This is a genomic window from Actinomycetospora straminea (assembly GCF_028737255.1).
Lineage (GTDB): Bacteria > Actinomycetota > Actinomycetes > Mycobacteriales > Pseudonocardiaceae > Actinomycetospora > Actinomycetospora straminea.
Map to the genome: position 1 here is coordinate 114,404 of NZ_JAQZAN010000014.1, position 57,671 is coordinate 172,074.

Consider the following 57,671-nt stretch of genomic DNA (forward strand, 5'->3'; position numbering starts at 1 on the left):
CGCACGGGCCCGCTGACCCCGACCAGCGACAGCCCCGCGTGCGCGAGCCGGTCCTCCAGGGTCGGCGGCCCGACCAGCAGGGACGGGCGGACCAGGAGCAGCAGCAGGACGGTGGCGAAGCCGCCGACGAGCATCTGCACCACGACCCGCACCGCGGCGAGCGGGCCGACCGGGTCGGGCAGGGCGGTGAACTCGCGGCGGGTCAGCAGCAGGCCGACGAGCAGCACCGCGACCACGACCGTCGGCACCAGGGCGTGCCGCCCGACGACGTGCGACGCGATGAGCAGCACGCACGCCGCGACGGCGAGCTGCCACGCCCGGCGCTTGCGCCGCCGCAGGCCCGTGGCCAGCATCATCAGCCCGATGCCGAGGGTCGCGACGACGACGGTGCCGACGAGCGTGGCCTCCGGGGGCAGCCCGAACCAGGTGGCCGGCTGCAGGCGCTTGCGCAGCAGGGGCGTCAGGATCGACAGGACCGTGAGCAGGCCGGCGACGCGGGCGGCCCAGGTGACCACCCGCGCGACGCGACGCCCGCGGAACCGGGCGAAGCGGCCCTCGACGGCGGCCGTCGTGGGGCGATCGGCCCGCACACCCGACGTCATGTGCCCTCCGGTCGGGGTGAGCGGTGACCCGCCCACCAGCGCGCACTAGCGCAGGTGCGCATCCAACCAGTTCAGGACGCGGCTGCGCGCCTCCATCTTGGTCGCCTCCTCCGAGTTCCCCTCGTCCAGGGGATCCGGCTGCACGGCGGCCTGCTCGTCGGCGTCGAAGCGGTGCTCCCGCGACGGGTAGACGACGACGTCGACGACGCGGCCCGAGGCGTGGGCGGCCTCGCGCAGCCGGTCGACCTCGGTGGGGTCGACCGGGTCGCCGCGCTCGCCGTAGAGCCCGAGCCACGGGCAGGTCAGCTCGCCGACGACGTCGAGCAGCGCCGGCAGCCCCGCCGACAGGGGCTTCGCGACACCGGCCGCGGACACCGTGATGACCGCACCCAGCGAGCGCTGCGCGGCGACGACGAGCGCGGCGGTGGCGCCGAGGTCGAACCCGAGGACGGCCATGCGGTCGGAGGGGACGCCGCGGCCGGCGAGCACGCCGAAGGCGGCGTCGGAGTCCGCGAGGACCGACTCGCCGGTGATCGCGGCGGCGGCGCGGTCGACGGCCTCGGCGTCGCCGGTCTGCTCGTCGATGCCGGGGTCGTCGCGGTGGTAGAGGTGCGGGGCGACGGCGAGCCAGCCCTCCCCCGCGAGCGCCTCGACGATGGCCTGCGTGCGCGACGTGACGCCCCGCGACTCGTGCAGCACGACGACACCGCCGCGCACCGCACCGTCCGGCTCCCCGATCGTCACCCGCAGCTGCGTCTCGTCGACCAGCGGGATGGTCTCGGTGTGCAAGCCCGTCATGCGTTCAGCCTTCCACGTCGGCGGCCCGTCGGCCCGGGCGCCCGGTCGATCACCGCGGGCCGGACGGACGACGTCGACCGGCGTTTACCGTGGTGACCGTGCCCGTGCGCCTCCGAGACGACCTCGCCGCCCTGCCCACCTACGTCGCCGGTCGCACCGTGCCGGGGGCGGTCAAGCTCGCGAGCAACGAGATGCCGCTGCCGCCGCTGCCCGCGGTGCGCGCGGCGATCGAGCGCGCGGCCGAGGCCGGCAACCGCTATCCCGACATCGCCGTCACGACACTGACCGCGCGCCTGGCCGAGCACCACGGCGTCGACCCGGCGCGGATCGCGGTCGGCTGCGGGTCGGTGGCGCTGTGCGGCCAGCTCGTCCAGGCGATGTGCGCGCCCGGGGACGAGGTCGTGTTCGCGTGGCGGTCGTTCGAGGCCTACCCGATCGTCTCGCTCACCGGGCACGCGCAGGCCGTGACGGTGCCGCTGACCCCGGGCCACGTCCACGACCTCGACGCCATGGCCGACGCGATCACCCCGCGCACGCGCATCGTCTTCGTCTGCAACCCGAACAACCCGACCGGCACGGCCGTCGACGAGACCGCGCTGCGGGCCTTCCTCGCCCGCGTCCCGTCCGACGTGCTCGTGGTGCTCGACGAGGCCTACCGCGAGTTCGTCGCCGACCCCGCCGTCCCCGACGGCCTCGCGCTCGCCGCCGAGCACGACAACATCTGCGTGCTGCGGACCTTCTCGAAGGCCCACCGCCTCGCCGGCCTGCGCGTCGGCTACGCGGTCGGCCCGGCCGAGCTCGCGGCCGCGCTGCGCGGGGTCTCGGTGCCCTTCGCCGTGTCCGCGCCCGCGCAGGCCGCGGCACTCGCCGCGCTCGACCACCTCGACGAGCTGCTCGCCGACTGCGCCGGGGCGGTCGCCGAGGTGGCGCGGATGACCGAGGTGCTGCGCTCGCAGGGGTACGAGGTGCCGCCCTCGCAGGCCAACTTCGTCTGGCTGCCGCTGCGCGACCGCGCGCTGGCGTTCGCCGAGCACGCGCTGGAGAACAAGGTCGTCGTGCGGGCGTTCGACGGCTTCGGGGTGCGGGTCAGCGCGGGGACGGCCGAGGAGGTCGACCTGTTCCTCGCCGCGGCGGGCTCGTTCGGCGGCTGAACGGGCTGAGTGGGCTGAGTGGGCTGCGGGCGCCGGACCAGCCACCCGTGCGCCGGTCGCTCGACGAGGGCGGTCAGCGCCCAGCCCAGCAGGACCGCGCAGGCGACGACGAGCGCGAGGCGCCACCACGGGTGGTGGCCGGCGGTCGCCTCGAACGCCCAGGCGGCGAAGTAGCCGAGCTGCTGGTTGACGAGGTAGACGCCGTAGGAGATGCCGGCGAGCCAGGTGACGACGCGTGGCAGCGGGCCCACGCGCAGCACGCCCCAGTCGCGCCCGGCGGCCGCCGCGGCGATCCCGACCACGGCGAACCCGAGGGCGAGCACCGAGGGCAGGTCGGGCTCGTGCAGGTCCTCGGCGACGAGGCCGGCGACCACGAGCAGGACGAGGTGCGGCAGTCCCAGGCGTCCGCGCGACCACAGCCACACCGCGAGCCCGATCCCGAAGCACTGCCACCGGAACATCACCAGGCCGTGCAGCACCCGCGTCGCGAGCCCGTCGGGTGCCGCGAGCTCCATGACCAGGACCGGGACGACGACGCCGCCCCAGGCCACGAGCGGGAGCGTCCAGCGTCGGCGCCAGAACCCGCGCCCGAGGCCCGCGGCGGCCACCGCGGCGAGCGTGAACACGCCCAGCTGCGCGGGCAGCGTCCAGTACGAGTGGTCGAGGTACGGGATCGCCGGGTCCCAGGTCTGCAGCAGCAGGAGGTTCCCGATGAGGACGTCGCCGGTGGGCCGCGGGTAGCCGAAGTCCGCGGCCCACAGGGTCGCGAGGTAGGTGACGGTCACGGCGACGACGTAGGCGGGCAGGAGGCGCGCCAGCCGGTCGACCCACCAGCGCCCCGGCGGCCGCGTCGCCAGCGTCCGACACACGAAGAACGCCGAGACGACCATGAGCGTGTTCGCGCCGGCCTCGACGGCCCAGTCGAACGGCATGGGCGGCAGCCACGGCATGACGCCGATGACCGAGTGGGTGGCGTGCTGGACGACGACGCTCGTGACGGCGGCGACGCGCACGACGTCCCAGCTCAGCTGCCGTGTCCGACCCACGGGGCGCGATGCTGGGAGTGGATCCTGAGAGGGTGCTGTGACGACGCCACGGTGCGGCTGAGGTCAGCAGGTGTCCAGCTCACGCGCCGGCACACGACGGGTGATCTCCCGCACCTTGCCCTCCCGGCGCCCCTCGAGCAGGCGCACCGCGCCCAGGCAGAACTGCACCCACAGGCCCGCCTGCACCTCGCGGCCGACGACCAGCCGGCGGTAGAAGAGCTCGGCGGCGCGGTCGCCGGCCCGGGACCAGACCTCGATCTCGAAGTCGACGACGCCCGGCTCGACGTCGGACGCGCGGAACTCGATCTGGCCGGCCTCGAGGTGGCCCGCGAGCGTGCCGAAGCGGAACGACCGCTCGGTGCGCAGGATCACGCGCACCGGCCCGTCCCACGGCGCGGGCATGTAGACGCGGTACTCGTCACCGAGGAGCATCCGCCCGGGCTCGCCCCGCTCGCGCGCGAACGTCACGACGTGCGGCGGCGCGCCCGCGTCGAGGTCGCGGGAGAGGGTCTCGATCAGCTCGGCGGCGTCGTGGCGGGCGTCCACCGCCCGGACCGAGAACGTCCGGTGGAACAGCGGCCCGTGCCCGTGCGCGTAGGTCTTGGTCCGCTCGTCGACCAGCGCGAGGGGCCAGGGCGCCGGCAGGTCGGTGGCGCCGCCGCCGGTCCGTTCGCGCTCGATGATCCGCAGGGCCCGCAGGTGCCGGTTGGCCATGATCAGGGCACCCCAGCCGCGCCGGAGACGACCGAGCGGGGGGCGGCTCGAGAAGAGGCGTCGCATGACCATCCTCCGTGGGTAGCCGACCGGCGATGACAGCATGCCCCGGGCCGTCCGGCTCCGACCCGTCAGGTACCTGCCCAGCGAGGGAGACCACCGCGTGAGGTTCACGGCCCACCCCGATCCGGCGCGCGGGCTGCGCGAGATCGCCGAGTACAGGCTGAACTACGACCCGTCCGACACCGAGGGGCGCGGCTGGCACCACGACCGCGTCCGGCACCTGCTCGGCGACGAGGTGCCCGGCGAGCCGGTGGCCGACGGACCGTTCCGGCTGGCCTGCCGCCTCGTGCACGACTACGAGTTCGCCCACCCGAAGATCATGCGGGCGTACTTCCACGCCGACGCCCCGCTCGTGGGGCGGGACATGCTGCTCGAGGGCCGGTTCACGGTGCTGCGCTTCCCCATGGGGGTGCGGGTCGACGCCGAGGTGGACGAGGTCCGCGACCGGGCCGACGGCACCCGCGAGCGCTCCTGGGGCTGGAGCTACCGGACCCTCGAGCACCACCTGGAACGGGGCCGGCTGGTGTACGAGGTGATCAAGAACCTGGACACCGGCCGGGTCGAGTTCGTCATCACCGGGGTCTCCAGCCGCGCCGCCATCCCCAACCCGGTCGTCGCCCTGGGCTTCGGGGTGTTCGGGCGCTGGACGCAGACCCGGTTCTACCGCGCCGCGAGCAACCGCCTCGCCCGGCTCGTGGCCGAGGTCCACGCGGGCGCGCCGCGTCCGGAGCCCCGCCGGATCGGGCCCGGCGACGTCGTGGTGGCGCCGACGGGCTGACCGGGTCGAGGCCGGGACCTGACCCGAAGTCGGTGGTGTGCGACCGGCCCGGCGGGGCACCCTCTCCTCACCCACGACGTGCCGAGGTGATCGATGAGCGGCGACGAGGACCCGACCCCTCCGGCCGAGCCCGACGGCGAGCTGGCGCACGCCGTGGACGACGCCATGAAGAAGGAGGTCTGGCGCGCCCTCGCCCCGCAGTTCCAGCGCAACGCCTTCGAGAACCGGCGCGTCCGGCCGCCGCGCCACCGCGACGAGGTCCAGGAGATCCTCGACAGGCTGCGCGACGAGGACCCGGGCGAGGAGCGTCCCTAGGTCACGTCACCAGCCGACCTGGATCAGCCACAGGTGGCCGTCCGGGTCGGCGACGGTGCTCTGGTGGCCCCAGCCGGGGTCACCCGGCGCCACGACGACGGTGGCCCCGGCCGCGCGGGCCTGCTCGGTGAGGGCGTCGACCTCGGCCGGCGAGCCCACGATCCGGTTCAGCAGGCACTCGCTCGTCCCCCGCGGCGCGACCTCGTGGTCGGCCGTCACCCAGCCGAAGCCGCCGGTGGGGATGAGGACGAGCTCGACGTCCGCGCCGAGGCGGAACCGGAGCGGCTCGGGCACGCCGTCCTCGGCGGGCTCGCCGACGGCCTCCAGGTCGAACGCCGCGCGGTAGAAGTCGTGCGCGACCCGCCGGTCGGCGGTGGGCAGGGCGATCGCGAACGGCACGGCTCTCCTCCTCGGTCGCTCGGGCGGCGTCGTTGACCTCGACCTCGGTCGAGCTCCTAGCGTCGCGGCATGGCGACGAGCACACCAGAGCGCTACCGGGCGGTGGTCATCCCGCACGTCATGGTCGACGGCGCGAGGAGGGCCATGGCCTTCTACCGCGAGGCCTTCGGCGCGGAGGAGCTGTTCACGATCGACGCCCCCGACGGCACGGTGATCCACGCCGAGATGGCGATCGGGTCGTCGGTGTTCATGCTGGGCGACGCCGAGGCACCCTTCGCCCCGCCCGGTCCGGGTGGGAGCACCGTCGGCCTGCACGTCTACGTCCAGGACGTCGACGACCTCGCCGCCCGTGCGGCGCGGGCCGGGGCCGAGGTGCTCCAGGAGCCGACCGACATGTTCTACGGCGACCGGTCGGTCATGCTGCGCGACCCGTTCGGCCACGTGTGGGTGTTCCTCGCCCACCAGGAGGACCTGTCGACCGACGAGATCGTCGCCCGGGGACGCGCGCTCCTCGGTCAGCCGCCCGGCGCCTGACCTGCGGAAGCGGGGGGATTCGAACCCCCGGTCACTCTCGTGACGTCCGCTTTCAAGGCGGATGCAATCGGCCGCTCTGCCACGCTTCCGCGGGCCAGGGTAAGGGCCGGTCAGGAGTCGGCGCGCAGCTTGGTCACGACGCGCTCGAACACGTCGCCGATGACCTTGCGCTCGTGGTCGTCGAGCAGGTCGACGAAGTGCGCGCGCACGCCCTCGAGGTGGTCGGGCGCCGCGCGGCGCAGCACGTCGAAGCCGTGGTCGGTGAGGACGGCGAAGACCCCGCGGCCGTCGGAGGGACACAGCTCGCGGCGCACGAGGTCGTCGGCCTCGAGCCGCGAGACCTGGTGGGAGAGCCGCGACTTGGACGCGACGACCTCCTCGGCGAGCAGGCTCATCCGCATCCGGTGGTCCTGCTGCTCGGAGAGGCGCACCAGGATCTCGTAGTCGGCCAGCGAGAGCCCGTGCGCGTCCGACAGCTCGCGGTTGAGCCGGCCCGCGAGGAGGGCCTGGCCCACGATGTAGTTCCGCCACGCGTGCCACTCGACGGGGTCGAGCCAGCGCGGCTCATGCTCGGCCATCCCCGCAGGATAGTGCGGAACACGTACCCGTGGTACGGGACGCGGCGGACCGGCGCCACCCGCGCGTCGCCGCTAGCGTCGCGCCCCGTGTACGCGATCAGCATCCGCGAGCCCGGCGGTCCCGAGGTCCTCGAGTGGGTCGAGCACCCCGACCCGGAGCCCGGCGAGGGCGAGGTCGTCGTCGACGTCGTCGCCTCGGCCGTCAACCGCGCCGACGTCATGCAGCGCCAGGGCAACTACCCGCCGCCGCCCGGCGCGTCGGAGATCCCGGGGCTGGAGTGCTCGGGACGGATCTCGGCCCTGGGCGCCGGGGTGACGGGGTGGTCGGTCGGCGACGAGGTCTGCGCGCTGCTGGCCGGCGGGGGCTACGCCGAGAAGGTCGCGGTCCCGGCGGTCCAGCTGCTCCCGGTGCCCGACGGCGTGTCGCTGACCGACGCCGGCGGGCTCCCCGAGGTCGCGTGCACGGTGTGGTCGAACCTCGCCATGACCGGGCACCTGCGCGAGGGTGAGACGCTCCTCGTGCACGGCGGGTCGGGCGGCATCGGCACCCACGCGATCCAGGTGGGCAAGGCCCTGGGCGCGCGGGTGATCGCCACCGCGGGCTCGCCGGAGCGGCTGCAGGCCTGCCTGGACCTCGGCGCCGACCTCGCGATCGACTACCACGACGAGCTGCCCGACGAGGTCGCGAAGGCCACCGACGACCGCGGCGTCGACGTCATCCTCGACAACATGGGCGCCTCGATGCTGACGGCGAACCTCGCGTCGCTCGCGACCGGCGGGCGCCTCGTGATCATCGGGCTCATGGGCGGCGCGAAGACCGAGATCAACCTCGGCTCCATGCTCGGTCGGCGGCTCTCGATCAGCACCACCACCCTGCGCGGTCGGCCCGTCGAGGGCCCCGACGGCAAGGGCGTCATCGTCGCCGCCACGCGGGACGACCTCTGGCCGCTCGTGGGCCAGGGCCGCGTCCGCCCGGTGATCCACGAGTACCTCCCCGCCGCCGAGGCGTCCCGGGCGCACGAGGCGCTCGACGCGGGCGGGGTCGTCGGCAAGCTCGTGCTCGTCGTGCAGGACGAGGACGGGGTGCTGGGCGGCTGAGGCTGGACGCGCCGGTGGAGCGAAGGACTCCTCGGCGGCGCAGGACGCAGCGAGGGTCACCCTCGCTCCGGGCGCGTCACCGGGCCTGCGAGGAGCGAGGGTCGCGTTCGCTGCGTGGGACGCAGCGGACGTGACCTTCGCTGCGACACCCCGGGCACCCCGCTGCGACACCCCTGGCACCCCGCCGCGACACCCCAGGCACCCCGAGGCGCCCGGGCGCACCGCGGCGTCGGGGGCTCAGAGGCGGGCGAGGGCGCTGACGAGCGTGTCGATCTCGGCGCGGGTGGTGTAGTGCGCGAGGCCGACGCGGACGACGCCGCCGACCTCGGCCCCGCCCAGCACCTCGAGCGCGCCGGCGTCGCCGGTGTCGGTGAGCACGCAGACGCCGTGCTCCGCGACGCGCTCGGCGACCTCGCGGGCCGTGCGCCCGGCGACGGTGAAGGCGACGACCGGGATGCGGCGCGGGGGCTCGCCGATGACCATGACGCCGGGCAGGAAGCGCAGCTCGGAGACGAGGTAGGCGGTCAGCTCGTCCTGGTGGCTGCGCACCGAGCTCATGGAGGTCAGCACGCGGTCGCGGCGGGGGCCGGCGGCGTGGTCGTCGAGGTCGGCGAGGTAGTCGATCGACGCGACGAGCCCGGCGAGCAGGGCGTACGGGGCGTCGCCGACCTCGAGGCGCTCGGGCCCCTTCGCCGACGCGTCGAGGGAGGCCGCGGGCAGGCGGTCGAGCAGGTCGGGGTTGCGGAACACCAGCGCGCCCACCGGCGGCCCGCCCCACGCCGCCGCCGAGAGCACCATGACGTCGGCGCCCATCGTGTCGAGGTCCAGCGGCAGGAACGGCGCGGCCGCGCTCGCGTCGACGACCATCAGCGGCTCGACCCCGGCGCCCCGGTGCGGCAGGGCGTGGACCTTGCGCGCGATCGCGGCGACCTCGGTGCGCGTGCCGATCGCGGGGTCGGCCGCGGTGATGGCGACGACCCGGGTGCGCTCGCCCAGGAGCTCGTCGAACTGCCAGCTCGGCAGCTCGCAGGTCTCGACGTCGATCTCGGCGGTGCGCAGCCGCCCGCCCGCGCGCTGCGCCGCCCGCTCCCAGGGGGCCACGTTCGCGGTGTCGTCGAGGCGGGACACGACGACCTCGTCGCCGAGGTCCCAGTCGGCGCCCAGGGCGTCGGCAAGCCGCTCGAGCAGCGGGGCCGGCCCGGGACCGAGGACGACGCCCTTGGGGTCGGCGCCGACGAGGTCCGCGACCGCGCGCCGGGCGGCCTCGATGATGGCGCCGCCGCGCTGCGAGGCGGGGAACACGCCACCGGGCCGGGAGACGGGTGCACGGAGTGCCGAGGACACGGCCGTCGCCACCTGTTCGGGGACCTGCATGCCCGTCGGACCGTCCAGGTGCACCCATCCGTCACCCAGCGCAGGCACCAGCCCGCGGACCCGAGCGACGTCGAACGTCATGCCTTCGGAGGGTACGGAGCGACACGCGGGCCGACGACGGCGGTCAGCTCAGGTGACATCAGCGGGCGGTGGGCGGGCGCCGGACGAGCGCACGGCGCCGTCGCGTGGAGGATGGAGGCATGAGCGAGGCACCCGGGAACCGTCCCTCCGCGCCCACCCCCGGCGACCAGGTCATGATCGTCGGCCCGGACGGGCAGCCGGTCGGCACCGTGCGGGTCCCCGACGACGGCCAGGAGCCCGAGGCGCAGGCCGTCGACGGCACCCCGGCGCCGGCGGAGCGCCGCGAGGACCTCTCCGAGGCCGTCGAGGAGCCCGCGAAGGTCATGCGCATCGGCATGATGATCAAGCAGCTGCTCGAGGAGGTCCGCGAGACCGACCTCGACGACGCCAGCCGCGGGCGCCTGCGCGAGATCCAGACCTCGTCGCTGCGCGAGCTCGAGTCCGCGCTCGCGCCGGAGCTGCGCGAGGAGCTCGGCCGCCTCATCGAGCCGTTCTCCGCCGAGGAGGCGCCGACGGCGGGCGAGCTGCGCATCGCCCAGGCCCAGCTCGTCGGGTGGCTCGAGGGCCTGTTCCACGGCATCCAGACCGCGCTCGTCGCCCAGCAGATGGCGGCGAAGGTGCAGCTCGAGCAGATGCGCCGCGGGCTGCCCGCCGGGTCCGGGGCGTCCGCGGGCGGCGGTCAGGCCACCGGCCAGTACCTCTGACGGGCGCCGGGGCGAGAGGCGGCACGAGAGGCGGGCCACTGCGCGAGCCGGTCCACCGGGACCGTGCCCCCGCGCAGGTACGCTCACGCCTCGTGGCCGTCCCCGCACTCGCGCGCCAGGACGCCGACGACTCGGCGCCCGTGGAGCACGCGCCGTCCCCGCGCAGCTGGGGACGCGCGTTCGCGGACATCCGGGCCGCGATCGCCCAGCGCGAGCTCTGGGGCCACCTCGGCTGGCAGGACATCAAGCAGCGCTACCGCCGCTCGGTGATCGGCCCGCTGTGGATCACGATCAGCATGGCGGTCACCGCCGCCGCGCTCGGCGGGCTCTACTCGCAGCTGTTCGGCCAGCCCATCGGCACGTTCATGCCGTACGTGACCGTCGGGTTCATGATCTGGTACTTCATCAGTGCGTGCGTGCTGGAGGGCACCGAGACCTTCATCGCCAACGAGGGCCTCATCCGGTTCCTCCCGGCGCCGCTGATGATCTACGTGTTCCGCACGGTGTGGCGCCAGATCCTCTTCTTCGCGCACAACGTCGTCGTCTACGTCGTGGTGCTCGCGATCTTCTTCCGGCAGCTCGACGAGCCCTACCGCATGGTCAACATCGTGCCGGGCACCGCGGACCTGCCCGGCGTCCTGCACCCGGGTCTGAGCTGGTGGGCGCTGCTCGCGATCCCGGCGTTCGTGCTGATCGTGATCAACGGCATGTGGGTGACGCTGCTGTTCGGCATCATCTCGGCCCGCTTCCGCGACATCCCGCCGGTGGTCGGCAGCTTCATGCAGCTGTTCTTCACGATGACGCCGATCATCTGGACCACGGACCTGCTGCGCGGCGGCGAGCCGGGCAGCATCAAGGCGATCATCGAGCAGCTCGCGAAGCTGAACCCCTTCTACCACTTCATCGAGATCTTCCGGGCGCCGCTCGTGGGCCAGATGCAGAGCTGGACCCACTGGGCGGTCGCCGGCGGGATCACCGTCGTCGGCTGGGCGCTGGCGCTCATCGCGCTGCGCAACTACCGCTCCCGCGTCGCGTACTGGGTGTGAGCGCCATGGTCAGCATCGAGGTCCGCGGGGCCAGCGTCGAGTTCCCGATCTTCGACGCCAAGAACCGGTCGCTCAAGAAGTCCGTACTGGGCCGCGCGGGCGGGCGGATCAGCGCGCAGAAGGTGCCGGTGGTCGAGGCGCTGCGCGACGTCGACCTGACCCTCGGGCAGGGCGACCGCGTCGGGCTCGTCGGGCACAACGGCGCGGGCAAGTCGACGCTGCTGCGCCTGCTCGCCGGCATCTACGAGCCGACGCGCGGGCGGGCGAGCATCCGCGGCCGCGTGGCGCCCGTCTTCGACCTCGCCGTCGGCATGGACCCCGAGATCTCCGGCTACGAGAACATCCTCATCCGCGGCCTGTTCCTCGGCATGACCCGCCGCGAGATGGAGCGCCGCGTCGACGAGATCGCCGACTTCACCGAGCTCGGCGACTACCTGAACATGCCGCTGCGCACCTACTCCACCGGCATGCGGGTGCGGCTCGCGCTCGGCGTGGTCACCTCGATCGACCCCGAGATCCTCATCCTCGACGAGGGCATCGGTGCGGTCGACGCCGCGTTCCTGGAGAAGGCCCGCGACCGGCTGCGCGACCTCGTCGGACGCTCCGGGATGCTCGTGTTCGCCTCGCACTCCGACGAGTTCCTCGTCGAGCTCTGCGACACCGCGATCTGGATGGACGGCGGCGTCATCCGCGAGCAGGGCCCGCTGCGCGACGTCGTCAGCCACTACAAGGGCCGCGACGTCTTCGAGAACCTCAGCGCGGAGACCCTCGAGCGCCTCGATCGGGCGGGCAGCTCCGGGTGAGCCCCGACACCGCCGACACCGCCGCCGATACCGAGACCGTCACCGCCGTCGTCGTCACCCGGCAGCGGGCGGACCTGTTGGTCGACGGCCTCGCGGTGATCGCGAAGCAGACCCGCCGGCCCGACCACCTCGTCGTCGTCGACAACGGCCCCGACGAGGAGACCCGCGCGGTCGTCGAGAGCTGCGGGCTGCCCGTCACCTACCTGCCGTCGCACCACAACCTCGGCGGCGCCGGCGGCTACGCGCTGGGCATGCTCACCGCGCTCGCGCGCGGCACCGACTGGCTCTGGCTCGCCGACGACGACGGCCGGCCGGTCGACGAGCACGTGCTCGCGACCCTGCTCGACGTCGCGCGGCGGCGGGGGCTCGCGGAGGTCTCACCGGTGATCGCCGACATCGCCGACCCCGACCGGCTCGCGTTCCCCCTGCGCCAGGGCCTGCGCTGGATGCGCCGGCGCAGCGAGCTCGCCGCGTACGGCGACGAGGAGCTCCTGCCGGGGATCGCGCACCTGTTCAACGGCGCCCTGTTCCGCGCGTCGACCCTCGACGTCGTCGGCGTCCCCGACCTGCGGCTGTTCGTCCGGGGCGACGAGGTCGAGGTGCACCGCCGGCTGTCGCGGTCGGGCCTGCCGTACGGGACGTGCCTGACCACCGCGTACGTGCACCCCGACGGGTCGGCGGAGTTCAAGCCGATGCTCGGCGGACGCGTGCACGCCCAGGACCCGGGAGACGCGACGAAGCGGTACTACACCTACCGCAACCGCGGCTACCTGCTCGCCCAGCCCGGGCTGCGGAAGTTCGGCGCGATCGAGCACCTGCGCTTCGCCTGGTACTTCCTCGTCTCGCGGCGCGACCCGGCCGCGCTGCGGGAGTGGCTCGCGCTGGTCCGCCTCGGCCGCCGCGAGCGTTTCCTGCGCCGCTGAGGTCCCATCCACCTCACGCATCACCCACAGGTGCCCCACGGGGAGGTCCGCCTCACGGGGGCCACCGACCCCCCGACTAGCCTCGCAGCGTGCTGACCTCGGAACAGACCGTCAGCCCGGGGCGCCCGGGCGCGGATGTGTCCGAGACCCCGGACGGGGGGCGTCCGACCCGGGGCCCGCGCTGGTTGCGGCTGCTCGCGGTCGGGCTGGGCCTGCTCGGCACCGGCCTGGCGCTGCTGTTCCCGTTCCTGCCGGTGGTCCAGGACACCGCGACGATCACGTGGCCCAGCGCGACCACCGGCACCCGTCCGGTCGACGCCCCGCTGGTGGCCTACCGGCCCGAGACGATGAGCATCACCGTGCCGTGCCGGGCGGTCCAGGAGCTCGACGCGCGCTCGACCGGCACGGCGACGGTCGTCTCCACGTACCCGGTGCTGTCCGACCCGGGCGCGCAGGTCGGCATGCGCCTGACCGTGGAGAACGGCCAGCTCGTCCTCAACGACCGCGGCCAGCAGATGGCCAACGCCGCGGTGCCGCCCGGCGACTGCACGGTGCGGATCGTCTCCGACGCCGGCTCCACCCTCATCGACCTCGGCATCGGCCAGGAGATCCGGCTGCCGTTCGACGCCCGCCCGCAGGTCGTGGGGATCTACTCCGACCTCGACGACGGGCAGGACGACGTCGCCGGCGTCTCGGTGTCGATCACGCCGGACACGCGGTTCGAGACATCGCCGACGACGCTCAAGGTGCTCGCCGGCGTCCTCGCCGTGCTCGCCGTCGCGGGCGGGGTGTGGGCGCTGCACGCCCTCGACGTGCGCGCCGGCCGGCGGGCGCCGCGCCTGGCGCCGAAGGGCTGGTGGTGGCCGACCGGACGCGACCTCGTGGTCACCGCCGTGCTCGGCGTCTGGGCCGTCATCGGTAGCCAGACCTCCGACGACGGCTACATCCTCGGGATCGCGCGCGGGCGCGAGTCGGCGGGCTACATCGGCAACTACTACCGCTGGTTCAACGTTCCCGAGGCGCCGTTCGGCTGGTTCTACGAGCTCTACGCGCAGTGGATACGCATCGACGACTCGGTGCTGTGGCTGCGCGTGCCGTCGGTGGCCATGGGGATCGTGTCCTGGCTCCTCATCAGCCGCGAGATGCTGCCGCGGCTGGGCCAGCAGGTCCGCCGGTCGAAGGCCGCGGCCTGGGCCGCGGCGATGGTCTTCCTCGCGTTCTGGCTGCCCTACAACAACGGCCTGCGTCCCGAGCCGGTCGTCGTCATCTCCGCCCTGCTCGCGTTCTGCGCGGTGGAGCGCGGGGTCGCGACGCGCCGCCTCGCCCCCGTCGCGCTCGGCCTGCTCGCGGCGGCGTTCGCGGTCGCCGCGACGCCCACGGGCTTCATCGCCGTCGCCCCGTTCCTCGCCGCGGCCCGGCCGCTGTGGAAGCTCGTCATGGAGCGGGTGCGCTTCGGCGGCTGGCTGCCCGTCCTCGCGCCGGTGACGGCGTCCGGTCTCCTCGTGCTCGTCGCGATCTACTCCGACCAGACCTGGTCCGCGGTGTGGGAGGCCACCCGCCTGCGCACGCTGCTGGGGCCGAACTGGAGCTGGTTCCAGGAGGTCGTGCGCTACCAGTCGCTGTTCGGCACGGCGGCCGACGGCTCGCTCGCGCGCCGCTTCCCCGTGCTGTTGCTGATGCTCGGCATCGCCGTGTGCATGGTCGTGCTGCTGCGCCGCGACAAGATCGCCGGGGCGGCGCTCGGGCCGTCGCAGCGCCTCATCGGGTCGTCGGTCATCGCGTTCGTCGTCCTCGCCCTGACACCGACGAAGTGGACCCACCACTTCGGCGCGTTCGCCGCCCTCGGCGCCGGCATGGCCGCGCTGACGGCGCTGGCCACCTCGTCGGACGTCCTGCGCTCGCGGCGCAACCGCATGCTGTTCCTCGCCGCCCTGTTCGCGGTGCTCGCGCTGGCGTTCACCGGCCCGAACACCTGGTGGTACACGAACAACTGGGGCGTCCCGTTCGCCGGCGGGCCGCCGATCTGGGACGGCTGGCCCTTCGGCTACGGCCTCACCGAGCCGTGGCCGGTGTACACGCTGTGCCTCGGCGTCTCGGTGATCCTGCTGATCGTCGCGGGGATCGAGCACATCCGCGGCGTGCCGCGGCCCGACCCGCCGGCGCAGCCCGAGGAGCCGGGCAAGCCGTCGGCGGCGGCGTCCGCGATGGGCGCGGTGCTCGCCCCGCCCCGCGAGGCGCTCGGCAAGCTGCGCCGCACCCGCGGCGGCTCGACCGTCGAACGCCGGGCCCGGGCGCTTCGGGTGGGCTCGGCGCCGATCGCGCTGGTCTGCGCGGCGCTGCTCGCGTTCGAGATGGTGTCGATGACCGACGGCATCGAGGCCCAGGCCGGCAGCTTCTCCCTCGGCGGCGACGTCCTCGACCACCCCTTCGGCGGCAGCTGTGGCCTGGCCGACCGGGTGCGCGTCGAGGGCTCGACCCTCGCCGGCGTCCTGCCCGCCGCGCCCGCGCCCACCGGGCTCGCGCCGTCGGACCCCGGCGTGCTGCCGACCGTCGCCCCGCCCACCCCCACGACGGCCCCCGCCGCGGGCACGGACGGCTCGGACGGCTCGGACGGCTCGGCGGGCAGCGACGCGACCAGCGGCACCGACGGCGGCGGCACGACGACCACCACCCCGCCCTCGACGTCCACGACGCCCGGGGCCACCACCTCCGCCACGCCCACCCCGGCGCCGCTGCCGGCCAACACCGTGCCGGCGTCGGCGCCCGAGGCCCAGCTCGTCGAGCCCGGGCCCGCGAACTCCGGCTTCTCTCTCGCCGGCGCGAGCCCGCCGGTCGGCGGCGGCACCGGGGTGTCGGGCTACGAGTACTCGCTGCGCAACGGGCTCGCCGACGAGGCGCTCGGGTCCTACGACGACGCGGGCACGGGCACCGGCGTCCTGCGCACCGACTGGTACTCGCTCGACGACGAGCTGCGCGCGGGCACCACGCCGCTCGTCCTCACCGTCGCCGGGCGGCTCAACGGCGGCAACTTCCTCACGCTGCAGTACGCCGACCGCCTGCCCGACGGCCGCGTCCGCATCCTCGGGCAGGACCCGATCGACGACGGCCGGTTCGGCGAGCCGGGCTGGCGCGAGATCCGGCTCAACCTGGCCGCCGGCCGGGGCGCGCAGGCCGACGAGGTGCGGCTCATCGCCCAGGACCGCGCGCTGGGTCCCGACGGCTGGCTCGCGATCGCCCCGATGCGCGGACCCCAGCTCGTGCCGCTGACCGAGATCCTCGGGCCGGAGAACCCGGGCTACCTCGAGTGGCCGGTGCAGTTCGCGAGCCCGTGCCTGCGGCCGTTCGACGTGCGCGACGGCATCGCCGAGGTCGCGCGCTACCGCCTCATCGCCGACGCGAGCCAGCTGCGTCCCGGCGGCGTGAACTGGTCGTCGGCCAACGCCGGCGGGCCGCTCGGGTGGATCGAGGTCCTGGAGCGGCGCACCGAGCTGCCGACCTACCTCGAGGGCCAGCCCCAGCGCGACTGGGGCATCGTCGAGCGCCTCGACCCGTACACCCCGGACGCCGTGGCGCCGACCGTCATCCGCGGCCAGCGCGAGATCTCGGGGACCTACACCCCCGGGCCCATCGGCGACCCGCCGCCCGGGACGCCCTCGCCCTCGCGCTGAGCGACGCGCGGGGGGTTGGAGCGGGGGGTTGGCGGCGGGGGGTTTGGCAGCGAACGCGCTGTTCGCTGCCTCTAGGCGCGCGAACTCCCCGCTCGCGAGCGACGGAGCCTCCCCAGGCGCCGAGCGAACGGGGAGTTCCGGCGCGTAGAAGCAGCGAACCGCCCGTTCGCTGCGGTCCGGGGACAACGCCCGGGAGAACGCTCCGGGGCCGGGCCGGGGGCGTCAGTCGCGGAAGATGACCGTCCGCATGACGACGAAGTTGATCGTCGTGGCGCAGGCCTGGGCGATGAACCAGGACAGGAAGCCGGCGAGGGGGCCGGGGTCGATCGACGGCGCGTCCATGACGTGCAGCACGAGCGCGGCGACGCCGACGTTGACCGCGAAGGTCGAGCCGTAGAGCACCACGAAGCCCAGGAACCGCCCCGCGCCGCCCGAGGAGGAGGCGAAGGTGAAGCGCCGGTTGAGCAGGTAGGCCGTCGTGGTGCCGAGGATGAACGACACCGCCTTGGCCAGCGGCGCCCAGGTGCTCAGCGCGAGGAGCCCGGCGTAGACGCCGAGGTCGACGGCCGCGGCGACGGCGCCGATCGCGACGAAGCGCACGATCTGGGCCTTGAGGCCGAGCGGCGCGGGTCGCTCGCCGGTGTCGGGGCCGGTCACGGTCATGCGTCGAGGGTACGAGCCCCCGCACCCCGACCTCGTCGGGGTGTCGCGCGGGCGCGTCGATATCGTCGACACCCATGGCCGTGGTGGCAGCACAGGAGGGCCGGGCCGACCCGGCTCCCGGTGCGGACCCCCGCGACGAGTCCGCCGGGCCGCCGTGGCGCGGCGGCAGCCGGGCCGCGGGGTGGTGGCTCGCCGCCCTCGCGGCGATCACCGTGCTGCTCGGGCTCGCGATCCCGCTGGCCCCGGTCCTCGCCGACGACCCCGTCGTCACCTGGCCGAAGGCGGGCCAGCCGGCGACGTCGACGAGCCTGCCGCTGACCCCGTACCGCCCGCTCGCGCTCACCGCCGACGTGCCCTGCGCGGCCCTGCGTCCCGGCGGCGACGCCCTGCGCACCCAGCCGCCGTCGGCGGGCACGCCCGGCCGCGGCCTGACGCTGACCACGAGCGGCGGGCGGGTCGTCGTCACGAGCTCGGGCGACACCCTGGTCGACGAGCTGCTCCCGCTCGGCGACTGCACCTACCGCGTCGTCGCCGACCAGCGGGGCACGCGGGTGGAGCGCGACGGGCAGGTGCTCGTCGACCGGCCGGGGGCGCTGGTCCCGCAGGTCGCCGAGCTCGCCACCGACGCGCCGGGCACGCCGGGGCTCGGCGCGACCGTGCACACCGACGACCGCTACTCGTCGGCGCCGAGCGGGCTGAAGACGACGCTGCTCGTGCTCCACGCCCTCGCCCTGGCCGCGACGATCTGGATGGCGATGCGGCGGTGGCGGGGCCGCGGGCCGGGACTGGAGTGGCCGCGGTTCCACCCCGCCGACGCCGTGGTCCTGGTCGTGTCGGCGGCCTGGGTGGTGCTCGGGCCGCTGCAGAACGACGACTCGTGGTACCTCCTGATGGCCCGCAACGCCGGCCCGACGGGCTACATCGGCAACCAGATCTACATGTTCAACACGACGGAGAACCCGTTCGTGCTGTCGCAGTACCTCATGGCTGTGTGGGGGCACCTGGGCGAGGCGGTCGGCCTGCCCGGCTGGGGTCTGCTCTGGATGCGCCTGCTCCCGCTGCTGCTGGGACTCGTGACGTGGGTGCTGCTGCGGGTCCTGCTCTCCACGATCCTCGGGCGGGGCGGGCGGCTGCCCGGGGTGGCGTGGGCCCTCCTGCTCGGCCACCTCGCGTGGTGGCTGCCGTACGGGATGGCGCTGCGACCCGAGGTCGTCATCGTCCCGCTGGCGGCCGGGGTCCTCGTGCTGGCGGAGGTCGCGCGGCGCCGGGAGGCGGTGGGCCCGCTGGTGCCGGCGACCGCGCTCGCCGCGCTGGCGGTCAGCGTCTCGCCGTCCGGGCTCGTCGCCGCCGCACCGGTCGTCGTCGCCCTGCCGTGGCTGTGGCGCTGGCTCGTCGCCCGCGGCTGGCGCTCGCGGCTCGGCGCGGCCGGGGCGGTCATCGCGGCCGGCACGATCGCCATCCCCGTCGGGTTCGGCGACGCCACCCTCGGCGACGTCATCGAGGCCACCGACGTCCACAGCTGGTACTACCTGACCTTCCCCTGGTACGAGGAGTGGGCGCACTACCGGACGCTCATCGAGACCGGGACGTGGGGACGGCGTCTGCCCGTGCTGCTCACGGTGGTCGTGCTGGTCGTGGTGTCGATCGGCAGCGGCCGGCGCGGCCCGGTCGGCGGGCGGCTGCGCGACGCGACGCTCGGCGTGGCCGTCACCACCGCCGTCGCGCTCGGGCTGCTCGCGCTGGGCCCGACGAAGTGGGTCAACCACTTCGGCGCGATCGCGGCTCCGGCGACCGTGCTGCTCGCGCTGACCCTGCTGCACTCGCCGCTGCCGCGACGCTCCGGCGCGCTCGTCACCGGCGCGTCCGTGGCACTGATCAGCGGCGCGGCCGTGCTCGGGTTCGCCGGGCCCAACACCTGGAAGCCCTACAGCGACCGCGGGATGCCGTTCGGGGACCACCTCGACACCGAGATCTCCATGCTGGACCTCGAGTCGTTCGCCCCGCACTGGTACGACTACTACCTGCGCGACGTGTGGTGGTGGCTGATCCTCGCCGCGCTCGCCGCGGTGTGGGTGGCGTGGCGGCGGCGCGCGGGACGGCGCACGTTCGGCGTCACCCCCGAGCGCGCGGTCCTCGTGACGGCGACGACGACCCTCGTCGTGCTGATGGTCGGCGTGATGGTCGCGGCGCCGCTGTACCAGGGCAGCGGCTGGACCGTCGCCGGCAGCCAGGCCCAGGCCCTCACCGGGCGCGGCTGCGGCCTCGGCGAGGCGGCGACGGTCATGGCCCGCACGCCGCAGGACGTCGGGGACCCGACGACCCCCGACGCCGCGACCGGCGACTTCGCCCTCGCCGCCGAGGACCCGGCCCCCGTGCCGCCGCCGGGCCCGGGCGCGGTGTGGCACGACGAGGTCGAGCTCCCGCCGGGCGCCGACCCGACGACCTCCCCGCGGGGCATCACCGGCCTCGGCTCGCTGACCACCGGCTGGTACCCGCTGCCCGCCGTCGACCCGGCCGACCCCGACGCGCCGACCCACCTCACCGTGCCCGTCGCCGGCAACGAACCGGACCGCCAGCGGATCGTGGTGCAGTTCGGGTCGGGCGACGCGGCCGCGCCGGTCGAGGCCGAGTCGGTGGCCGTGACGCCGGCGGGCGGCTTCACCGCGCGCCAGTGGCAGGAGATCCCGGTGCAGCTGCCGGGCAGCCGGCCGACCGCGGTGCGCCTGCTCGTCGAGGACCGCGTCGCGGGGCCGGACAGCTCGCTCGCCGTCGCCGCGCCCCACCTCGCGCGGATGCAGCCGGTGATGACCCTCGCGACAGCCGAGGACCGCCCGCCCGAGCAGGTGGCGGGCGGGGCGTTCGCCGACCAGCTCTCGGCGGTGCTGTGGCCGTGCGTCGACCAGGTGGCCGTCAAGCAGGGCATCGCGCCCACCCCGACGCTGCGGCTCAACGCGGCCGAGAACACCCCGGAGTTCATCCTGACCAACCCGACCTTCGAGTCGTGGGGCGGCACGATGGTGCAGTCGGAGCGGACCTGGGCCACCGTGCGGCCGTACTCGACCCTGCCCGACGGCGGGGTGCCCGCGCTGCAGTGGGGGACGGTCGACCGCATCGTCTACGACCACCCCACCGACGGCTACGACCTGCGCGTCGACCAGGTCAGCCGGGGCGGGCTGGACCGGTTCGCGACGCTGGCGTCGGAGGCGTACTCCGGGCGTGAGTACCTCGGCTGAGCCGGACCGACCGCCGCGCCCGACCCTGCTGCTGGCCTCCGCGGTCCTGACGCTGCTGTGCGCGATCGCGTTCCCGCTCGCGCCGGTGGTCGCGCCCGTCGTCACCTTCACCTGGCCGCAGGGCGCCCCGTCGAGCGCGGCGGCGCTGCCGCTCATGCCCTACGAGCCGGTGGCCCTGGACGCGTCGGTGAGCTGCGCGGTGCTCGCCGCCACGCCGTCCGGGCAGGCGACGCTGGCGACGACCCCGCCGGGGACGCCGCCCGCACCGGTCGGGGGGCTGACGGTGCGGCCGGTGCCCGGCGGCGCGGTGGTGACGAGTGACGGCTCGGTGTTGGCGCTGGTCCCCCTGCCCGCAGGACCGTGCACGCTGACCGTCGCGTCGATCCCCGAGCGCACCACGGTGGCCCTCGACGGGCGGGTCGTCGCGGTCCGGGAGGGCGACGTGCGGCCGGTGGTCGCCGCGGTGACCACGCAGGCGCCCGGCACCGACGGCCTGTCGCTGCGCCTCCAGACCGACACCCGGTTCCAGACGACGCCGAGCGCGGTGAAGACGCTGCTCGGGGTCGGGGTGCTGCTGGGGCTCGCGGGGATGGTCGTCGCGGTGTGGCGCCGCGACGGGCGTGCGTTCCGGCGGCCGGGCCGGGTGCGGCCCCGGCCGGTCGACGCGGTGGTGACGCTCGCGCTCGCCGGCTGGGCGGTGGTCGGGCCCGCGACCGTCGACGACGGCTACATCGCCGGGATCCTGCGCTCGCGCGGCGAGAGCGGCTTCACCGGCAACGTCTACCGCTGGCTCAACGCCCCCGAGGCACCGTTCAGCTGGTTCTACGAGGCCACGCGCGCGTGGGCGTCGCTGGCGCCGGGGCCGGCGGCGTCGGTGCTGTGGCTGCGCGTGCCCGCGACCGTGCTGGGCGTCCTGCTCTGGGTGCTCCTGCGCCGCCACGCCCTGCCCCGCCTCGGGTCGGCGCTGCGCGGGCGCGGGGCGACCTGGGTGGCGGCGGCGGCCTTCCTCGCCTGGTGGGCACCGTTCGGGCTCTCGCTGCGCCCGGAGCCGTGGCTGGCGCTGGGCGTGCTCGCGGTGTGGGTGTGCGCGGAGCGGGCGATCGCGACCCGCGCGCTGCTCCCGCTGCTCGCGGGCGGGGTGATCGCCGGGTTCACGGTCGCGCTGACGCCCGGCGCGCTGCTCGGGCTGGCGCCGCTGCTGGTGGCGCTGCCGGCGCTGGCGCGGGCGGGGTCCGGGGTCCGCGAGGGCTGGACGCGGGCGCTGGTCGTCGTCGCGGGGCTCGCGGTGGCGGTGCTGCCGATGGCTGCCGACCAGTCGCTCGCGGGCCTGCTCGAGGCCACGCGGGTGCGCCAGCTGATCGGCGGCGGGCAGCCGTGGTGGCAGGAGCTCGCGCGCTACACGGTGCTGCTCACGCCCGGCGACGTGCAGGGCGGGCTCGGGGCGCGGCTGGCGGTGCTGCTGACGCTGCTGGCGGTGCCCGCCGCGGCGTGGGCGCTGGTGCGGGCCGGCCGGCGCGGGGTGGCCCCGGCGCCGGCGCGGCGGCTGCTCGCCGTGGTGGCCTTCGCGCCCGTGCTGCTGATCGTGAGCCCGACGAAGTGGACGCTGCACTTCGGCGAGCTCGCGGGCGTCGGGACGGCCGCGCTGACGCTGTTCGTGCTGCTGTGGTCGCCGCGGGTGGTGGCCGCGTCCCGGCGGCTGCGGGGGCCGGCGCTCGTCGTCGTCCTCGGCGGGTTCGGGCTGGTCACGACGCTCGTGCTGATCGGCTACAACCAGTGGGCCTACGCCTCGGCGTGGGGCGTGTTCTGGAACGACATCCCGCCGCAGATCCTCCGGGTGCCGCTCGGGAACGTGGCGCTGCCGGTGACGATCGTGGGCACGCTGGTGCTGGCGGTGCTGGTGGCCGTGCGCGGGGCGGCGCCGCGCCGGCTCGCCCGGGTGGTGGCGCCGGGGGCGCTCGCGCTGGTGCTGGTCGTCGTGGTGGTGGCGCTGCAGGGCGGGTCGTTCCTCAAGGTCACCGCCGACCGTCTCGGGACCTTCAGCTACGGCTCCGACGCGCTCGCGGCGCTGCGCGGGGACCCGTGCGGGCTGGCCTCGGACCTGGCGGTGGAGACCGATCCGCGGGCGGGGCTGCTGGCGCCCGGCTCCCCGAGCGAGGTGGGGGCTTTCCTGGCGTCCAGTGACAGCGTGGACGCCACGCTGGCACCGCGGTTCGTGCCCGGCGCGCCTCCGGCGGTGCCGTTGACGGTGGGCGGGGTCGAGCTGCCGGGGTGGGCCGCGCCGGCCGGGGTGGACCGCGGGCCCGCGCAGCTGGTGTCGGGCTGGTACGCGCTGCCGGCGGAGGCGCGCGAGCAGCGGGCGCCGGTGGTGGTGGCCGCGAGCGGGTCGCTCGCCCGGGGCGACGTCACCCTCGAGTTCGCCGCCTCCCCGGTCGAGGCGCCGGTCAGCCGGACCCCGGCCGGGCCCCGCGCCGGCACCGCGCCACGGGACCTGCGCGGCCTCGCCCCCGAGGGCGCCACCCTCGTACGTGTCCGCGCCACGAGCGCCGCCCGCGACGCCGACGACGCCCGCACGGCCACCCCGGCCGGGCAGGCGCCCGACCTCCCGCTCGCCGTCAGCGTGCCCCGGGTCCCGCGCACCGTCCCGTTCGACGACCTCGTCCCGCCCGGCAGCACCGCCCTGGTCGACTGGCCGGTCGCGTTCGTCTTCCCGTGCCTCCGCCCGCCCCCGCTGACCGGGGGCACGGCCGGCATCCCGCCCTGGCGCGTCACCCCGCCCGGGCTCGCCGACGCCGGCGAGATCGCGGTGTCGCCGACCACCGGCGGCCCGTTCCTCACCCCGCGCCTGCTCGTCGACGAGGTCCGCCTGCCCGTCTACCTCGACGGCGACCCGACCCGCGACGCCGTCGGGCTCGCCCGCTGGGTGCCGCGCCTGCCGCTCGCCACGCTGTCGCCGCAGGTCCGCGAGGAGACGGTGGCCGGCTGGGCGCGGGCGGGACGCGCGGGCGTCCCCGTCCTGGACACCCCCTAGACTCGCCCGGGATGCCGCGCTCCCAGATGACGCTCGCCGGGTGGGCCCGTACCGCCCCGAGTCGGGCCACCGTGCTCACCGGCGACGACGTCGCCTCCGACGAGGCGCTGAGCGAGGCGATCGCGACCGCCGGCGAGCGCGGCGTCATCGCCCGCGGCCTCGGACGCTCCTACGGCGACACGGCGCAGAACGCGGGCGGGCTGGTCGTCGACATGACCGCGCGCGACCGCGTCCACGCCGTCGACGCGTCGACGGGCCTCGTCGACCTCGACGCCGGCGTCTCGCTCGACCGCCTCATGCGCATCGCCCTGCCGTTCGGCCTGTGGGTGCCGGTGCTGCCGGGCACCCGCCAGGTCACCATCGGCGGGGCGATCGCCAACGACATCCACGGCAAGAACCACCACTCCCACGGCAGCTTCGGCGACCACGTGGTGTCGATGGACCTGCTGCTCGCCTCGGGCGAGGTCCGGCGCCTCGAGCCCGACGGCCCGGAGGCGGAGCTGTTCTGGGCGACGGTCGGCGGCATCGGCCTGACCGGCATCATCCTGCGCGCGACGATCCGGATGACGCACACCGAGACCGCCTACTTCGTCGCCGACACCGAGCGCACGGCGAACCTCGACGAGACGATCGAGCGGTTCTCCGACGGCTCCGACGAGGCCTACGACTACTCGTCGGCCTGGTTCGACTCGATCTCGACGGGGTCGAAGCTCGGCCGGGCCGCGCTCGGGCGCGGGTCGCTCGCGCGGCTCGACGAGCTGCCCGCGAAGCTCCGTCGCGACCCGCTGAAGTTCGACGCGCCGACCCTGCTCGACCTGCCCGACGTCTTCCCGAACGGGCTGGCGAACAAGCTGACGTTCTCGGCGATCGGCGAGCTGTACTACCGCAAGACGAAGAACGAGCGCGGCCAGATCCAGAACCTGACCGCCTTCTACCACCCGCTGGACCTGTTCGGGGACTGGAACCGGGCCTACGGCTCGAAGGGTTTCCTGCAGTACCAGTTCATCGTCCCGCTCGACGCCGAGGCCGAGTTCCGGGCGATCATCCGCGACATCGCGGAGTCCGGGCACGTCTCGTTCCTCAACGTCTTCAAGAAGTTCGGCGAGGGCAACCGCGCCCCGCTGTCCTTCCCGATGCCGGGCTGGAACATCTGCGTCGACTTCCCGATCGTCGACGGTCTCGGGGCCTTCTGCCGCTCGCTCGACGAGCGCGTGCTGGCCATGGGCGGGCGCCTCTACACCGCCAAGGACTCGCGCACCGACCCCGCGACGTTCGCCGCCATGTACCCGCGGCTCGACGAGTGGCGCAAGGTCCGCGACGCCGCCGACCCCGACGGGGTGTTCGCGTCGGACATGTCGCGCCGCCTCCGCCTCACCCCCTGAGGAGAACCATGATCGACGCCGTCGGCCACCCGACGTCGCTGCTGCTGCTCGGCGGGACGTCCGAGATCGGCCTCGCGACCGCCGAGCGCTACCTCGAGGGCGGCCCCGTGCGGGTCGTGCTCGCCGGGCGCCAGTCGCCGCGCCTCGCCGACGCCGCCGCCCGCCTCACCCGCGCGGGCGCGACCGTCGAGACCGTCGAGTTCGACGCCCGCGACGCCGCCGTGCACACCGAGGCGGTCCGCAAGGCGTTCGCCGGCGGGGACATCGACGTCGCGGTCGTGGCGTTCGGCGTGCTCGGCGACCAGGAGAAGGCCTGGCAGGACATCGACGCCGCCGTCGAGCTCGCCGAGGTCAACTACGTCGCGGCCGTCTCGGTCGGCGTCGCGCTGGCCACGGAGTTCCGCCGCCAGGGCCACGGGCACCTCGTCGCGCTCTCGTCGGTCGCGGCCGAGCGGGCCCGGCGCTCCAACTTCGTCTACGGCTCCACGAAGGCCGGGCTCGACGCGTTCTACACCGGGCTCACCGAGGCCCTGCGCGGCGAGGGCATCGGCGTCACCGTCGTCCGCCCCGGCTTCGTGCACACGAAGATGACCGAGGGCCTGTCCCCTGCGCCGCTGTCGACGACGCCCGAGGCCGTCGCCGACGTCATCGTCTCGTCGGTGGCGAGCGGCCGGGAGCAGGCCTGGGCGCCGGCGCCACTGCGCTTCGTGATGTCGGCGCTGCGCCACGTGCCGCGCCCGATCTTCCGGCGCCTGCCGCTCTGACGTCGCCCGGGTCGGGTGTCCGATCCGCCCGGTCCCGTTCGTCAGGGTGGTGACGACACCCCGACGACAGGGAGGAGCGCGGCCGTGGCCCGCTACGTGTTCCTGCTGTACGACGACGAGGACTGGTACGACACCGCCGACGAGCAGGGCGTCGCCGACGAGTTCGCCCTCCACGGGGAGTTCGTCGCCGCCGTGCGGGCGGCCGGCGCCGAGGTGCTCGGCGGCGAGGCGCTCGAGCGCTCCTCGTCGGCGACGACCGTGCGCCGCGGCGGCGACGAGCCCCTGCTGACCGACGGCCCCTTCGCCGACACCAAGGAGGCCCTCGGCGGCTTCTACGTCATCGAGGCGCCCGACCTCGACGTCGCGCTGCGCCTCGCCCGGGTGTGCCCGGCCGGGAACGTCGAGGTGCGGCCGGTGATGGAGACGCCCGGGGACGGCTGATGACCGCGGTCGACGAGGTCTTCCGCGGCGCGTGGCCCGTGGTCGTCGCGGCCACGGCCCGGCTGACCCGGGACCTCGACCTCGCGGAGGACTGCGCGCAGGAGGCGGTCGAGCGGGCGCTCCGGACGTGGCCGGCCACCCCGCCGGAGAACGGCACGGGGTGGCTGACCACGACCGCCCGCCGGATCGCGCTCGACCGCCTGCGCCGCGACGCGGTCCTGCGGCGGCGGCTCCCGCTGCTGGTGGAGCCGCCGGGTGACGACGACGACCCGGCGCCGACCGACCCGCTGCGCCTGGTCTTCACCTGCGCGCACCCGGCGCTGGCCCGCGCGTCGCAGGTCGCGCTGACGCTGCGGCTGGTGTGCGGGGTGGACGTCCCCGCGATCGCCGCGGTCCTCCTGACCGGCGAGGCCGCCGTCGCGCGCCGGATCACCCGCGCGAAGCAGAAGATCGCGACGGCGCGCATCCCGTTCCGGGTGCCGCCCGACGACGAGCTGCCCGCGCGGCTGGACGCCGTGCTCACCGTCGTGCACCTCGCCTACACCGCCGGGCACGTGGCCGTCCGGGGGCCGCTCCGCGACGCGGGGCTCACGGGCCGGGCGCAGGACCTCGCCCGGCTGCTCGTCCGGCTGCTGCCCGACGAGCCGGAACCGCAGGCGCTGCTCGCGCTCGTGCTGCTCACCGAGGCGCGGGGACCGGCGCGCACCGATCCCGAGGGCGACCTCGTCCTCCTCGCCGAGCAGGACCGGTCGCGGTGGGACCGGGCGCTCGTCCGGGAGGGCCTGGCGCGGGCCACCACCGCCGTGCGCCACCCGCGGCGCGGGCGCTTCGCGTGGCAGGCGGCCGTCGCCGGGCTGCACGCGGTGGCCCCGAGCTGGGCGGAGACCGACTGGGCGCAGCTCGTCACGGCCTACGACGCCCTGCTCGCGAGCTGGCCGTCGCCCGTCGTCGCCCTCAACCGGGCGGCAGCACGCAGCCAGGTGGCCGGCGCGGACCTCGCCGCGGTCCTGCGGGAGATCGACGCGCTCGCCCCCGACCTGCCCGGCTACCCGTACCTCCCGGCCGCGCGGGCCGACGTCCTCGCCCGGCTCGGCCGAACGGACGAGGCGGCCGCGGCCTACGGGACGGCGCTGGCGCTGACGACGAACCCCGTCGAGCGGCGGTACCTGGCGCGCCGGCAGGCGGAGCTCGCCCCCTGACCGGCGGCGCTCAGGCCGCGGCGGCTGCCGGTCGGGGGGGGGGGGGGGGCCCCCCCCCCCCCCCCCCCCCGCCCGGCGAGCGGAGGGCGGGGTGGCCTCCGCTCGCCGGGTCACCACGACGTCGCGGCGCGCGCTACCCCGGCGCCGCGACGGGTCCTTGTCCCGCATCCAGGCCTGCGCGGGCTCCTCGACGAAGCGGTACGCCAGGTGCGCCAGCGCCACCGCGAGGACGACCAGCTGCGGCACCAGGAGCGCGGCCGCCGCCGTGTCCGGGGCGAGGGCGGGGATGCGGGTCATGGCGACGAGCGCCACCTCGATGAGCAGGAAGTGCACGAGGTAGAGCGCGTACGAGATGCGCCCGCCGTGGCGCAGGGGGCGCGTCCCCAGGGCGCGGGCCACGGGGCCGTCGGTCAGCGCCAGCGCCCCGATCACCACCGGCATCAGCGGCGCGGCCAGGAACACCCGCGCGTCGGCGCTCAGCGTGGCGGTGGCGGGCGCCGTGGCGGCCCAGTAGACGACGACGCCGACCTCGGCGAGCGCGAGCAGCAGCAGGTGGTGGGCCCAGCGCGAGACGGTGCGGGTCCGCGGGACCCGGCGCACGACCAGCCACGTCAGCACACCGGCGCTGAAGCCGGCGGCCAGGCGCACGGCCCAGAAGCCGTCCCAGGAACCCTCGAGGGCGTTGAGCACCGCGATCCCGGCGGTCGGGCTGGCCGCCAGCACCGCGAGGACCGCCAGCACCGGGCGCGGCCGGCCCCGCAGGAACCAGGCACCGCCGGCCAGCAGCGGGAACGCGAGGTACGCCGCCCACTCCGCGCTGATCGACCACGCCGGCAGGACGAACGAGACGCCGTCGATGCCGCCCGTGTCCCACATCTGCGTCATCGTGAGCTGCCGCAGCCAGCTCACGGGGTCCAGGCCGGGCTGGGCGCCCTGCCACGTGATCACGCCGTCGCTCCCCAGGACGGCGCGCGCGGCGCACCACAGCCCGGCCAGGACCACCACGACCGCGTACAGCGGCCACACCCGCGCCAGCCGGGCCCAGACGAAGCCCAAGGCCTGGCGCCGGCGGGGCGCTCCCCGCCAGCGGTCGAGGTAGGAACGGGCGAGCAGGAAACCGGACAGGGCGAAGAACAGGTCCACGCCCAGGGGGCCCGCCGCGATCAGCGGGTCGATCGGCTCGAACCACCCGGCGTAGCCGGTGACCGGCAGGAAGCTCAGGTGGTGCAGCAGCACCCACACCGCCGCCACGGCTCGCAGGCCGGTCAGGGCGGGGATCTCCACGGTCGCCGGGCGCGGGGCGGGGCGGGCCGGCGTCGTCGGCCCGGTCTCCGTGGGGGTGGGCAGCGGGTCCGGGGCCGGGGCCGACGGCGGCCCCGCCGGGGCCTGCCGCGGCGTCGGGCCGGAGAACGGGTTCGCCAGCGGGGTCGGGACCGCGTACGCCAGGGGGCCGGAGACCGGGGCGACCGGGCGGGGCGTGAGGACGGTGAAGCGCGGGGCCGGGATGCGGGTGTCCGACGTGGCGGCCTCGCCGCGGTCGTCGTGCTCGCCCGGCCCGTCGTGGCCCTGCCCCACCACCGTCCGCACCGCGCCTCCCCGACGTCCCCGACCCGGGATGGCTCGTGCCAACCCTCGATCCGGTCAACGGCGCCGAGTGGCCGGTTCCTGATACTCCGATCGGTGGATTGGGGTGGCGAGCACTTCGATCCGGGAGTGGCCACGCGCTGTGCGATCGCTCTGCGTCACGACTGCCCGAACGGAGCAGTCACCGGCGAGTGGCGGTGACACCGGGTCGAGGCTCGGCGCCTCGGGGGCGCGGGCGCCCGCTCGCCGTGGCGGGCCCGGGAGGGCTGTCGCCATGACCTGCCCGATCGGAGAGTCCGGCCGTACCGCATGTTCGCCGTTGCCAATATTGTGCAACAGTGCCGTCCATGACGCTCGCGATCGCGCCGCCCGTCGTCCGTGCCGCGCGCCGCGAGGACCTGCCCGCGGTCGCGGTGCACATGCGCGGGATGCTCGAGCGCGAGCTCGGCGGCTACGACCCGCGGCTGCACGCCGACATCGACGACCTCGCCGGCACCTACCTCGGCCCGGTGGGCACGCGGCTGTTCGTGGGCACGGTCGAGGGGCCCGACGGCCCGGTGCTCGCCGGCACCGCCTCGGTGCGCGCCGGCGGGCCGACGCCGCGCTTCGTGCCGGCCTGGCTCACCGACCGGTACGACGGCCGGCGCGTCGGCCAGGTCTGCCGGGTGTGGGTCGACCCGGCGCAGCGGCGCCTCGGGGTGGGGCGCCGGCTCGCGGTCGAGGCCGCGCGCTGGGCGTTCGGCGCGGGGTACGAGACGGTCTGCCTGCACACCAACGCCTCGGTGCCCGGCGCGCTCGCGTTCTGGACGAGCTTCCCCGGCGCGGTGCTCGTGCACGACGCGCGCCCCGACCCCTGGTCGACCGTGCACTTCGAGCTCGACCCCGCGGGCCTGGGCGGCTGAGGTCGGTCGGTCCTGCCCGACGACCACCCGCTCGCGAGCCGGTGGCTTTCCTGACCTTGGACGTCAGCGTGGACGCCAGGCTGACACCACCCCGTGCGTCAGCGGTCCTGCTGGGGGATGCGGCCGGTCGGGCCGCCGGGGCCGGAGCGGGTGGACTGCTCGCGCAGGAGGTCGCGGATCTCGGTGAGGAGCTCGACGTCGGTGGGCTCGGCCGGGCCCACCTCCTCGCCGCGGCGCCGGCGCTCCTCGACGATCTTGAGCGGTGTGACGACGAGGAAGTAGATGACGGCGGCGGTGATGAGGAACGTGATGACCGCGTTGACGAAGCTCGCGTAGTCGAAGACCACGCCGCTCACGACGAAGGAGCCGGCGAGCTCGCCGCCGCCGGAGAACACCTGGATCAACGGCTTGAGGAACGCGTTCGTGAACGCCGTGACGACCGCGGTGAACGCGGCCCCGATGACGACCGCGACCGCGAGGTCGACGACGTTCCCGCGCAGCAGGAAGTCCTTGAAGCCCTTGAGCACGTCCTCGTTCCTCCGGCTCGCCGTCTCGGTGCGGCGCCGAGGATAGGGCCACCGGCGGGCACGCCCCGGGCACACACGCGGGCCCCGGCCCCCTCGGGGAGGACCGGGGCCCGTGCGGCGACGCCGGCCGAGACGTCAGCCGGCGTCGCCGCGGGCGGCCGGGCCCGGTGCGGGTCCCCTCCCCGACGGCGGGGGCTCGCACCGGGGTCTGGCGTCCACCCGTCGCGCGTGGGAACACCTCGTCCCGGTGACCAAGGCTCGGCGTCACGCCCCCGGGGAGGTGTGCTCGTGGGACAGGTCGGACCGTCGTCGGTTCGGGGCCGACGAGCCCGGCCGGGGTCTAGTTGTCGGCCTCGACAGCGTTGGCGCAGCTCTCGCTGATGCCCGCGCCCTGCTCGCTGCCCTTCTCGACCGAGCTGAGGATCGGCACGTTGCCGGCGACGTCCTGCACCGGCACCTGCACGCCGAGCGCGTTGACCGGCACGTTGTTTCCGCAGGCGTTGACGGGGACGATCGTCTGGGTGTCGCTGACGTTGACCAGGCCGGTCTGCTCGGTGCGGTCACCGTGGTGGCCGTCACCGGCGAAGGCCGCACCCGTGGTGCAGGCCAGGCCGGTGCCGATCAGAGCGGTCGCGGTCAGGGACCGTCGCAGTAGGTTCACGGTAGTTCTCCTCGTGTGAGAGATGGTCGACCCGACGGCTCGACGCGATCGTGGGGAGCGGACCGGTCGCGGCGAGCAGCAGGCGGGCTGCCCACCCGTCACCGGACCGGGGAGATCAGTCGTTGTCGGCGGCGACCTCGTTGCCGCAGTTCTTGGAGATGCCCGCGGCCTGCTCGCTGCCGTGCTCGGCCGGGCTGAGCACCGGGATGGTGCCGGCGACGTCCTGCACCGGGACCTGCACGCCGAGGGCGTTCACCGGGACGTCGTTGTTGCAGACGTTCACCGGCACGATCGTCTGGGTGTCGTCCACGTTGCCGAGCCCGACCTGGCTGTCGCCCTCCTGCGCGAACGCCGCACCGGTCGTGCTGGCGAGGCCGGCGCTGATCAGCGTCGCGGCGAGGACGGACTGACGGAGGAATCCCACTGTGCTGTCCTTTCGCACGGTTCTCCCCGTGCCGGGCGCAGCGGGGAGCCTTTCCCATCGGCACCGGGGTGCCGCGCGACGGACAGTAGCGATCGGTTGCACAGCGTCCGGACGATCGGGAAGCCGCACGTCAGAGCCATGATCACCCCCTCGTGGAGATCCTCGATCCGCCCAAGGAGGTGATCATTAGCCAGGCTCGGCATGAGATGTCGACGCCCCGTGGGAACCGACCGCGCGGTCCCCCACGACCGAGTGGTCCGCTCCGTGACGGAACGTCACCCTCACCGGCCCACTGCTCCAAGTGGGCGAACGCCGAACGGTCCGATCGCGGCGCCGGATGGTGTGTCGCGGCACGCGCGCCACCCACCGAGACAGGCCACCCGCCCGTCCGGGGGCGCGCACCTCGACGCCGGGCTCGCTACCGTTCGCGCGTGTCGTCCTCGACCACACCGTCCACGCCCCCGACGAGCACCCCCCGCGGCCCCCTCATCGCCTGGGCCTCCTGGGACTGGGGCGTGGCGTCGTTCCAGGCCGTCATCACGACCTTCGTCTTCACCGTGTACCTGACCGGCACCGTGGCCGCCGACGAGGCGTCCGGCTCGTCCGCGCTCGCGTCCACGATCGCGATCGCGGGCCTGCTCGTCGCGCTCGTGGCCCCGGTCTGGGGGCAGCGCAGCGACGCCGCCGGCCGCGAGCAGGGACGTCAGCGCCGCCTCGGGGCGCTGACGGCGGTCACCGTCGTCGCGACGGCCCTGATGGCCCTCGTGACCCCCGAGCCGTCCTCGCTGCTGCTCGGCCTGGTGCTGCTGGCGGTCGGCACCATCACCTACGAGCTGGCACAGGTCGAGTACAACGCGCTGATCTACCGCCTGGCGCCGTCCGGACGGACCGGCTGGGTCTCCGGGTTCGGCTGGGCCGCGGGCTACGTCGGCGGCATCGTGCTCCTGCTCGCGTGCTTCGTGCTCTTCCTCTCCGACAGCCCGGTGTTCTCGTTCGCCGAGCCCGGCGCGTCGGTCCGGGTGATCGCACTGGTCTGCGCCGTCTGGCTCGTGGTCTTCGGCCTGCCCGTCCTGGTCACGCGTTTTCCCTATCCGCCACCCCCCGGCGACGCGGACGCCGCGCAGGTCAGCGTGCTCGGGTCCTACCGTCTGCTGTTCCGGCGTCTGGCCGGGCTCTGGCGCGACGACCGCCACCTGCTCGGCTTCCTCGTCTCGAGCGCCATCTACCGCGACGGCCTCACCGCGGTGTTCACCTTCGGCGGCGTGCTCGCGTCGGGCACCTTCGGACTCTCCCCCGGCGAGGTGATCATCTTCGCGATCGTCGCCAACGTCGTGTCCGCGCTCGGCGCCCTGCTCGGCGGGTGGCTGGACGACCTCCTCGGGCCGAAGCTGGTGATCATCGTGTGCCTCGCCGCGCTGGTGCTCGTGGCGGCCGGGATGCTGTTCGCGACCGGGACCACCGCGTTCTGGATCGGCGGCGTCTTCCTCGCCCTGTTCGTCGGTCCGGCCCAGGCGTGCTCGCGCAGCTACCTCGCGCGCGTGGTGCCGCCCGGACGGGAGGGCGAGCTCTTCGGGCTGTACGCCACCACGGGCCGGGCGGTCAGCTTCCTCGCCCCGGCGATGTTCGCGCTGTGCATCGCGCTCTTCGGCACCCAGCGCTGGGGGATCCTCGGGATCGGGGTCGTGCTGCTGCTCGGCCTCGTGACCTTCCTGCCGGTGCGCGCCGTGCCCGGCACGGCCGCGGCCGGGCAGGCCGCGGTCCGCGTGTGAGCGGTCAGGACAGCCGGGCGCCGAGCCAGCGGATCAGGCGTGACCCGAACTCCGCCACGAGCACCCAGAAGACCGCGGCCATCCCGTAGTTCACCACGATCGCGAACGTCGGGTCGGCGAGCAGGAACAGGTCACGGAACGACAGCACCGTGGCGTCGGCGATCGCCCCGATCACCTGCGCGACGGCGTTCTGCGGGTTCACCCCGACGAGCGTCAGCAGGACGTACGCGGCGAGCACGACCGCGATGACGTAGCCGATCACCCGCACCACCGACGCGAGGACGGCGGCGACCTTCCACACCAGCTCGCCCACGTTCACCGGAGCGCGCTCCGACCGGCCGCGGGGCTCGTCGTGGTCCTCCCGGACCGGCGTCCGCGTCTGCGTCGTCGGGGCATCCGAGGGCGGCGGGTCGTCCGACGACCCACCCGACGACCCGCCCGCGCCGCTGTTCGGGCTGCTGTCCGAGCCGCTGTCCGGGCCGCTCCCGGAGCCGCTGCGCCCCGAGCCCCCCGACGAGCCGCTCGAGCCCTCCGCCGACTGCCGGCCCTCGCCGGAGGACGACCCGCCCGACTCCTCCGACGACCGGTCCGCGGAGGCCTCCGCGGACGTGTCGTCGGTGTCGGTGTCGGTCCCGCCCTCGGTGCGCTGCGCGCCCGCCTGCTCCGTCACGCCCGGCATCTTGGCACCGGTGTCGTGACGGAGCGAAGCGGGACACTCACATGGAGGTGGCGCCGTCGATGCTCTCGCGCAGGATGTCGGCGTGGCCGGCGTGCTGGGTCGTCTCGGCGATGATGTGCAGCAGGACCCGGCGCACCGACCACGACGTGCCCGGCTCCTGCCACGGGGCCTTCGGCAGCGGGTGCTTGACGTTGAGGTCCGGCAGGGTGGCCAGCGTCGCCTCGGTCCGTGCGGCGACCTCGTGGTAGTCCGCGACCACGCCGGCGAGCGTCTCGCCCGGCAGGAGCCGGAAGGCGTTCTCGCGCTCGACCAGCCACGCGGGCTTCTCGTCGAGGCCCGCGATGTAGGCCTCGAAGTCGTCGAGCGTCATGCCCTCGGGCAGCTCGAAGTCGTCCTCCGGCGACGCGCCGCTGACCGCGAAGTCCATCCAGCTCGCCTCGGTGGCCGCCACGTGCTTGATCAGCCCGCCGAGGCTGAGCTGCGAGACCGTCGGGCGCGACGCGGCCTGCTCGTCGGTGAGGTCGCGGGTGGTGTGGACGAGCCAGTGGCGGGCCTGGGCCAGCTCGGCGAGGAGGTCGGCACGCTCGTCGGCGTCGGTGGCGGTGTTGACCGATGTCATGGGGGCCTCCTGCGCGGTGAGGGCGGTCATCCGGGGCCTACCTTCCTCGTCGTCCCTGGTGAGAGGAAAGCTACGGAGGGAGGCGGACAGGTCCGGTCCTCCTCCCGCCCTGCGCAGGAGAAATCCTCAGCGGAAGCGATCGAAGACCTGCTCGCGCCAGGCCTCACGGCTGACGAGCTCGCCCATCGCCTCCCGGTAGCGCCGCCGCAGCGCCGGCCACGCCTTGCCGACCTCGGCGTGCAGGCGCACCGACTCGCGCAGCATCGACCAGAACATCTCCCGGTCGCGCTTGCGGAAGGTCACGCCCGAGCCGTCCGACGTCGTCACCGCCGCGCCGTCGAGCATCGCGAGCATGAACCACTGGCTGTGCTCGGCGGGCACGTCGCGCTGCGGGCGCTCGTGGGCGGCCGGGTCGACGGGGCGCAGCTGGTGGCGCAGGCCCCGGGCCAGGGCCGCGACCTGCGCCACCTTGCCCACCGGCGGCTTCGGCCACAACTGCGCCTCGCGGGCCCCGATCGCCGGGCGCGGCAGGTCGTCGGCGCCGCGGTGGACGGTGCCGTCGGGGAACTCCGCGCGGGTGGCCCGCACCGCCCCGAGCGCGGTCGGCAGCGCCCCGAACAGCGCGCGCGGCCCGGACAGGAAGTCGCGCATCGCCATGTGGTGCAGCGCGATCGTCGAGTACTCGAGCAGGAACAGGTGGCGCAGCGTCCGCTTGAGCGAGTCGGCGAGCATCGCGCGCGGGTTGTCCGGCCCGTGCAGCGCCGCGACGACCAGGCGGTTGCGGACGTGGAAGTACGCCTGCCAGTCCGAGGTGTCGTCCTTCTCGACGAACGACATGTGCCAGATCGCGACGCCGGGCACGGTCGCGGTCGGGATGCCGTGGCTGCCGGCGCGCAGGCCGTACTCGCAGTCGTCCCACTTGATGAACAGCGGCAGCGGCAGCCCGATCCGCTCGGCCACCGAGCGCGGGATCAGGCACATCCACCAGGCGTTGTAGTCGACGTCGGTGCGCCGGTGCATCCACGACGTCTCGCGCAGCGGGTGGACGGCGAAGTCGTGGTCGTCCTCGGTGTGCGGGGCGATCTGCCAGAAGAAGCGCCCCCGGTCGACGACCTCGCCCATCGCGTGCAGGTGCGAGCGCGCCTGCAGCGAGAGCATCTGCCCCCCGACCAGCATCTCGTCGCGGGCGAACCGCGAGAACGCCAGCGCGCGCAGCACCGAGTCCGGCTCGAGGACGACGTCGTCGTCCATGAACAGGATCTGCTCGCAGTCGGTGCTCTCGAGCGCCTCGTACATGATCCGCGCGTAGCCGCCGGAGCCGCCGAGGTTGGGCTGGTCGATGATCCGCAGCCGGTCGCCGAGGGCGGCCGCGGCCTCCTCGAACCCGGGCTGGTCGCGCACCTTCGACGACCCCTGGTCCGGGATGATCACCGCGGTCAGCGTGTCGCGGACCAGCGGATCGTCGCCGAGCGCGCGCAGCGTGGCCACGCAGTCCGAGGGGCGGTTGAACGTCGGCATGCCGACGGTGACCGCGGCGCGTCCGGGCGCCGCGCGGTCGGCGAACCAGCCGCCGGCCACCAGCTCGAGGCTGCCGTGCTCGCTGGCCAGGTCGAACCAGGTCCAGCCGCCGTCGGCGAAGGGCGTCAGGGACACGGGGACCACGACCTCGCGCTCGGCCTCCGCGCCCTCCGCCGTGGTGTCGACGACCTCGCCCGCGAGGTGCACCGCCACGCCCCGCGCGGTCGAGCGGTACACGTCGACGCGGCCGCGTCCCCGGACCCGCAGGCGCAGTGCCACGGCGTCGAGCACCGACCAGCGCCGCCAGTACGCGGCGGGGAACGCGTTGAAGTAGGCGGCGAAGGAGACCTCGCTGCGCTCGGGCAGGCGCACGCTCGTGCGCGAGGTGACGTCGGCGACGCGCTCGCCGGAGCGCCGCACGTGCAGCACGAACTCCTCGACGGAGTCGTCGTAGGTGCCCGGCCGATAGGCGGTCGGCGCCGCGCTCTGCACCGACGTGGCCGTGCCCTCGTCGAGGTAGAGCGCGCGCACCGACGTCGGGTCCGCGGGCCGGGGCAGGATGACGCGCTGCAGCAGCGCTGTGTTCCCAGCTCCTGCGGGGCGTGCCGTCATCTCCACCGTCCCGGCGGCGCCGCCGCTCCTGCCGACCGTGCTCGTCACGTCCACGACGGTAACGGCGGGACGCCCGCGTTCCCGGGAGCACCCCGCCGGGCGAGGTCGCCGGCCACCCCGACGGGGAGCTCGCGGAAGCGCTGCGGGGGCCGGTGCGGGGCGAACGTCGCCGCGCGGCTCTCCTCGAACTCCTCGGGGAGGGCGTGCACCCCGCCGTACTGGCCGATGTTGTCCGAGCGGCTGGCGAGGGGCGCGAGGATCCGCCGGCCCGTCGCCTGGCGCACCCGGTCGATGCCGAAGTCGAAGCCCTCCTCGACGCCGGGCTCCGGGCCGACGGCGATGTCGAACCAATGCGGCTCGAGGAGCTCGCGCCAGCGGTCGACCCAGGTGCCCCACACCCACGCGGTGAACCCGCTCGTGCCGACGGCGTCCGCGGGCTGGGGCGCCGGGAGCGGCGAGAAGGCGCACAGGGCGAGGACCGACGGGTCGTCGCGGTGGGCCGCCGCGCCGTGGCCGAGGTACTCGAGCACGTCGTCGGACACGACGATGTCCTCCTCGGCGAGCACGGCGAACGCCGCGCCGCCGTCGAACACCCTCGCGAGGGCGTCGTACGGGTTGGCCCGGACCCCCCGGCGCTCGGGGTGCACGACCACGTCGGCGTCGGGGAACGCGTCGGCGATCACCGCCTGGCACTCCGGCACGCGGGTGCCGGGCTCCACCAGGAACGTGACCGGCCACGCCTCGACGCCGCGCACCCGCCGCCACGAGCCGAGGACCTCGGCGAGGTAGCCCGGCCGCTCGCCGGAGACGGTCACGGCGACGGCGCCGGGCGCGGAGGAGGTCACCGGCTGGTCGTACCCGCTCCGGGAGCTCCCCGTGCGCGGTGTGCGTCAGCAGACGAGGCCCGTGGGGCAGTTCCGCGGGTCGAACTCGCCGGTCGGGCCCGACGGCGCCGAGGTGTGGTGCGTGGTCGGGTGGGCGCCGCTGTGCGGCGCGGTGTGCCCGCCCTCGTGCCGGGTCTCGCCCGAGCCACCCGACGACGCCGGCTCGCTGCTCGTGTCGCAGGCCGACAGCGCGAGCACCGCGGCGCAGGACACCGCGGCGAGGAGACCCGCGGCGGCGCGCCGGCGGGTCGGGACGGGGGGAGCGGACACGGGGAGCCTCCGGACGATCGTCACGCTGACGCGGTGACGCTACGCATCCGGGACCGGCTCCGAAGCGACCGAACGAGTGATCCGATCACGCCTCGGCGAGGTCGGCACCCTCGAACGATGCACCCTCGGTGAACCACGGGGCGATGCGGTTGTCGAAGAGGGTCAGCGCCGAGCCGATCGCCATGTGCATGTCCAGGTACTTGTACGTCCCGAGGCGGCCGCCGAAGAGCACCCGGCGGTTCGCCGCCTCCTTGCGCGCGAGCTCGCGGTAGCGCTCGAGCTTGGCGCGGTCCTCGGGCGTGTTGATCGGGTAGTACGGCTCGTCCCCGTGCTCGGCGAAGCGCGAGTACTCGCGGACGATGACCGTCCGGTCCTTCGGGTAGGTGGTCCGCTCGGGGTGGAAGTGCCGGAACTCGTGGATGCGCGTGAACGGGACGTCCCGGTCGGCGTAGTTCATGACCGGCGTGCCCTGGAAGTCGCCGGTGGTGGTGACGACCTCGGGCTCGAAGTCCAGCGTCCGCCAGCCGAGCTCGCCCTCGCAGTAGTCGAAGTAGCGGTCCAGCGGGCCGGTGTAGACGGTCGGCACGACAGGGCCCTCGCCCGCCCACCCGAGCCGGTCGCGCAGGTCGAACCAGTCCGTGTCGAGGAGGACCTCGATGTTCGGGTGGTCGGCCATCCGCTCGAGCCAGGCCGTGTAGCCGTCGACGGGCAGGCCCTCGTAGGTGTCGTTGAAGTACCGGTTGTCGAACGTGTAGCGCACCGGCAGCCGGCTGACGATCGACGCCGGCAGGTTCTTCGGGTCGGTCTGCCACTGCTTGGCGGTGTAGCCCTCGAAGAACGCCTCGTAGAGCGGGCGGCCGACCAGCGCGACGCCCTTCTCCTCGAAGTTCTGCGCGTCGTCCACGTCGATCTCGGCGGCGTGCTCGGCGACCCACGCGCGGGCCTCGTCGGGCGTCATCGCCTTCCCGGCGAACTCGCAGATCGTCGCGAGGTTGACCGGCAGCGGGTAGACGCGGCCCTGGTAGATCGTGAAGACGCGGTGCTGGTAACCGGTGAAGTCGGTGAACCGGTTGACGTACTCCCAGACGCGCTTGTTCGAGGTGTGGAACAGGTGCGCCCCGTAGCGGTGCACCTCGATCCCCGTCTCGGGGTCCGGCTCGGAGTAGGCGTTGCCGCCGAGGTGGGAGCGTCGCTCGACCACGAGGACGCGCTTGTCGAGCTCCGTCGCCGCCCGCTCGGCCACGGTCAGCCCGAAGAAGCCCGAGCCGACGACGACGAGGTCCGGATCCGCACCCATGCCACCGACGGTAGCCGGGGCGGCGCCCCGCGCCCGGCCCGGGTGCCCGCCGCCGCGCCCTCAGGTGGCTCCGCCTCGTGAGCACTTCGGAGTGCTCCAGCACGCGAAAGTGCTCACATGGCGGAGCCACCGGGCGGGCGGTGGGCGATCCACGGCGTGGCGCGCTCGAGGTCGGCGGCCAGCGCGATCAGCGTCGACTCGTCGCCGTAGGGCGCCACGACCTGCACGCCGACCGGCCAGCCCTCCTCGGTGCGCCCCAGCGGCAGGGAGATCGCCGGGTTGCCCGTGACGTTCGACAGCGCCGTGAAGCCGGCGGTCGAGAAGATGTGGTCGTACCAGCCGCGGGCGTCGCGCGAGGCATCGTTCTGGTCCAGGTACCCGAGCGGCGTGTTGGGGACGTTCATCGTCGGCGTCAGGACGACGTCGTACTGCTGGTGGAACGCCGCGACCGCCCGGCGGGTGGCGTTGAAGACGCGGTCCGCGGCGTACAGGTCCCCCGCCCGCAGGGTCCGGCCGTGCTCGGCGCACGCCAGCGTCGCCGCCTCGAGGTGCTCCGGACCGGGCGTCACCCCGAGCGCGGCGGCGAGCACGTCGACGCCGTCGGCGAGGAAGCTCGTCCAGGCGACGAGGTTGGCGGCGTCGAACGCCTCCGCGTCCAGCTCCGGGCCGGCGACCTCCACCGCGTGGCCCAGGCCCTCGAGGGTCCGCGCTGCCGCCTCGGTGGCCTCCGTGCAGCGCGGGTCGACCGCGCCGTGGCCGGAGAACGGGGTGGTCCACAGCGCCACCCGCAGCCGGCGGCTCCCCCCGGCCACCTCGTCGGCGTAGGGCCGCGGCGGGTCGGGCAGCAGGTAGCGGTCGCCGGGCTCGTAGCCGTGCACGGCGTCGAGCAGGCCCGCGGCGTCGCGGACCGTGCGGGTCACCGCGAACTCGACGCCCATGCCGAGCAGGGGGTCGGCGTAGTCGGGGCCCGGCGAGGTCCGTCCCTGGCTGGGCTTGAGACCCACCAGGCCGCAGGCCGCGGCGGGGATGCGGATGGAGCCGCCGCCGTCGTTGGCGTGCGCGACCGGCAGGGCCCGCGCCGCGACGAGCGCCGCCGACCCGCCGGAGGACCCGCCGGGGCTGCGGGAGGTGTCCCAGGGGTTGTGCACCGGGCCGGTCGCCACCGACTCGGTCGTGGCGTTGAAGCCCAGCTCCGGGGTGGCGGTCAGGGCGAGGGTCGCGAGCCCGGCGCGGCGGAAGCGCGTCATGAGGTGGGTGTCGGCCGGCATCGGCACGCCCTCGCCCAGCAGGCGCGTGCCGGCCCGCTGGGGGACGCCGGCCGCGTGGACGATGAGGTCCTTGATGGCGAAGGGGACGTGCGCGAACGGGCCGTCGTCGGCGTGCTCGAGCGGCGCGTCGAAGCGCTCGCCGACCACGGCGTTGAGCCGGGGCGCGACCTCGTCGAGCGCGGACGTGGCGGCCTCGCGCACCTCCTGCGCGGACAGCTCGCCGTCGCGCACCAGGGCGGCGAGGGCGGTGGCGTCGAGCTCGGCGTACTCCTCGAACTTCACGGGACCTCCGGGTGACGTGGTCCGACGACGGTGGCAGCCGGGGGCGCCCGCGCGCATCGGTCAGTCGACGGATGCGCCCGTCGTCCCTGGTCCGGCGTGCTCGACGCGCGTAGCTTCGCGAGGCATGACGGCGGTGGTCGCGGCCCGTGAGCTGCGGTCGTTCCTCCGGCGTCACGGCGCCCGGTCGTCCGGCTCGGCCGGCGCCGTCCTCGACGGGCTCGCCGACGTGGTGCCGGCGGACTGCGTGGCCCTCTCGCGGTGGGACCCGGCGGCCGGCGAGCACCGCACGCTCGCCTCGTCCTACCCCGCGGCGGTCACCACGCTGATCGACCGGCGGATGCACACCGACCGCCTGTTCACCCTGGTCCGCGCGGGCCGGCAGGCGGTGCGGGTGCGGGACCTCGCCCCGGCCCGGCGCCGCGGCGAGATCTTCGAACGGATCATCGTCCCGCAGGGCTTCCGCGACGGCGTCACCCTCTGCCTGTTCGCCGCCGACGACCGCTACGTCGGCATGGTCAACGCCAGCGTGCTCGACGCCCGGCACCCCGACGACGACACCGTCGCCCTGCTCGAGCTGCTCGCGCCCGACCTGGCGGCGGCGCTGGACCCGGTCCCGGTGCCGGCGCCGCGGACCGCCGGGCTCGGGGCCGACGGCACGGACGGCCTGCTGGTCGAGCGCGCCGACCGGGTCGTGGTGCTCTCGGCGGGCGGACGGCCCGAGCTCGTCGCGCCGCCGTCGCCGCTCGCCGGGGTGGTCACGGACGTCCTGGCGGGGGCGCCCGTGCCCGGGCCGCTGCTGCTGGTGACGGCGGCGGGCGGCGTCGTCGGCGTCGACCTGCACGCCACCGCGTCGGGCGTGCTCGTGCTGCACCGGGCGGTGCCCCCGCCGGCCGGGCTCACGGTGCGCGAGCTGCACGTGCTCGACGGCGTCGCCCACGGCCTGTCCAACCCCGAGATCGGGGCGCGGCTGGGAATCAGCCCGCGCACCGTCGCCACCCACGTCGAGCACGTGCTGGCCAAGACCGGGGCCCGCAACCGGGTGGCGGCCGCCCGCAGCGCCGCGCGCTGGGGCCTGCTCGTCGGCTAGGAGCCCTGGGGGCAGCTGGTCACCGGCGGGCCGGCGCCGATGCGGCCGGCGATCCAGGGCAGCGAGTCGGAGAACGCCTGCGAGAACACGTCGAACGTGTGGCCGCCGCCGGGCACGACGACCTCGCACGTCGCGATCCCCGCCCGCCGGGCCGCCGGGACCACGGTGTCGAGGGCGGCGTAGGGCTCGGTGTCGGCGTCGCCCACCTCGAACCAGCCGCCGAGCTCCGGGAAGCGGCGCGTGGCGAGGATGTCGGCCGGTTCGTGCGCCGCGAACGCCTGCTGGGAGCCGCCGAAGAGCTGGGCGACCGCGGAGGCCGTGTCGTCGTTCGTGTCGCCGGCGCGGGGCCCGGCGAGCCCGGCGTAGTCGCCGAAGGTGCTGAACAGCTCGGGGTGGCGCAGGGCGAGCACCAGCGCGCACGAGCCGCCCTCGGACAGCCCCGCCACCGCCCACCCCCGGCCAGGCGCGGCCGTGTGGAACACCTGCTGGACGAACGCGGGCACGTCGACGGTCAGGTAGGTCTCGGCCTTCCCGGCCGGTCCGTCGACGCACTCGGTGTCGGCGTCGATCGCGCCGTTGACGTCGGGCATGACGAGGATCGGGGCCGCGCCGCCGTGCGCCGCGGCGTAGGCGTCGGCGGTGGCCGCGGCCTGCCCGCCGTCCAGCCAGTCCTGCGGGGTGCCGGGCGTGCCGTGCAGCAGCACCACCACGGGCAGCTCCGGGCGCGGGCGGGCGAACCACGCCGGCGGCACGTAGATCGTCCCGGGCCGCCCGACGAACCCCGAGGTCCTGCCGGGCAGGGCCGTCGTCGTCACCACGCCGCGGTCGGGCCGGTCGGTGCGCGCGAGCAGCGCGGCGAGCTCCACTTCGTCCGACGGCGGCAGGCCCACGACGTCGCCGAGCGTGCGGAAGTAGTCGAAGTGCGCGTTGACCCCCGCGCCCGCCGCGACCAGCACGAGCACCGAGGTCACGAGCAGCGTGATCGTCCGGCCGAGCCGGGTGAACCGCCCGAGCCGCGTGCGCAGGACGAGCACGAGCAGGAGCACGACGCCGAGCGTCAGCAGGGCCAGCGCGCCGAGGAACGAGGTGGTCGTGATGTCGATCTCGGCGACGCCACGGACGGTCACGCCGGCACCGGGACCCCGTCGTCGGAGCCGGCGTCGCGCCGCGCCCGCCGCCGGGCGAGCGCGGCGAAGACGAACGGCGGCGAGGAGAGCACGACGACGGCGACCGCCAGCAGGCTCACGTAGGTGACCGTGCTGCCCGTCGCGAGCTGGCCGGGCGGCACGAAGCCGAGCACGAACGCGACCGCGAGCCCCACCAGCCCGACCCCGCCGACGAGGTACACGCCGGGCAGGCCGCCCGGGATCCGGTACGGGCGCGGCACGTCGGGGCGCGTGTGCCGCAGCCGCACGACCGCCGCGAACATCAGCCCGTACATGACGATGACGATCTGCGCGGTGACCGCGGAGAGCATCCAGTACGACGTGCTCACGCTCGGGACCAGCAGGAACAGCAGCGTGAACACGGTGCCCGCGGCGCCCTGGAGCAGCAGCAGGGTCACCGGCACCCCGTGGGCGTTGCGCCGCCCCAGCCGCGGGGGCACCGACCCCTGCGCCGCCACCGCCGCCACGCCGTTCGCGGGGCCGAGGATCCACGGCGCGAGGTGGGCGATGCCACCGAACGCGACGACCAGCGCCAGCGGGGCGACGACCCACCCGAGACCGAGGCGCTCGAGCACCCGGGAGAAGAGCTCCATCGTGCCGCTGACCAGGCTGATCTCGCCCGCCGGCACGACCATCGCGAGGAAGAGCGAGCCGACCACCGAGAACACCACGACGACCCCGACGCACAGGGCGATGGCGCGGGGGACCGTGCGCCCCGGGTCCTTCGTGTCCCGCGCGTGGAAGCCCGCCATCTCCATGCCGGTGAACAGCAGGATGATCCCGCCGAGGAAGGCGAGGTTGTTCAGCGCGACGTCGGGCACCAGGGCGCCGGCCGAGAACGGGATCTGCGTCGGGTTGCCCTGCGCCAGGTAGGCCGCCGCGAGCACGACGACACCGATCGCGGGGACGATCGACCCGGCGACCGTGCCGACCGAGCCGATCCACGACGACGTGCCGACCCCGCGCAGGCTCACGATCGTCGTCGCCCAGAAGAACGCGAGCATGACGACGACGAGGAAGACCTTGTCGGTGGCGAGTGACGGGTCCAGCGCGTAGGCGAGGCTCGCGGCCATGAACGAGAGCACGGTGGGGAACCAGGCGACGTTCTCGGCGTAGTCGCACCAGACCGCGAGGAATCCCGCGCGCTCGCCGAACGCCTCCTTGACCCACGCGTAGACCCCGCCGTCGCGCGGCCAGCCGGTGCCGAGCTCGGCGGCGACCATCGCGATCGGCACGAGGAACACGACGATCGACAGCGCGAACAGCGCCAGCATCGACCAGCCGTACTCGGCCATCACCGGCAGGTTGCGGACGCTGACGATCGCCGCGATGTTGATCATCGCCAGGGCCAGCACGCCGAGCTTGGCGTTCACGCGGCGCCCTTCGCGAGCAGCAGGGCGTCGATCCGGTCGGCCACCACGTCCTCCGCACTCCCCTGCACCACCACGACGAGGTCGCCGTACGTGCGCACGGTCGCCGACGCCCGCGGCCGCACCGAGCCCTGGATGCTGCGGGCGGCGGCGTCGCGGTCGGCGTCGTCGACGAAGGCGTCCGCCTGCACGGTGGCGGTCTGCCCCTCCCCGCACGTGACGGCGACGACGAGCGTGCGGGCGGCGACGGCGTCGGTGGCCCGCGGGTCGGCGACGTCGGTGCGCTCGCAGACGACCAGCCCCGCCGCGGTGATGTCGGCCTGCAGCGCGTCGAGCGCGCCCGCGCCGCGGGGGCCCTGCGGGGCCCGGTCGCGGCCGCCCGCGATGACGACGACGGTGACCACGACCGCGAGCGCCATGGCGCCGAGCACCACCACGAGCACGACGTCGCCGAAGCCGTTGCCCCGGGTGCGGCGGGGGTGGCGCTCGATGACGCTCATGCCGCGGCCGGGGTCGTCGTGTCGGGCGCGGTGCCCGACGGCGAGGGCGCGCCCCCGACGGCGGCGGGCACGAACATCGGCCCGAGCCCCGGCACGGCGAGGAAGCCCTCGGCGCCGGCGTAGAGCAGGCCGACGCGCGGCAGGTCGGCGGGGCTGCGGTAGGCGAGCACCCGCGGCAGCCACTGCGGCCCGAACTTCGCGTTGAAGTCGTGCAGCGAGCGGACCTGGAAGAACGGGTTGAGCACGCCCACCGCGCGCCGGGCGAGCTTCTGCGTCGCCGTGAACGGCACGTCCTCGGCGAACAGGCGCCCCCACATCGCGAAGTTCATCGACAGCCGGACCACGCCCCGCTCGGCCAGCGCCAGGGCGCTCTTCGCGATGAGGAACTCGGTCATCCCGTTGGGCGCGCCGGGGTCGTGGCGCATGAGGTCGAGGGTGTAGCCGAACGTGGTGCCGGTGGCCGGGCCGCCGTACGCCGGCACCAGGCGCAGGAAGCCGCCGGGCACCCCGTCGGTGTCGAGCGCGACGCAGAGCAGGAAGTCGCTGTTGGCCGCCGCGCCGGTGATGTCCTGCGAGAGCGACATCGTGAAGCCGCGCTCCGGGTTCTTCCCGCGCCACTTCTCCGAGATCGCGTTCAGCGCCTCGACGAGCTTCGGCGACGCCGCCGACTCGGCGATCAGCTGGAACCGGTGCGTGCGCTCGACGCGCCGCACCGCTGCCCGCACGCTCTTGCGCTCACGGCCCTCGAGCGTGAACGACGGGCAGTCGATGATCGCCTCGTCGCCCAGGTAGAACGACCGGAAGCCGCGCGAGGCGAGCAGCCCGCCCTCGCGGGTGTCCTCCTCGCGGGCGGCGAGGAACGCCGGGGTCCAGGCGCGCCGCTCGCACATCGCGAGGAACTCGTCGACGACCGCGGGCAGCGAGGCCTCGTCGCCGATCGGGTCGCCGGCGGCGAGCGCGTACCCGCCGAGGTAGGTGTAGGCGATCATCGCCCGGCCGTCGGAGCCGAAGAAGAAGCTCTTGTCGTCGCGCAGGGCGAAGGCCGCGAGCGTGTCCCAGCCGTAGGTGTGCACGAGCGTCTCGGCGCGGGTCCAGTCGTCGCGGGTGTGCGGGTCGCGCGCGGTGAGCGGCCGGAAGAGCAGCAGGAGGAACACGACGAGCCCGACGATCCCGAGCGCGAGCAGCGCGTACGGGAACGTCTCGGCGAACACGCGCCGGGAGAAGACGTACGGCCCGTCGAGCCCGACGAGGCCGCCAAAGATCGTCTCGAGGCCGCCCCAGACGGTGAGCGACGGCGTCATCCGCCCGCTCTGCAGGCCGAGCGAGACGAACCCGAACGCGAGCACCGCGGCCAGGTAGATCGGGACGAAGCGCAGGAGCCGCAGCAGCGACGGCGGGTCGGCGGGCGCCCGGAACTGCCCGCGGGCGACGACCAGCAGCACCAGCAGCGCGACGCTGATCCCCAGACCCACCTGGTGCGGGCCCTTGAGCACGTGCGCGACGACGGCCACCGCGGACAGCACCACCGCCACCCGCCAGGCCGTCTGCTTGCGCTTGGCGAGCTGGTCGGCGAGCAGCAGCAGGAGCAGGCCGATCGCGGCCGAGAGCACGTGGCCGGTGACGGCGAACCACGGCGGCACGAGGTCGAGGTTGACCCGCTCGCCGAGGCGCTCGTGGACGACCGGCATGTGCACGAGCAGGTGCAGCAGGCCGGCGAGCGCGGTCAGCCCGGCGACGAGGGTGACCGTCCACGGCCGCCGCGACGTCCCGGGCGGTGGTGTCGCACCCACCGCACCCACCGCGCCCGCCGCACTCGCCACCGCGATCGGGGTCTGCGGCACCGCGGCCGTCAGCGCGGCCGCCGGCATCGGCGTCGGCGGCAGCACCGGACGGTGGGCGCCGCCGGGGCCGCCGCCGGGCGGCGGGGCGAACTCCGGGCGCAGGGTCGGGAAGAGGATGACCTCGCGGATCGAGTCGACGCTGGCCAGGAGCATGACGAGCCGGTCGATGCCGATGCCGAGCCCGCCGGTGGGCGGCATCCCGTACTCGAGGGCGCGGACGTAGTCGAGGTCGATGTCGCCGGCCTCGGGGTCGCCGTTGCGCTTGGCCTGCGCCTCCTCCTCGAACGCGGCCATCTGTTCGGCGGGGTCGTTCTGCTCGGAGTAGGCGTTGCACAGCTCGAAGCCGGCGACGATCAGCTCGAAGCGCTCGCTGTAGGCGGGGTCCTCGCGGTGCGCCCGCGCCAGCGGCGAGACCTCGCGCGGGTAGTCGATGCAGAAGACGGGGCCGACGACGTCGTGCTGGACGCGCTCGTCGTAGACCTCCTTCATCAGCCGGCCCGCGCCCCAGCCCTGCTCCCAGGCGATGCCCAGCCCGTCGAGGATCCGCCGGGCCTCGTCGAGCGGCATGTCCGGGTGCATGACCGCGCCGGTCTTATCGGTGATCATGTCGGCGAAGCGCCGGCGCGGCCACGGAGGACGCAGGTCGATGGCCTGGCCCTGGTAGTGGACGGTGAGGTCGTCCCCGAGGGCGGCGCGGGCGGCGGCCACGACCATGCCCTCGGTCAGGTCCATCATGTCGTGGTAGTCGGCGAAGGCCTGGTAGGCCTCGAGCATCGTGAACTCGGGGTTGTGCCGGGTGTCGACGCCCTCGTTGCGGAACACCCGGCCGAGCTCGAACACCCGCTCCATGCCGCCGACGATGAGCCGCTTGAGGTGCAGCTCGAGGGCGATGCGCAGGTACATGTCGAGGTCGAGCGCGTTGTGGTGGGTGACGAACGGCCGCGCCGACGCCCCGCCCTGGATGCTCTGCAGCACCGGGCCCTCGACCTCGGTGAAGCCCTGCTCGGCGAGGTGGTCGCGGATCGCGCGGACGGCGGCGTGGCGGATGCGGAAGATGTCGCGGGTGCGCTCGTTGACCTGCAGGTCGGCGTAGCGCTGGCGGTAGCGGGTCTCGACGTCGGCGAGGCCGTGGTGCCCCCCGGCCGGCGGGCGCAGGGCCTTGGCCAGCAGCGCGCACTCCTCGACGCGGATCGAGAGCTCGCCGCGCCGGGTCGTCATCACCCGGCCCCGGACGCCGACCCAGTCGCCGCGGTCGAGGTCGTCGATCGCGACGTGGGCGTCGTGGCCGACCACCGCGGTGTCGACGAAGAGCTGCATCGCGCCCGTGCGGTCGCGCAGCGTCCCGAAGCTCAGCCCGCCCTGCCGGCGCATCCCGGTGAGGCGCCCGGCGACGCAGACCTCCTCGTCGGTGACGGTGTCGGGGGCGAGGTCGGCGTGGGCGGTGCGGATGTCGGCGAGGGCGTGATCGACCGGCCAGCGGTACGGCTCGGTCTCCCCTGCCGCGCGGCGGGCCGCGAGCTTGGCGGTGCGGATGTCCTGCTGGCCGAGGTGGACGCCGTGGTCGTCGGGGTGGTCGTCGGGGTGCTCCGCGTCCTTCTCCGGGCCGGGCCCGTCGGCGTCGGGGTGGGCGTCCGTGGGGGCGTCCATGCTCAGCGTGCTCCCTCCTGCTCCCGCGACTCGGCCGGGACGGCGTCTGTCGGCGCAGCGGGCGCCGTCGGCGCAGCGGGCACCGCCGGCTCGGCGGGGGCCGTCGACTCGGCGGGGGCCGCCGGCTCGGCGGGCACGGTCGTCTCGGCGGGCGCGTTCGGCGCCCCGGCCACGGCGTCGACGAACGCGTTCCACCGCCGCCGCTCGCGCTCGGGGAAGCGGCGCAGGCTGCGCAGCCGCTTGCTCGAGCCCTCCGGGTAGCGCCAGCGCGCCCAGGGCGAGGTCGGGCGCGCCAGGCGCACGGCGCCGACGAGCGCGAGCACGGGGACGAGGAAGCCGAGCAGCCCGAGCAGCGGGCGGCCCTTGGCCAGCGCGATCACGCAGAGCACGCCGTTGAGCACGATCGTCCCGATGACCACCGTGATGCCGTCGGCGGTGTCCGGGTCGAACGGGTTGAAGCCGAGGACGAGGAGGGCCATCAGCGCGCCGACGACGAACACCGCGTCGACCGACACCCGCCCCTCGCGCTCCCAGTAGACGTCGGAGAGGTGCAGCCAGAGCGCGAACTCGTCGAGGGCGAGCGCCGCACCGGCGCCGAACGCCACGGCGAGCACGTAGCGCCAGGGCGGCTCGGGTGAGTACGTGAACTCGGCGACGCCCGCCACGAGCATGAGGAAGATGCCCCACACCAGGTGGTGGAGGTGCACCCCGCCCACCGACTGGTTGCGGAACGGGCCCTTCCCCGCCCGGATCAGCCGCACGACGACGCGCGTGGCGAGGAAGACGACGACGAACGACCCGAACATCCAGGCCGCCGCCGCGCGTGCTTCGAGGTCGATGGTCAGGTTCACGGCGCCCCCACGGGCTCGGGCTCTCGGGTGGAGGTCGCGGCCGACGACCGCGACAGCGCGGCGGTGGCCGCGACCATGAGGACGACGCAGGCGCCGATGAGGACCCATTCGAGGCCGTCGGCGCGGACCTGCTCGCCCAGCACGACGATGCCGAGCACCGCCGCGACGACGGGCTCGCCGACGGTCACCGCAGGGAGCGACGCCGCGAGCGGGCCGGCCCCGAAGGCCGCCTGCTGCAGCAGCGTGCCGCCGACCGCCGCGGCGACCAGCGCCCACGTCTCCCACGCGGTGAGCAGCGCGAGCGGGCCCTCGCCCAGCAGGTCGACGACGGACTTCGTCAGGGCGGCGACCAGGCCGTACGCGAGCCCGGTGGCCACCGCGAGCATCGCCGCGCGCCGCGGTCCGCGCCGCCGGCCGGCCAGCACCACGCAGAGGACCAGGACCACGAGCAGGACCACGTGCACGGGCATCCAGTGGCGGAACGGGGCCCGGTCGACGCCGGCGGTCGGCTCGCCGACCACGACGAACAGGGCGAGCGCGGCGACGAGCACGAGCGCCCACCGCACCTCGGACCGTCCGATGCGCCGCCCGGTCAGGCGCGCCTCGAGCGGGAGGGCGAACAGCACGGTGGTGACGAGCAGCGGCTGGACCAGCAGCAGCGAGCCGACGCCGAGGGCCGCGGCCTGCACGGCGAAGCCGCCGGTGTCGCCGACCGTGCCGGCCCACCAGCGCGGCGAGCGGACGAGCCGGGCGATCAGCCGGCCGCCGCGCGCCTGGTCGTCGGGCACCGCGGCCGCGGCGCCGCGCTGGGCCACGGACGCGATCGCGAAGAGGAGGGCGGCCAGCACCGCGAGCGCGCCCGCGAGGAGCGTCACCTCGCCGCCCGGCCGACCGCAGTCACCCGGTCAGTGGAGCACCGAGCAACCACGCAACGCGACAGGATCTCGATGGAGCCACCCGATCGGGCGAGTAGGGGCCGATCGTCGCGTCCGAGAGGTGACAAAGCGTGCCAGTCCGCACGGGATCTCCGGCACGATGCCCTGTTTGCCAGGATGGGTCGGGTGAGCACCCCGACCGTCCGGACACCGGGCGTGGCCGCCCTCGTCGCCGCGGCCGCGCTGCCCGCCCTGGCCCTGGCGGTGCTCGGCAGCTCCCACCCCGCGGTGCTCACGCCGGAGTCGGCGGCGTGGTGGCGCGACCTGCACGTCATCGGGCTCGTGCTCTTCCCCCTCCTCGCGCTCGGTCCCTGGGCCGTCGTGCGCGCCGCGCGCCCGGCCGGCCCGCTCGGCTGGGTGCTGGAGGGGCTCGCGATCGTGCTCGGGCTCGTCTACGCCGCCTTCTACGGCGCGCTCGACGCGCTCGCCGGCATCGGCGGCGGCCACGAGACCATGCGCCTCGGCCCCGGTCCGTGGGTCGCGGCGCTGTTCGAGATCGCCGACGCCCTCGGCATCCAGGGCGCCTACGCCTACCTCGCGGCGAGCGTGCTCGCGGCGGTGCTCGCGCTGGTCCGCGCGCCGGGGACCTGGCGCCTGCTGGCCGGGGTCGGGGCGGTGTTCGCGGTGGTGGGCGCCTGGTCGTTCCTCACCAGCCACATCTACTGGCCGTTCGGCGTCGCGACCATGGTCATGCTCGCGATCGGCCACACGCTGCTCGTCGTCGCGGCCACCCGCCCAGCCGGCCCGCGCCGCGCGCCCACCGGCCACCGCGCGGTCGCCGCCGCCTGAGCCTGCCCCCGCCCGCCCGTCGCCGCCGACCGGTCCGCGACCGGTGCTCGACGGGCGCGGGCGTGTCCGATTCCATGGAGGCGTGCCCCGCCTCTCCCGCCTGCGCCACGCCCTGCACGTCCGCCTCATCGACGCGGTGCGGCGCGGGACGGCCGAGGCGCTGGACGCCGGGGTGGCGCCGCGACTCGACGCGCTGGAGGCGCGGGCCCGGGAGCACGCCGAGGCGCTCGCCGTCGTGCGGACGGAGGTCGACGAGCTGCGCGCCGAGCTGCACGCGCGCGAGGTCCGCGACCGCCGCGACATGCTCGCCGCCGGCGAGCGCGACGCGGTCGCCACGAGCGCCCGGTTCGTCCGCGACGCCATGCCCGGGGCCCGGACCTTCCCGGACCCGAGCGCCACCCTCGCCCACGCCCTCGGGCTCGCCCCGCGCGGTGGCCTGGCCCTGGAGTTCGGGGTCTACACCGGCACCACGCTCGCCGCGATCGCCGCGGCCCGGGGCGACGGGCTGGTCTACGGGTTCGACTCGTTCCAGGGCCTGCCCGAGGACTGGCGGGCGGGCTTCGGCGCCGGCACCTTCGGCGACGCGGAGCCGCCGGACGTCCCCGGCGCCGAGCTCGTCGTCGGGTGGTTCGCCGACACGCTGCCGACCTTCCTGGCGGAGCACCCCGAGCCGGTCGACCTCCTGCACCTCGACGCCGACCTCTACTCCTCGACCGCCACGGTGCTCGAGCAGATCGGCCCGCGGCTGCGGCCCGGCTCGGTGGTCGTGTTCGACGAGTACCTCAACCACGCGGGCTGGGAGGACGGCGAGCACCGCGCCTGGACCGAGTTCGTGGCCCGCAGCGGGCTGGGCTTCACCTACGAGGCGTTCACGCACGACAACGAGCAGGTCGTCGTGGTGGTCACAGGGCTGCCCACGCAGGTGCCGTCGCAGGTGCCACGGGGTACTGGAGTGTCGACCGGCCTCGGCTGAGCCGATCGGCGGCGCGCGAACCGCCACACAGCGGGCGGAACGGACACCGCGTGTCACCGCTTGGTTGCTCCCGGTGGACCCCGGTGTGCGGGACCGCGAGCGGGAAGGGCACAGTCGACGCGATGACCTCCACGGCCGATCGTCGGCTCGGGAGTCGTGTCGACACCCCGGCCGCCGTCCCGGACCGCCCTGCCGCGGGCAGCCCCGCGGCGCCGGGCCCGGGACGCCAGCCCAGCGACGGGTCGCGGTTCCGGCCCGAGATCGAGGGCCTGCGCGCCGTCGCGTCGGTGCTGGTCGTCGTCTACCACGTGTGGATCGGCCGCGTGTCCGGCGGCGTCGACGTCTTCTTCGCGCTCACCGGCTTCCTCGCGGCCGGGCAGCTCGTGCGCGCGAGCGAGCGCGGCGGGATCGACCTGCTCGCCCAGTGGGGACGGACGCTGCGACGGCTCGTGCCGCCGGCCGCGGTGGTGCTGGTCGGCACCGTCGTCGCGAGCATCCTCCTCCTGCCCGAGTCGCGGTGGCCCCAGGCGGTCCGCGAGGCGGTGGCGTCCGCGTTCTTCGTCGAGAACTGGCGGCTGGCCGCCGACGCGGTCGACTACTACGCCTCCCACGACACCGCGAGCGTGGTGCAGCACTTCTGGTCGCTCTCGATCCAGGGCCAGTTCGCGATCGCGTTCCCGCTGGTGGTCGTCGTGGCGACGCTCGCGGCCCGGCGACGCGGGATCGCCGCGCGTCCAGCCGTCGCGGGCCTGCTCGCGGTGGTCACCGCGGTCTCCCTGGTCTGGTCGATCACCAGTACCGCTGCTGACCAGACCTACGCCTACTTCGACGCGCTCGCCCGCGTCTGGGAGTTCACCCTCGGCGGCCTGCTGGCCCTCGGCCTGCACCGGCTGCGTCTGCCGGTGTGGGCCGGCGTCGCGGCCGGCTGGCTGGGGATCGTCGGCCTCGCCGCCTGCGGGGTGGTGCTCGACGTGGAGGGCGGCTTCCCCGGCTACCTCGCGCTGTGGCCCGTCGCGTGCGCCGCGGCCGTCATCGTCGCCGGGGACACCGACCACCGCCTGGGTACGACGCGGCTGCTCGCGTCGCGACCGATGCAGTACCTGGGCAGCATCAGCTTCCCCCTCTACCTGTGGCACTGGCCGGTGCTGCTCCTGGCCTCCGCCGCGTTCCACGTCGAGCAGCCCGGCCCCGTGCTCGGCCTCGCGATCATCGGGACCTCCCTGATGCTCGCCGCGGCGACGCGCCACCTCGTCGAGGACCCGGTGCTGCGCCGCGGCCGGCGACGTCCCGGCGTTCTGCGCGACCACCGGGCGGCGGCGGTCGCCCTCGTCCCGGTGCTGGTGCTGGTGCTGGCGTGGCACGCGGTGACCACCGTGCGCGCGGAGCCCTCGGGCGCCGTCGGCGACGCCGACCACCCCGGGGCGCTGGCCCGGGCTCCCGGCTTCGTCGACCGGGGTTCGCCCGATGCCGAGCCGATCCCGCCCGCCGTGTCGGCCTACGAGGACTGGGTGCGCTACCGGGACGCGGGCACCGGGTGTGCCGGGGTCCCCGGGCTTGCCGCCCTCGAGCTGTGCACCTACGTCCCCGCACCCGACCCGGCCGCACGCACGATCGTCGTCGTCGGGGACTCGCACATGCAGCAGTTCCTCCCCGCGGTCGCCCCGGTCGCCCACGAGCGCGGCTGGCGCGTGCAGACCCTGATCCGGCCGGGGTGCCCGCTGTCGACGACCGCCGAGTCGAACCCCGGCGAGGCCGACTGCATCACCTGGAACCAGGAGGCACTCGGCGCGCTCGCCTCCCTGCGCCCGGCCCTCGTCGTCGCCCAGGCGACCCACGACGTCCGCCAGGGCCGCACCGAGCGCACCCCGCCGGGCATGGTGGAGGCGTGGAACCGGTTGGCGTCCGCGGGCGTGCCGGTGCTGGGGGTGCGGGACAACCCCCGGTTCGGCTACGCCCCGCCGAGCTGCGTGGACACCTACGGACGCGGCGCGCCGGAGTGCGACGTCCCGCGCAGCGACCTCTACCCCGCGGACCCGGCCCCACCGGGCGGCGCCCCCTCGACGATGACGGTGCTCGACCTCTCCGACAGCATCTGCGAGCCCACCGTGTGCCCGCCGGAGATCGGTCGCGTCATGGTCTACCTCGACGACAACCACCTCACCGCCACCTTCACGGCGTCGCTGGCCCCGGTGGTCGGCCCGCGCATCGCCGCCCTCGTCGGGCCGTGACCCGCGCCTCCTACCCTGGAGACCGGTCCGCCCGGACCCCCGCCGCCGTCCCGAGCACTGGGAGCACGCCAGCATGACCGACGTCGCCGCCCGCACCACCGTCCGTGACACCACGGATGCTCGGGGATCGGGGCGCCTCGTCGTCGCCCGTGGGCTCTTCGCCGGCCCCGTCCCGGAGGTGCCCGCCGAGCTCTACGTGGAGGTGCTGCGGGGACGGGCCGACCGCCGGCGGGACCACGTGCGCCTCGGCGCGGACACCCACGTCAGCACCAACACCTACTTCGGCCGCCTCCCCGCGAGCTACTGGCAGCGCTGGACCACGGCCCGCGAGGTCCGTTTCGAGGCGCGCACCCACGGCGCCGGCCGGGTGCTGCTGCGGGCGTCGGACACCAACGGCGTCCCGCGCACCCTCGCGGTGCACGAGGCGGACGGCGGGGACCTCGCGCTGGCCGCGCCGCTCGACCGCTTCCTCGACGGCGGCGGGTTGTGGGTCGAGGTCGTCACCGACGACGACGAGCTGCTGCTGCACGACGCCCGCTGGACGGTGGCCGCGCCCGCCACCGACCGCGGCGCCTCGGTGGTCGTGTGCACCCACAACCGCGCCGACGACTGCATCGCCACCCTGCGGGCGCTCACCGCCGAGCCGGACGTCGTCGCGCTGCTCGACGCCGTGGTCGTCGTCGACCAGGGCACCGACCGGATCGACACGCGCGACGGGTTCGCCGCCGTGGCCGACCGGCTCGGCGCGCGCTTCCGGTACCTCCCCCAGCCCAACCTCGGCGGCTCCGGCGGCTTCACCCGCGGCCTCTACGAGGTCGTGGAGCACGGCGGGCGCGCCGACGTCGACGTCCTGTTCATGGACGACGACATCCGCTGCGAGCCCGAGGTGGTCGTGCGCCTCGCCGCGTTCGGGCGGTGCGTCGCCGACCCGACGATCGTCGGTGCGCAGATGCTCAACCTGCTGCACCCAACCCAGGTCCTCGCTGGCGCCGAGTACGCGGTGCTCCCCGACCTCACCAACGGCCACGTGAGCCCCGGGGCGGTCGGCGAGTCGGACGTGACGGCGTTCTTCCCCGACGGCACGAAGAACGTGCAGGACCGCCGGGTCGACGCCGGTTACACGGGATGGTGGTCCTGCCTGATCCCCGCGGAGCTGGTGCGACGGGCGGGCTACCCGCTCCCGCTGTTCTTCCAATGGGACGACGTCGAGTACTGCTACCGCGCCCGCGCCCACGGGGTCCCCACGGTGACCCTGCCCGGCGCCGGCGTGTGGCACGCCGACTTCCCGTGGAAGGACTGGGACGACTGGCACCGGTACTTCAACCTGCGCAACGCCATGATCACCGCGGCGCTGCACTCGCCGTTCCCCGTCCGTCACATCACGGGCGTGCTCACCGACCTGCTCGGGCGCTACCTCGTCTCCATGAACTACGGGCTGGCCGCGACGCTCACCCGGGCCGTCGAGGACTTCCTGGCCGGCCCCGCGGTGGTCGACGACGGCGGCGTCGCCGCGGTCGCGGCCGTGCGGGGCCTGCGCGCCGCGCACGGCGAGACGATCGCGCACCCGGCCACCGACGCCCCCGGTTTCGCGCCCACGGACATGGAGATCGTGCGCAGCGGTCCGGAACCGACGCGCACCGGGCTGGTGATGGCCAAGCGCGCCGCGCAGCAGGTCCTCGGGCGCACCCCGTTCCACGCGGGGCTCGTGGGCGCCGGCGAGGCCCACTGGTGGCACGTCTCGTTGTTCGACCGGGTCGCCGTCACCGACGCCGGCCAGGGCGGTGTCCGCCTGCGCCGCCGCGACCCCGCGGCACTGCGCGCGCTGGGCCGCGACGGGGCCCGCGTGCTCTGGCGGTTCGCCCGCGAGGGCGGCGCGGCCGCGCAGCGCTGGCGCGAGGCGGCTCCCACGTTGACGGCGCCGGACAACTGGCGCCGACTCTTCGGCACCGGCTGAGCGCGGCGGCCGTGGGGAGCACGGCTCCGACGCCCGAGGCGGGCCTCGCGGCCTCGGACCCGCCACCCCGCCGACGCGGGCCCCGACCCTCCGACGTCCTCGCCGCCGCGTACGGCGCGGCGATGGGCGCCCTGCTGTCCGTCGTCGCGGGCCGGGCGCTGCCCGACGACGCGATGATCACGTTGTCCTACGCCCGCAACCTCGCCGAGCGCGGCGAGTGGGCCCTCACCCCGGGCGTGGCGGCGAACACGGCGACGAGCCCGCTGAACGTCTGGCTCGAGGCCGGGCTCGTGGTCGTGACCGGCAGGCCGGAGCTGTCGGTCGGGATCCTGCTCGCGCTCACGGTCGGCCTGCTCGCCCTCTGCCTGCACCGCCAGCACGGTGCACCGGTGTGCGGGGCCGGGGTCCTGCTGCTGGTCGCGAACCCCTTCCTCGCCAGCGCCACCGGTCTCGAGGTGTACCTGACGGCCCTGGCGATCGTGGCCCTGGTGTGGGCCGCGAGCGCCGGGCACTTCCTCGTGCTCGGGATCGTGGGCGGCCTCGCGGTGCTCACCCGTCCCGACCTCGCCATCGTGGTGCTCGCGGTAGTCGTCCTCGCCGCCGCACGGCACCGACGGGTCGGGGGCGCGCTCCTCGCGCTGGCGCTCGCCGGTATCGTCGCCGCGCCGTGGCACGTCTGGTCCTGGCTCCGGTTCGGGTCCGCGGTCCCCGACACCCTGGCGGTGAAGGCGGACGCCGGTGACTCCTGGGGCGGCTACACCTACGGGAACGGGATCGGCCACTACCTCGGGTACTGGCCGGAGCCGACCCGGCTCGTCGTCGCCGGTCTGGCCGTGGGGCTCGTGGCCTGGCTCGCCTGCCTGGTCCAGCTGGTCCGGCACCGTCACCTCGGGCCGCGCGGGTGGTCCGGCCTCGCGTTCGGCGTGGCCGGCGGCGCGCACTACGCCGCGATGTCGGCCCTCGGTGGCGCGCCGTTCTTCTGGTACTACACGCCCGCGGTGGTGGGGGCCGCGCTGGCCACGGTGGTCGTCGCCGACGCCGCGCTCCGGCCGGTCCGGCCGCTGCGCTCCCACACGCCGGTGCGCATCGCCGCCGGAGCCCTCGCGGGCCTCGCCGTGGTCGGTATCGCCGGCGCCACGCTCGTCCAGGACGCGGAGCGCGGCGTCCCCTGGTCCGGGTTCGCGCCCGTCCGCGTCAACTGGGCCACCCCGGCGCAGTACGAAGCGATCGCGGCCGCCCTGCCGCCGGGCTCAACGGTCGAGTCCCCCGGCGAAATCGGCTACCTCGCATTCCACTGCCGCTGCCGGGTGGTCGACTACTTCTCCGACCCCGGGCGCATGGCGCCCGCCATCGACCGCTTCCGTGCCGACCACGACGGCCCGATCTGGCGGCTCAACTATCTCCACCGGCGACCGCAGGCACCGGTCCCGGCGGCCTACCGACTGGTCTACGAGGCCGCGCCGCCCGACGGCCCCGGCCAGTGGCCCGTGACGTTCCCCGGCGACCGTGTCAAGAGGATGCGCCTCGAGGCCCTGGCCCCCTGACGATCAGCGCACCGTCAACGACCCGCGGCCTTGTGGAACACCGCCTCGTAGGCGTCGAGCACGGACTCCACGCTGTAACGGGTCGCCGCCGCGGTGCTGCCCGCC

General features: G+C 75.0%; 48 protein-coding genes, 1 tRNA gene and 2 pseudogenes (2 of these 51 running past the window's edge). 24 read left to right on the top strand and 27 right to left on the bottom strand.

All coding sequences use genetic code 11. From position 1 onward, the window contains the following. Together PH190_RS19305 and PH190_RS19310 are read right to left on the bottom strand one after the other, a co-directional pair. Positions 1-602: the beginning of a phosphatidylglycerol lysyltransferase domain-containing protein gene (locus PH190_RS19305; RefSeq protein ID WP_274233150.1), read on the bottom strand. Its footprint begins 1,150 nt before the window's first position; 602 of the gene's 1,752 nt are visible here — the first part of the coding sequence; its start codon is at positions 600-602; the stop codon falls past the left edge of the window. A 45-nt stretch (positions 603-647) separates the two neighbouring features. Beyond that, positions 648-1,400 (bottom strand): dienelactone hydrolase family protein, encoded by a 753-nt coding sequence (locus PH190_RS19310; protein ID WP_274233151.1) that lies wholly within the window; start codon positions 1,398-1,400, stop codon positions 648-650. A gap of 98 nt (positions 1,401-1,498) precedes the next feature. Between PH190_RS19310 and hisC the strand changes: the two genes are divergently transcribed. Further along, positions 1,499-2,551, top strand: a complete 1,053-nt coding sequence (gene hisC / locus PH190_RS19315) for a histidinol-phosphate transaminase (protein ID WP_274233152.1) — start codon at positions 1,499-1,501, stop codon at positions 2,549-2,551. A gap of 83 nt (positions 2,552-2,634) precedes the next feature. On the opposite strand, the pseudogene PH190_RS19320 reads toward hisC, so the two are convergent. After that, positions 2,635-3,597, bottom strand: a pseudogene (locus tag PH190_RS19320) (acyltransferase family protein); the annotation flags it as partial. A gap of 63 nt (positions 3,598-3,660) precedes the next feature. Continuing rightward, the gene (locus PH190_RS19325; protein ID WP_274233153.1) at positions 3,661-4,377 is read right to left on the bottom strand and encodes a DUF1990 family protein; all 717 of its coding nucleotides are present in this window, start codon (positions 4,375-4,377) and stop codon (positions 3,661-3,663) included. A 97-nt stretch (positions 4,378-4,474) separates the two neighbouring features. Here PH190_RS19325 and PH190_RS19330 point away from each other — a divergent pair, with 97 nt between their 5' ends. Both PH190_RS19330 and PH190_RS19335 read left to right on the top strand, forming a co-directional pair. Beyond that, positions 4,475-5,152 carry a DUF1990 family protein gene (locus tag PH190_RS19330; protein WP_274233154.1) on the top strand — a complete coding sequence of 226 codons (678 nt, stop codon included), beginning with the start codon at positions 4,475-4,477 and terminating at the stop codon, positions 5,150-5,152. Between the two features lie 93 nt (positions 5,153-5,245). Next, positions 5,246-5,467: a hypothetical protein gene (locus tag PH190_RS19335; RefSeq protein ID WP_274233155.1), complete on the top strand. Its 222-nt coding sequence runs from the start codon at positions 5,246-5,248 to the stop codon at positions 5,465-5,467. Between the two features lie 6 nt (positions 5,468-5,473). Here PH190_RS19335 and PH190_RS19340 read toward each other — a convergent pair whose 3' ends face one another. After that, the gene (locus PH190_RS19340) at positions 5,474-5,866 is read right to left on the bottom strand and encodes a VOC family protein (RefSeq protein ID WP_274233156.1); all 393 of its coding nucleotides are present in this window, start codon (positions 5,864-5,866) and stop codon (positions 5,474-5,476) included. Positions 5,867-5,935: 69 nt separating this feature from the next. On the opposite strand from PH190_RS19340, the gene PH190_RS19345 reads away from it, so the two are divergent. After that, positions 5,936-6,400 carry a VOC family protein gene (locus PH190_RS19345; RefSeq protein ID WP_274233157.1) on the top strand — a complete coding sequence of 155 codons (465 nt, stop codon included), beginning with the start codon at positions 5,936-5,938 and terminating at the stop codon, positions 6,398-6,400. 4 nt (positions 6,401-6,404) lie between these two features. On the opposite strand, the gene PH190_RS19350 is transcribed toward PH190_RS19345, so the two are convergent. Together PH190_RS19350 and PH190_RS19355 are read right to left on the bottom strand one after the other, a co-directional pair. After that, positions 6,405-6,489, bottom strand: a tRNA-Ser gene (locus PH190_RS19350). Positions 6,490-6,510: 21 nt separating this feature from the next. Further along, on the bottom strand, positions 6,511-6,978 hold the full coding sequence (locus PH190_RS19355; protein ID WP_274233158.1) for a MarR family winged helix-turn-helix transcriptional regulator: 468 nt from the start codon (positions 6,976-6,978) through the stop codon (positions 6,511-6,513). An 87-nt stretch (positions 6,979-7,065) separates the two neighbouring features. Here PH190_RS19355 and PH190_RS19360 point away from each other — a divergent pair, with 87 nt between their 5' ends. Continuing rightward, entirely contained in the window at positions 7,066-8,076 is a 1,011-nt protein-coding gene (locus PH190_RS19360; RefSeq protein WP_274233159.1) for an NAD(P)H-quinone oxidoreductase, read from the top strand. Positions 8,077-8,313: 237 nt separating this feature from the next. Here PH190_RS19360 and PH190_RS19365 read toward each other — a convergent pair whose 3' ends face one another. Continuing rightward, positions 8,314-9,531 (bottom strand): cysteine desulfurase-like protein, encoded by a 1,218-nt coding sequence (locus PH190_RS19365; RefSeq protein ID WP_274233160.1) that lies wholly within the window; start codon positions 9,529-9,531, stop codon positions 8,314-8,316. A gap of 119 nt (positions 9,532-9,650) precedes the next feature. Here PH190_RS19365 and PH190_RS19370 point away from each other — a divergent pair, with 119 nt between their 5' ends. The 5 genes from PH190_RS19370 to PH190_RS19390 all read left to right on the top strand — a co-directional run bounded on the left by PH190_RS19370 (position 9,651) and on the right by PH190_RS19390 (position 16,675). Beyond that, positions 9,651-10,235, top strand: coding sequence for a bacterial proteasome activator family protein (locus PH190_RS19370; protein ID WP_274233161.1), 585 nt, complete (start codon positions 9,651-9,653; stop codon positions 10,233-10,235). A 92-nt stretch (positions 10,236-10,327) separates the two neighbouring features. After that, positions 10,328-11,281 (top strand): galactan export ABC transporter permease subunit Wzm/RfbD, encoded by a 954-nt coding sequence (gene wzm, locus PH190_RS19375; RefSeq protein ID WP_274233162.1) that lies wholly within the window; start codon positions 10,328-10,330, stop codon positions 11,279-11,281. A gap of 5 nt (positions 11,282-11,286) precedes the next feature. Beyond that, entirely contained in the window at positions 11,287-12,084 is a 798-nt protein-coding gene (gene wzt, locus PH190_RS19380) for a galactan export ABC transporter ATP-binding subunit Wzt/RfbE (RefSeq protein ID WP_274233219.1), read from the top strand. Beyond that, positions 12,081-13,007, top strand: a complete 927-nt coding sequence (gene glfT1 / locus PH190_RS19385; RefSeq protein ID WP_274233163.1) for a galactofuranosyltransferase GlfT1 — start codon at positions 12,081-12,083, stop codon at positions 13,005-13,007. Before wzt ends, glfT1 begins: the two co-directional genes overlap by 4 nt. 89 nt (positions 13,008-13,096) lie before the next feature. Next, positions 13,097-16,675 carry an arabinosyltransferase domain-containing protein gene (locus PH190_RS19390; RefSeq protein ID WP_274233164.1) on the top strand — a complete coding sequence of 1,193 codons (3,579 nt, stop codon included), beginning with the start codon at positions 13,097-13,099 and terminating at the stop codon, positions 16,673-16,675. 222 nt (positions 16,676-16,897) lie between these two features. Here PH190_RS19390 and PH190_RS19395 read toward each other — a convergent pair whose 3' ends face one another. Beyond that, positions 16,898-17,338, bottom strand: a complete 441-nt coding sequence (locus PH190_RS19395; RefSeq protein ID WP_274233165.1) for a GtrA family protein — start codon at positions 17,336-17,338, stop codon at positions 16,898-16,900. Positions 17,339-17,412: 74 nt separating this feature from the next. On the opposite strand from PH190_RS19395, the gene PH190_RS19400 reads away from it, so the two are divergent. The 6 genes from PH190_RS19400 (at position 17,413) to PH190_RS19425 (ending at position 27,385) form a co-directional block, all read left to right on the top strand. Next, positions 17,413-20,571: an arabinosyltransferase domain-containing protein gene (locus PH190_RS19400; protein WP_274233166.1), complete on the top strand. Its 3,159-nt coding sequence runs from the start codon at positions 17,413-17,415 to the stop codon at positions 20,569-20,571. After that, complete coding sequence (locus PH190_RS19405; protein ID WP_274233167.1) at positions 20,555-23,599, top strand: arabinosyltransferase domain-containing protein; 3,045 nt, start codon at positions 20,555-20,557, stop codon at positions 23,597-23,599. The genes PH190_RS19400 and PH190_RS19405 overlap by 17 nt, the downstream gene beginning before the upstream one ends. Before the next feature lie 11 nt (positions 23,600-23,610). Next, positions 23,611-24,981, top strand: a complete 1,371-nt coding sequence (locus tag PH190_RS19410) for a decaprenylphosphoryl-beta-D-ribose oxidase (RefSeq protein ID WP_274233168.1) — start codon at positions 23,611-23,613, stop codon at positions 24,979-24,981. Between the two features lie 8 nt (positions 24,982-24,989). After that, positions 24,990-25,745: a decaprenylphospho-beta-D-erythro-pentofuranosid-2-ulose 2-reductase gene (locus tag PH190_RS19415; protein ID WP_274233169.1), complete on the top strand. Its 756-nt coding sequence runs from the start codon at positions 24,990-24,992 to the stop codon at positions 25,743-25,745. An 84-nt stretch (positions 25,746-25,829) separates the two neighbouring features. Further along, positions 25,830-26,186: a YciI family protein gene (locus PH190_RS19420; protein ID WP_274233170.1), complete on the top strand. Its 357-nt coding sequence runs from the start codon at positions 25,830-25,832 to the stop codon at positions 26,184-26,186. After that, positions 26,186-27,385, top strand: coding sequence for an RNA polymerase sigma factor (locus PH190_RS19425; protein ID WP_274233171.1), 1,200 nt, complete (start codon positions 26,186-26,188; stop codon positions 27,383-27,385). The genes PH190_RS19420 and PH190_RS19425 overlap by 1 nt, the downstream gene beginning before the upstream one ends. A 222-nt stretch (positions 27,386-27,607) precedes the next feature. On the opposite strand, the pseudogene PH190_RS30855 reads toward PH190_RS19425, so the two are convergent. Beyond that, positions 27,608-28,972 (bottom strand): annotated as a pseudogene (locus PH190_RS30855) (acyltransferase family protein); the annotation flags it as partial. A gap of 344 nt (positions 28,973-29,316) precedes the next feature. Between PH190_RS30855 and PH190_RS19430 the strand changes: the two are divergent. Then, on the top strand, positions 29,317-29,871 hold the full coding sequence (locus PH190_RS19430) for a GNAT family N-acetyltransferase (RefSeq protein WP_274233172.1): 555 nt from the start codon (positions 29,317-29,319) through the stop codon (positions 29,869-29,871). Positions 29,872-29,969: 98 nt separating this feature from the next. On the opposite strand, the gene mscL is transcribed toward PH190_RS19430, so the two are convergent. The 3 genes from mscL to PH190_RS19445 all read right to left on the bottom strand — a co-directional run bounded on the left by mscL (position 29,970) and on the right by PH190_RS19445 (position 31,483). Further along, positions 29,970-30,398 carry a large conductance mechanosensitive channel protein MscL gene (gene mscL, locus PH190_RS19435; RefSeq protein ID WP_274233173.1) on the bottom strand — a complete coding sequence of 143 codons (429 nt, stop codon included), beginning with the start codon at positions 30,396-30,398 and terminating at the stop codon, positions 29,970-29,972. 340 nt (positions 30,399-30,738) lie between these two features. Further along, complete coding sequence (locus tag PH190_RS19440) at positions 30,739-31,059, bottom strand: hypothetical protein (protein ID WP_274233174.1); 321 nt, start codon at positions 31,057-31,059, stop codon at positions 30,739-30,741. A 115-nt stretch (positions 31,060-31,174) separates the two neighbouring features. Next, positions 31,175-31,483: a hypothetical protein gene (locus tag PH190_RS19445; protein WP_274233175.1), complete on the bottom strand. Its 309-nt coding sequence runs from the start codon at positions 31,481-31,483 to the stop codon at positions 31,175-31,177. Positions 31,484-31,914: 431 nt separating this feature from the next. Here PH190_RS19445 and PH190_RS19450 point away from each other — a divergent pair, with 431 nt between their 5' ends. Beyond that, positions 31,915-33,252 (top strand): MFS transporter, encoded by a 1,338-nt coding sequence (locus PH190_RS19450; protein ID WP_274233176.1) that lies wholly within the window; start codon positions 31,915-31,917, stop codon positions 33,250-33,252. 4 nt (positions 33,253-33,256) lie between these two features. Here the strand turns inward: PH190_RS19450 and PH190_RS19455 are convergent, their stop codons facing one another. The 7 genes from PH190_RS19455 to PH190_RS19485 form a co-directional block, all read right to left on the bottom strand. After that, on the bottom strand, positions 33,257-33,922 hold the full coding sequence (locus tag PH190_RS19455; protein ID WP_274233177.1) for a hypothetical protein: 666 nt from the start codon (positions 33,920-33,922) through the stop codon (positions 33,257-33,259). Between the two features lie 46 nt (positions 33,923-33,968). After that, positions 33,969-34,580 carry a DinB family protein gene (locus PH190_RS19460; protein WP_420791678.1) on the bottom strand — a complete coding sequence of 204 codons (612 nt, stop codon included), beginning with the start codon at positions 34,578-34,580 and terminating at the stop codon, positions 33,969-33,971. Between the two features lie 96 nt (positions 34,581-34,676). Next, positions 34,677-36,728 carry a glycosyltransferase gene (locus tag PH190_RS19465; protein ID WP_274233178.1) on the bottom strand — a complete coding sequence of 684 codons (2,052 nt, stop codon included), beginning with the start codon at positions 36,726-36,728 and terminating at the stop codon, positions 34,677-34,679. Further along, on the bottom strand, positions 36,725-37,525 hold the full coding sequence (locus tag PH190_RS19470) for a hypothetical protein (protein WP_274233179.1): 801 nt from the start codon (positions 37,523-37,525) through the stop codon (positions 36,725-36,727). The genes PH190_RS19465 and PH190_RS19470 overlap by 4 nt, the downstream gene beginning before the upstream one ends. Before the next feature lie 45 nt (positions 37,526-37,570). Continuing rightward, positions 37,571-37,834: a hypothetical protein gene (locus PH190_RS19475; RefSeq protein WP_274233180.1), complete on the bottom strand. Its 264-nt coding sequence runs from the start codon at positions 37,832-37,834 to the stop codon at positions 37,571-37,573. Positions 37,835-37,919: 85 nt separating this feature from the next. Further along, entirely contained in the window at positions 37,920-39,131 is a 1,212-nt protein-coding gene (gene glf / locus PH190_RS19480) for a UDP-galactopyranose mutase (protein WP_274233181.1), read from the bottom strand. Between the two features lie 113 nt (positions 39,132-39,244). After that, positions 39,245-40,681: an amidase gene (locus tag PH190_RS19485; RefSeq protein ID WP_274233182.1), complete on the bottom strand. Its 1,437-nt coding sequence runs from the start codon at positions 40,679-40,681 to the stop codon at positions 39,245-39,247. A gap of 124 nt (positions 40,682-40,805) precedes the next feature. Here PH190_RS19485 and PH190_RS19490 point away from each other — a divergent pair, with 124 nt between their 5' ends. Next, entirely contained in the window at positions 40,806-41,768 is a 963-nt protein-coding gene (locus PH190_RS19490; protein WP_274233183.1) for a helix-turn-helix transcriptional regulator, read from the top strand. On the opposite strand, the gene PH190_RS19495 is transcribed toward PH190_RS19490, so the two are convergent. The 6 genes from PH190_RS19495 to PH190_RS19520 are packed head-to-tail and all read right to left on the bottom strand — an operon-like array spanning position 41,765 to position 50,018. Then, entirely contained in the window at positions 41,765-42,895 is a 1,131-nt protein-coding gene (locus tag PH190_RS19495) for an alpha/beta hydrolase (RefSeq protein ID WP_274233184.1), read from the bottom strand. The genes PH190_RS19490 and PH190_RS19495 overlap by 4 nt on opposite strands. After that, entirely contained in the window at positions 42,892-44,307 is a 1,416-nt protein-coding gene (locus PH190_RS19500) for an APC family permease (RefSeq protein WP_274233185.1), read from the bottom strand. The genes PH190_RS19495 and PH190_RS19500 overlap by 4 nt, the downstream gene beginning before the upstream one ends. Beyond that, complete coding sequence (locus tag PH190_RS19505; RefSeq protein ID WP_274233186.1) at positions 44,304-44,804, bottom strand: hypothetical protein; 501 nt, start codon at positions 44,802-44,804, stop codon at positions 44,304-44,306. Before PH190_RS19505 ends, PH190_RS19500 begins: the two co-directional genes overlap by 4 nt. Beyond that, positions 44,801-48,292, bottom strand: coding sequence for a lysine--tRNA ligase (lysS, locus tag PH190_RS19510; protein WP_274233187.1), 3,492 nt, complete (start codon positions 48,290-48,292; stop codon positions 44,801-44,803). Before lysS ends, PH190_RS19505 begins: the two co-directional genes overlap by 4 nt. Before the next feature lie 2 nt (positions 48,293-48,294). After that, entirely contained in the window at positions 48,295-49,143 is an 849-nt protein-coding gene (locus tag PH190_RS19515; protein WP_274233188.1) for a hypothetical protein, read from the bottom strand. Continuing rightward, the gene (locus PH190_RS19520; RefSeq protein WP_274233189.1) at positions 49,140-50,018 is read right to left on the bottom strand and encodes a DMT family transporter; all 879 of its coding nucleotides are present in this window, start codon (positions 50,016-50,018) and stop codon (positions 49,140-49,142) included. The genes PH190_RS19515 and PH190_RS19520 overlap by 4 nt, the downstream gene beginning before the upstream one ends. A gap of 186 nt (positions 50,019-50,204) precedes the next feature. Between PH190_RS19520 and PH190_RS19525 the strand changes: the two genes are divergently transcribed. From PH190_RS19525 to PH190_RS19545, 5 genes are all read left to right on the top strand, one after another. Next, positions 50,205-50,867: a hypothetical protein gene (locus tag PH190_RS19525; RefSeq protein WP_274233190.1), complete on the top strand. Its 663-nt coding sequence runs from the start codon at positions 50,205-50,207 to the stop codon at positions 50,865-50,867. Between the two features lie 82 nt (positions 50,868-50,949). Next, positions 50,950-51,840, top strand: coding sequence for a class I SAM-dependent methyltransferase (locus tag PH190_RS19530; RefSeq protein WP_274233191.1), 891 nt, complete (start codon positions 50,950-50,952; stop codon positions 51,838-51,840). 122 nt (positions 51,841-51,962) lie between these two features. Further along, positions 51,963-54,068, top strand: coding sequence for an acyltransferase family protein (locus PH190_RS19535; RefSeq protein WP_274233192.1), 2,106 nt, complete (start codon positions 51,963-51,965; stop codon positions 54,066-54,068). 73 nt (positions 54,069-54,141) lie between these two features. Continuing rightward, complete coding sequence (locus PH190_RS19540) at positions 54,142-56,022, top strand: glycosyltransferase (protein WP_274233193.1); 1,881 nt, start codon at positions 54,142-54,144, stop codon at positions 56,020-56,022. 11 nt (positions 56,023-56,033) lie between these two features. Then, complete coding sequence (locus PH190_RS19545) at positions 56,034-57,566, top strand: hypothetical protein (protein ID WP_274233194.1); 1,533 nt, start codon at positions 56,034-56,036, stop codon at positions 57,564-57,566. A gap of 14 nt (positions 57,567-57,580) precedes the next feature. On the opposite strand, the gene PH190_RS19550 is transcribed toward PH190_RS19545, so the two are convergent. Continuing rightward, positions 57,581-57,671, bottom strand: the end of a protein-coding gene (locus PH190_RS19550; protein ID WP_274233195.1) for a glycosyltransferase family 4 protein. 1,055 nt of this gene lie beyond the right edge of the window; the window shows 91 of its 1,146 coding nt (coding positions 1,056-1,146); the start codon falls outside the window, past its right edge; the stop codon is at positions 57,581-57,583.

Bases quoted from the DNA above. Each gene is read 5' to 3' on its own strand.
- PH190_RS19490 (WP_274233183.1), top strand. From the start codon at position 40,806: ATGACGGCGGTGGTCGCGGCCCGTGAGCTGCGGTCGTTCCTCCGGCGT.
- PH190_RS19355 (WP_274233158.1), bottom strand. From the start codon at position 6,978: ATGGCCGAGCATGAGCCGCGCTGGCTCGACCCCGTCGAGTGGCACGCG.
- glf (WP_274233181.1), bottom strand. From the start codon at position 39,131: ATGGGTGCGGATCCGGACCTCGTCGTCGTCGGCTCGGGCTTCTTCGGG.
- PH190_RS19460 (WP_420791678.1), bottom strand. From the start codon at position 34,580: ATGACCGCCCTCACCGCGCAGGAGGCCCCCATGACATCGGTCAACACC.
- PH190_RS19325 (WP_274233153.1), bottom strand. From the start codon at position 4,377: ATGCGACGCCTCTTCTCGAGCCGCCCCCCGCTCGGTCGTCTCCGGCGC.
- PH190_RS19310 (WP_274233151.1), bottom strand. From the start codon at position 1,400: ATGACGGGCTTGCACACCGAGACCATCCCGCTGGTCGACGAGACGCAG.
- PH190_RS19395 (WP_274233165.1), bottom strand. From the start codon at position 17,338: ATGACCGTGACCGGCCCCGACACCGGCGAGCGACCCGCGCCGCTCGGC.
- PH190_RS19425 (WP_274233171.1), top strand. From the start codon at position 26,186: ATGACCGCGGTCGACGAGGTCTTCCGCGGCGCGTGGCCCGTGGTCGTC.
- PH190_RS19535 (WP_274233192.1), top strand. From the start codon at position 51,963: ATGACCTCCACGGCCGATCGTCGGCTCGGGAGTCGTGTCGACACCCCG.
- PH190_RS19335 (WP_274233155.1), top strand. From the start codon at position 5,246: ATGAGCGGCGACGAGGACCCGACCCCTCCGGCCGAGCCCGACGGCGAG.
- PH190_RS19410 (WP_274233168.1), top strand. From the start codon at position 23,611: ATGCCGCGCTCCCAGATGACGCTCGCCGGGTGGGCCCGTACCGCCCCG.
- PH190_RS19540 (WP_274233193.1), top strand. From the start codon at position 54,142: ATGACCGACGTCGCCGCCCGCACCACCGTCCGTGACACCACGGATGCT.
- PH190_RS19365 (WP_274233160.1), bottom strand. From the start codon at position 9,531: ATGACGTTCGACGTCGCTCGGGTCCGCGGGCTGGTGCCTGCGCTGGGT.
- PH190_RS19505 (WP_274233186.1), bottom strand. From the start codon at position 44,804: ATGAGCGTCATCGAGCGCCACCCCCGCCGCACCCGGGGCAACGGCTTC.
- PH190_RS19345 (WP_274233157.1), top strand. From the start codon at position 5,936: ATGGCGACGAGCACACCAGAGCGCTACCGGGCGGTGGTCATCCCGCAC.
- PH190_RS19430 (WP_274233172.1), top strand. From the start codon at position 29,317: ATGACGCTCGCGATCGCGCCGCCCGTCGTCCGTGCCGCGCGCCGCGAG.
- PH190_RS19370 (WP_274233161.1), top strand. From the start codon at position 9,651: ATGAGCGAGGCACCCGGGAACCGTCCCTCCGCGCCCACCCCCGGCGAC.
- PH190_RS19400 (WP_274233166.1), top strand. From the start codon at position 17,413: ATGGCCGTGGTGGCAGCACAGGAGGGCCGGGCCGACCCGGCTCCCGGT.
- lysS (WP_274233187.1), bottom strand. From the start codon at position 48,292: ATGGACGCCCCCACGGACGCCCACCCCGACGCCGACGGGCCCGGCCCG.
- wzt (WP_274233219.1), top strand. From the start codon at position 11,287: ATGGTCAGCATCGAGGTCCGCGGGGCCAGCGTCGAGTTCCCGATCTTC.
- PH190_RS19415 (WP_274233169.1), top strand. From the start codon at position 24,990: ATGATCGACGCCGTCGGCCACCCGACGTCGCTGCTGCTGCTCGGCGGG.